The sequence below is a fragment of the Shewanella sp. 0m-8 genome, from assembly GCF_052977265.1.
In genome coordinates this window covers 1-43,313 of the sequence record NZ_JBRIMB010000040.1, presented here as the reverse complement: position 1 = coordinate 43,313, position 43,313 = coordinate 1, and the positions used below count along the sequence as shown (strand labels likewise).

Below are 43,313 nucleotides of genomic sequence, written 5' to 3'. Positions count from 1 at the left end.
CCCGAGTGTATATTGCGCGTCTGCAACGCCTTGCTCAGCCGCTTTGCGATACCATTTAATAGCAGCTTGTCTGTTCTGCGGTACATCAATTCCATAATCATATATGGTCCCGAGTGTATATTGCGCGTCTGCAACGCCTTGCTCAGCCGCTTTGCGATACCATTTAATAGCAGCTTGTCTGTTCTTCAATATGCCAATCCCATAATCATACATAGTCCCGAGTGTGTATTGTGCCTCTGCAACGCCTTGCTCTGCCGCTTTTCGATGCCACTCAATGGCAGAGTCTGAACTCCTCTCAGAACTCCTATCAGAGCTTACACACCCGCCCAACAAGAAAACTATTAATAAAATTGAAACTCTCATATCCACTCTCTTACAACACAGGTCTCTGACAAAATTGGCTTATTTGACGATTTTCAGTCGTCTTTTATACGTTGAACATGCAGCTTATCGTTAGTGTGTTCAATTGAACTTCAGTGCCTTAGGAGCTTAAACCATGACACACACTTAAAATGCTCTACTTATTCGTACTTTTAGTCGCTTTTAGCGCCCCATAAAAGTGTGATCCGCTAATTTATCACCTCTTGAAATCAAAACGTGAAAACCAGCATTATCTTGTTGATTTATAATGGGTGGCTTAATATATATTCTCTTAATATATACTTGGCTCGACTCTTAACAACAGAAAGGGGCGAAGCGCCACGACGTTTATCAAGCGCAGCTTGATTGCTTTAGTTAAAAAAGCGACAAGGCCTCGCGCTGAGGTCTACCAACGCTTCCACCATTGCTCCGTGCTTTGCCAATCTCGCGCGTCGCCAAACTCCGAGTCGATAATGTAGTAGCGCTCACCATCAAATCGTAATCGGGTCATAATGGTGCGACTCTGTGTTGTATCTGTGGCCTGAGGTAAAGCGCCTGATAGCTTGGTCTTTACAATTAGCTTTAAATCGGCAAAGCCTTTGTTTTGCTTAGGCTCAATATGCAGTGCGCCTTTGCCTGACTCAATGATGAAATTAGTCATATCTTCGGCCTTAGGATCGCCTTGCCACATTTTCCAATAATATAAAGGCAGGTTGTTGACCACTGGAATTAAAAAATGCCCTTGGTGAATAAATAAACTGAGGTAGTCGGCCTCATATTGCGCAGAACCCTCTGGACGCTGCTGCGCCATCATTCGCACACCTAATGCGCGTGTGTCATTGTTAAGTTTATAGTTGGCGGTATCAATCCACAGTGCAGGCGTGCTTTGCTCTTTCTTGTCGGCACTATGCGTACCATTAGCATTCTCTGTAGCATTGTCTGTTTGGGGATTGGCAACAATCGTTAATCCTGGGCGCTCGCTTAAACTTGCTGTATGACGGGCGATAATCTCATGAGTCTGCGTGTCCATAATCACGGTGCGCAGCGTATAACGCCTTTCGCCAACAAAGCTACCGTCAGTCCATTGTAAATACGCGCCCATGGTAAATTGCTCTTGATGAGGTAGCTGCTTACACACTGCTGCTGTGAGCCCTTGAAAATAACCACTGTCATTTTCCATCGCTTCAAGGGCATCAATGCTACACGCTTGCTTGGCGTAGCTTGCTGGCGAGAACGCTAGCGTGCAAGTCAAAAGCGCGCAACTCAAAACTGCTGTGCTAAATAGAGCGGATAATCTGTAGCCGAATGGGGTGAAAGAAGGCTTATTAGTTGGCATCTCGAGTCTCCGCTTGACTACTGTTTGGATTGGTTTGCGAAGCACTTTCATGGCTGCTATCGCTCTCATCGTTGCTCTCGCCTAAAAAGTTCACCCCAAGTTGGTTTACTTGGTTTTGGTTTACTTGGTTTTGGTTTATTTGCCAAAACTCGGGGGCGGGTAACTGCTCGGTGATCACCGGATAGCGGCTGCCATTATAGTTAAGCTCAGTGCTAAAACTGATGACTTCGGTTTGGTCATATTCACCGTCAGTGCGGTACTGCTGCCCCTGAGTCACTAACTTCAAATCATGGTAGCCATGGCTGGTGGTTGGTAACAGCTCAACAGTGCCTTGTACGCCATAATGCAGGTAAACTCCGCCATTACTACCGCCTGTATCAGCAGCTTCTATTTCGTAATCTAACGGTAGATGTTTGAGCACCGGGCGCAGCTTGTCGCCCTCTTGTACAAACAGGGTGAGAAAGCGACTAGTTTTAAATGCGCGGTACGCTTGTTCCTGTGGTGAGGTGTCGTAGTTAGCAAGATCGAGGATCAGCCCAAATGCTTGAGTATTTTCGCTCAGAGCGTATTGGCGGCTATCAATACTATTACTGTCAGAGTGACTTTTTATAGTGCTACTTTCTTGGATCACACCCGTATAGCTGGCTTCGACTTTGTTACTGTAGCGATTGACCAATAGTACTCGCCACAGATTACTAAAATAGCCATCTTCATCTGATTGATAGTATTGAAAGTAAGACAGTAATGCTTGCTCTTTGTTATGGGGCAACACCCTGCAGACTGTATTGTCTATCGCTAAACTTAGCCCGTACTTTCTGGTTACTAGGGCGGCATCAAAATCGAGTACGCTGCTTAACTGATTTAAGCTGCAATCTTGCTGTTGATTCTTTTCAGGTTCAAAGTTTTCTTGCTCACCGTTTTCTTGCTCAAGACTGGCCTGAGCATAGCTACTGGCACTAAAGGTCATCATCGGCAGAAATGCTGCAACAATTAACAGTTGTTTCGGGGTTTGCTTCATAAGTACTCTTTAGTTGTGTTAACCATCTTATTAATATGGGTAGGCGCGATAAATAGTGGTTTTATAGCCGCGTACCTGTACGCCATTTCTAAGTGGAATTGAGTACTCAGGTAAAGGGCGTGGACTGTAATCGATATATTGCGGCGTCGCGTAATAGAACACGCCTTGATACTCGGCGGGTAAATCTTGCTGCTGTAGCAAATCATATTGCAGGTTATAACTGCTGATAGGTAATGGCCTACCGTTATTGCTAACCACTTCGCCAAGTTTATCGGCTAGCGCTTTATTGGCTCTTTGTGCGCCAGCATCTTCTACCCAATTAGCGATTAACTGACCTGCAGAGTTATGTTTAAGCGGCATTAATATCGTATCTTTGATAATTGGGATGTTGGTGACTTGTGCCAGCTTGTCTTGCTCGCGAAGTAAGTTTTGTACCTGCTCTTCGGTCACTTTTTCTATGTGTGGCGCGTTAATGCCATAAACCAAGTGATCACAAGTTTTATCGCTCAAGCCCTGAGCAAGACATGCGGCGCCCCAGTCCGGCATGCTGATCTCGATTAGCGCGGCGCCGTAACCTGCATATCTAGTTCCATTGTCCTCAAAGTGACTGTCAAGAATATGGTAACCAACAGCGCGGCGACTGGCTTGCCAACGCTCATCAAAAGACTCACTACGCTTGCCTTCACAAAGCAGCAAAGGGAAGGGGATTCGATTACCTGCACTTGCCGCTTGATACATGGCTTTGCGATCATTGTCATCGAACTGACAGCTGCCTAAGTCGAGCATCAGGGTCTCGATGTCATTGCTACTGCTGTTTGGCATAAGGCTACAACCAGACAGTACACCCGCAGCAATAGTTAATGTTATCGTTCGCAACGGGGTTGGCGTGAGTCTTTTTAGGATCATAATTTATTCTTATTAGTTAGGCTTGGTTATTAAGGGTAACGGTCGTTAACGCCAATCAAGATGGAAGGTACACACACTATTTTTCTGTTTATAATTTTCATTATTATCGAGAGGTAATAAATCTATCGGTAATAATACCGTATCGGCCACCATTGAGCTGCCTAGGTCTACCACAGACAGAGGGATTGAAAGTATGAGTAATGGCGGAGACTCTTTTAAAACAAGTAAATTACAATTGAACGTATTAACCAACGCATATTTAGTGCCGGAGTATGGTATCCCCATGGCGCTATTAGATGGAATCTTAGAAACAACCGTTGAGCAACCGCTGATAAATATCGCCAATAAAGTTACAAACATTACTTTCATACAATAACCATAAAATACTTCATTATTCTCGAATTAAAAATGCCAGTATGGTGATCTCATTTAAGGACCACCATATCGGTTTACTGTTGTAATCTAAGTTGCTATTCGTTGCGGTTATGCATCTTCTAAAATTTCACACTCAGGAAAGGCCTCGCGAAAAGCTTGTGGTGCGCGAATAGGCTGATAACCTTGGCTTGTGTCATAGTGGTAGCTAAATATACGTCCAGCGGGTTGGCGAGCGTGGCGCAGATCGAGTAGTTTCAGCTTGGTTAGCTTAAACAGCACGGCCGGAAATTCATCGAAATGGTTATAGGAGAGATCCAAGTATTCTATTTTACTCAGAGTGGCTAATGTTGCTGGCAGCGAACTTAAATGATTGAAGTGTAAATTAAGCTTAGTGACATCTTCATAGTGCACGATATTGGCGGGTAACTCCCCGAGTAAGCAGTTATGCAGATCCAGCTCTGTAATGCGTGTTTTACTTGGCAGTTTTGTTGGCAATGACACTGTGACATTATGAAGCACATCACGACATAGAAAGATGTGTGGTTTGAGATGACAGTTAACTCGATGCTCGTCATCGCCTTGTGTCAACATACGTTCAAAGCCACAGCCTTTATGCCAGTTCAGCCGCTCTGCCTCAACCAGAGCTTCAATGGCTTGTTGACGGAGGGCTAACTCTTCTTTTTGACTCAATAGCCACAACAACCCTTCGCCGAAGCGGTTGAAATACAGCAATGAAAACTCGTCACATAAGGCTTTGCCCCAGCGCTTGGTTAGACCTTTGAGTTTTTTGTAGACCGCGCCTTCACCGATTGGGTCACCATGCTTATCCAATTCGCGCATCTTGCCATCAAACATCACCCTATCTTGCACCGCCAGTTGGAATACATTATCGCCGAGACCTGCAAGTAACGTCTGAATTTGCTTGCGCAATGCTTTGTTATCGGTGGTTTTAAGAATTAAAAATAGCGGCAACTGCATCTCAGATGTAATGCCGCCTTGCTCTAGCATAGTGGCTGCGACTAGGTGACTGGTTTCGTCCGGTGAATGTAGCAAATTCAGCACATTGCCCAGCATTGGCGCGGCGCTTGTCTGTTGCAAAAACTTAGGCGCATCGGCGCTGAACCATTGGCTCAGTGCCGTATCGTCGATAATCAAGTGCTGGTCAACATCGATGGCAGCGGTTTGCTTAGGGTTACTGCCTAATAGAATATGGGTCACCTTGCTATCGAGCTTCTTACTGAGGCTAAAGCCCAGCTCAGCAGCTTTTTCTTTGAGTTCTGTCGCCTTAAAACCGCTTTTTCCACAGATAAACAACACGCTATCAGAGCCTAAAGGTCGGCGCTGTGCATCGGTTTGTGCGCGGTTACCTAGCCAAGCTTGTGCTAATATTTTTACTGGATTGAACTTGGCTTCCATAAAGGTCAGATGGAAGCGAGCATCCAGTTTTTCAGATTGTAGGTTTTTGGGTTTAGGGGCTGCCAACAATAGCAGCCAGTAGCGACGTCGTTGTTCGCCAGTCAGCTCTGCATTTTGCAAAATTCCCAGTAGCTTGTTCAGCTCATCACTGCGTGCGATACGATTATAAACATTAAGTTTTAGATCTATGTGCTGAGGTAAATCGACCAAGCAGGCTAGAGGGGCCAGATAGGCCGTATCTTGAGCTTGTGGGCTAAATTCGATCTCAAGTTGGCGTAAGGCGGGAGCCTTAAGCAAACACGTGAAGTTTGGAATAGGCAAGTCATAGGGGTGGTCGTAATGATGCAGTTCTAGCTTTATGTTAGACAGAAAAGGCAATTCATTAAGATCGTCAAGGGACGCCGTGCTGGGTCTAACGAGCGTTAATCCACTGATGTTTTTTATCGTTTTTAACCAAGGTGGGAGTGTTTCACCCTCTGAGTTGACTAGGATTAAGTGGCTTAATGTTGCAGCTTTTTCTAAGTGTCCGCTCTTAGGAAATAGGTGCAGACCCAAACCACGCAGGCACTCCAGTTTATCAAAGCAGCTAAATAACGCAGCATCAGGTACTCGGCAGGGAACATTGCCTGAATGAGAAAGCTCCAAGTCAATTAGATTAGGAAACGCACGTGCCAATGCAGACCACTCGGGATGGTTACGAGTCAGTTGATAGTGGAGTTTGGTTACCTTTGGCTTAATAATGCTGTCCAGCGGCAGGTCGTTATCTTTAAGGTACAAGGTGCTGTTGAAGCTCATCTTATTGCTCTTATGTTTAGAGTTAGCCCAACCACTCATGTTGGGCTGATTATTTTTATTGACCTTGAGAAATAAACTTGCGCGCTTGTTCAAGGTTCATGCCTTTATTACCCGTTATGGTTTGTGCTCTTAAGGCGGCTGATTCTGCGATTATCTGTTGTAATAACTCATCTGTGAGCAGAGTGTATTTTTGGTAGGTAAACCCAAATAGCGAGTTATCGCCGTATAGCGCGAGCTTGTCGCCAGCTTGGTAACTATCCCAATCTTGTTTGTTAATGCCACAAATATAATCGTTGCCCCAAAAACGATAACCTCCAAGGTATAATCCCCCATCGCAGGTACGGCTGTAATAGCCAAAACGTTTATCATCAATTGTGGCAATAACAACGGCTTTATCGGCAATAAAACTATGTAGCACTACAGGTAAGCCTTTAGCGAGTGCAAAGTGTAATAAAATGGGAATGCCGATAATGATAGATAAGATAATCTTTACAGGGCTACGAGGCTGATTATCAAGATTGACTCTTAGCCATGAGTTTTTTTGCTTTAATCCCCAAAACATGGCTATTAACAAAAGCAGCGATAGCGCTGCAGCAAATAAGCTGAGTTGCTCGTACAGCACATCATTAACTAAGGTATCGCTAAACACCGCAACCATCATCAAGGCTAATAACAGCATAAAAAAATACCCCAGCACTTTTTGCGTTCTGGTGGTTTTTGGCGCGAATATATTACTCATGCAGTTCCTTGGCATTCGTTATAGCGGTATGTGCTGAGTGCAGTTTTAGGATAAAAGGTAGGGGTAAATTTGGCTTAATTGGTAAACCAAATAGATTGCTAAAGGTAAGTTTGCCCCAAGACCGTAGCGGATAGTTTTATAATAAATTTTGGAAAAAATCAGGCTGGAAATAACCAACCCAAAGACCCACAGTAGACATTTAAAGATAAATAATAGGCCCGTTCCTACGCCTTCATGGTCGACTCGAACGGCACCAATAAGAAAGTTGGGACCTATAAATTGCAGCAATGGGATAGCCATAACAAACAAATACTTACCGAGCTGAGTTTGCATCAATGTGGAGGTAGCGTTTGGCATGTTGTTATTTGACCTAATAATGGCGGCGTCAATAGACTGTACAGATGAAACATTGCTACTTTGTATGTTTTAAATAATAAATACAGCAGCTTATCGATAGAACGTTTATGATTGCAACTCTATAGAGTGGAAACCGCTAAAGTTGTCAGATGTTTGTGATGTGACTCACAAAGTCTGTTTATGTCGCATTCTCAGGCGTTACTATTATTGATATTCAGACTTGATGGGTATGATGTGATTTTTTATTGCGAGTCCAGTAACAATAGCTAGCCAACCTAAGCTGTAGGCCAAAAAGTCGAGCCAATCGAATGTTGAGCCGATAACGGTTCGAGCAAATGAGTTATTTTGGAGACCAAGTAGGTTAACTAGTTTAAAGTATTGTGCTATTTCAATGCTATAAGCCAATATTAAAACACTTACCGATAGTTTAATTGGCGACAGATTAATAAATGAAGCGAGTAACAAAAACATCCATATAACAACCAGCAGATCACCGATAAAAGGACGAATGAATCCATCGTTAACAAACAAGGCTATAAAGATTAATAGCAGTAATAATAGGTTGCTGTAGACAAAGTATTGCGGCTTAAATGTGAGCATGTTGTCTTATGCCTTGTTGTTGGTTGTGTGACTATGCCCTGTTAAAACAGTTAGATATGAAGTTTGAACTCTGGTTTTTACTTGTATTTGGTGCTTATATATTGAGACTCATATATTGAGGCAGGGCGCTGTATATTTTGAGTACGGCATGATAAACAATCGCGTAAATCAATTCCAGCAGGTTTATTGTCGCTAAATATGCATTTTGCATCGTAGACCATTTTATTTAGTCGTTATTTTGGGATCATTTTTATAATGCAGCGTTATATACAAATTGTCGGAATTTTATCATTGTTAATGTCGGCGTCGGCGTCGGCGTCGGCGGTTGACGGCTTAAGTTTTGGGCATGGTGACTGGCAAGTCGTCTGTGACAATACCCATACTTGTCGTGCGGTTGGCTATCACAATCAAGATACTGGCAATGCCCCAGTTTCGGTCATATTCGAAAGAGAAGCGGGCGCGAATACTCAGATCAAAGCTAAAGTAAAATTTGCTGAAAGCTTAACTGCTATCGATGCGACTCAAGTCCATGATGTAACAATTACACTGAACATTAACGATGTTTACCAGAGCCAGTTAGGGGCAGAAATGCCTGCCTATGAAGTGATGGGAGTCGGTTTTAGCGGCGAGCGAGAACTTACAAAAGAGCAAACTAGCCAATTACTTAACGCACTCACCATGAAGGGTAGCGTCTCAATAACATTTACTAGCAGCAGTGGCAAAGAGTGGCATTTATCAACCAGTGGCTCTACTGCTGTGTTGCTTAAAATGGATGATTTCCAAGGTCTAGTCGATACCCCTTACGCCATAGTCAAAAAAGGTCAGCGCACCAGCAATATTGTAGAGCCTAAACAAGCGCCAGTTATCTCTATACCCGCTGGCGACCAAAGGTCACTGACAACGGATAACGATCGCGCTTTAGCCAAGACCCCTGAGTTTATAGCAAGGATGAAGCGTGCTGTTGAAGCATGTGATATTGCCCCTTCAGCAAATGGATACTTAAAGCTTGATGTGGCAAGGCTGACAAAAACTCAACTCGTGGTAACAACGCCTTGTTGGTTTGCAGCCTATAACTATGGTGAAGGTGTGTGGCTTGTAGATGACAACCCTAAAATCGAACCTCTGTTGATTACCGATAGTGCGATAAATTACGCTGACGGCACGATTAACGAATTTATGTTGGGGCGCGGTGTCGGCGACTGCGTTTCGGCAAGGCGCTATATGTGGAATGGTCGTGACTTTATTTTAGCTGACTCCTACTCTACAGGGCCTTGTCGTGAGATTGCCCCTGGTGGCGCTTGGTATCTACCGACAACTGTGAGCACTGTTATTGTGGGCGATGACCCAGCTGCTGGGATAGATTGTCAATCAAAGCAAGCTTATAGCACTGAACGGATGGTTAGATGCACACAGCGAATGCTGGCGAGTGTAGAACTGCAGCTCACTGAACTCATCGAAGAAATTAGCAGTCTTCAATATGTAATGAAGGATAATGACTTAAAGGCAGCATTAAGTCAGGCGCAGCACTCTTGGCTAACCTATCGTAACGATGTGTGTAAAGTGACTAGACTGACTCAAGCCGATGGTTCAATGGGGTTACCACTGATGGTTGGCTGTAAGCTTGATCTCACCGAGAAGCGACTGAAACAGCTTCAGTTATTGAAAGCGTCGCTGATTTAGTCATTGTCAGCAAATCCATAATGGTATTCCAGCGGGCTAACGTTACAATAAAAGCCGCCGTTTGCGCCCGAATAACTCGTACTGGTATTGACTCATGTATTGGCTCATATATTCGCTCATGTATTGGCTCATATATTCGCTCATGTATTCGCTCATGTATTAGTATTCTTCTGGCTTAAAGTGACGTTGCAGCTTAAACAAGCTTTAACTTTCGAGCCAGCGAACACCGATGAACGTCGTGTTTACATCGAGCACTCTACATAGAGTGCTCTACATAGAGTGCTCTATAGCGATTACAACCAGGGTCTGACTCTGCTTTTATAGTCGATAAATACTTGCCCAAAGAGACTCTTAAGCGCTCTCTCTTCAGGGCGAATTTGAAAGCGATACATATACAGCATATACGCAATAATTCCCGCCACACTCCAAATCGATTCTAAGTAACAAGCCCAGGCGCACAGTGCGAATACCATTCCAAGGTACATGGGATTGCGGCTTAGGCGGTACATACCTGATGTCACTAATGCTGATGCGGTTTCCGGTTTTAATGGATTAACCGTCGTTTTGGCGCGTTTAAAACTAATCACGCCTGCAATTGCCGATAACAGGCCTAGCAGTAACAAGGAGCTGGTGGCAATAAGCTTAATGTTGAACAGCGCAGGATCAGTTGATGGGCTGCTAACGCCTACATGTGCAATAGCCCACATAATGAATGCAAAAACGAGTGTGACGATTGGCGGTGGGATCTTGTTTTCCAACTTATTTTTTAACTGATTGTTTAAAAAGTGCAAAGCTTGTCCTGTGAGTCAATCTGAACGTTAACAAAATAATAGGCTAATAACGCTCATCAATAAATAGGTCTTGATAACGCTAATGACGTGTCGCGTAGTTACATTCGGCATCAGTTTAAAATGCCTTATATCCGATAATGAGTAGGTGTTTAGTTTGTTACCTTTGGTTTTTTGAGTGTTAAACCGATGAAATACTGCTGAGTAAGGCTGTTTCTATGTGAGGGTTTGTTGTTTTTTTGCACGACTCGGGTACTTATTATGGGGTATTCCTGCTCGAATACTGGATCGTGACAAAACTCTTCGTGATCTAGCTCTAAAAATTACACTAACCTAAACAGGGGTGTTAACAATGCTTATCAAAATAAATAACGGTCAGTGATGATAACCATTCTCATTTCATTCATATCTAATTGAATAGTATCTATTTGTTGGTTAATTGGTTTTTGAAGGTGTATTTTGATTGCGTTTTTATACTGTGAGCTAGTAGACGATTTTTAAGAAAGTAAGCCTTACGCCTCAAGTAATTAGTAGATATGCACAATCTTGAATTCAGATATCTGTAACTAATAAAATACCCCCTTCGATATACAACCGGCCTGTAAGTTAATGTCTAGCAGAAAAACCATAAAGTCAGTGAATTTTGTGGCCAAATTAATGGCTACAAGTTTACTCACTCTTTTTATCAGCCTTGTTCCTGCCAAAGCGACTCCTTGGGATAAGCTTGATTCAGCACAATTGGAACAAAAGTTAGCAGAGAAATTCAGCGAAGGTAAATATTCTCCCAAAGGGGCGGATTCTTGCCTGATGTGTCACAAAAAGAACACTAAGGTCATGGAGATTTTTGATGGCGTTCATGGTGACATGAGCAATAGCAAATCGCCTATGGCCGGTATCCAGTGTGAAGCCTGTCACGGCCCACTTGGTAAGCATAATCGTGGCGGTAAAGAGCCAATGATTAGTTTCAGCCCAGACAGCAAACTATCAGCAGCAAGTCAAAATAGTGTGTGTGAAGGGTGTCATAACGACCCTAAGTTGATGTCATGGCATAACAGTACTCACAACCTAGAAGAAGTGGCTTGTAGTGACTGTCATGATATTCATGCTGCTAAAGATCCTGCACTTGACCGCCTAACGGTAAATGACACTTGTACCTCATGCCATACCCGCGCTAAAGCTGATATGAACAAGCGCTCATCTCACCCAATGAAGTGGGATCAGATGACCTGTACTGATTGTCACAACCCTCATGGTTCGATGACAGAAAGCGCCCTGATAAAACCAAGCTTAAATGAAACATGTGCAGAATGTCATGCCGATAAGCGTGGTCCATTCTTGTGGGAGCACGCGCCTGTAATGGAAGACTGCTCAAGCTGTCACTCACCGCACGGCAGTGTGAATGACAACTTACTTAAGTCTCGTACTCCTCAGCTGTGTCAGCAATGTCACGCCGATGATGGCCATGCGAGCCGTATGACAAGTCAGGCGGGTCTAGATGCATTCAGTGCTGGTAAGAGTTGTCTTAATTGCCACAGCAAGATCCATGGTTCTAACCATCCTGCTGGCAGCAACTTTGCCCGTTAAGTCTAGGAGTGACTATTATGCGTTCAATTAACCCTTTTTCATTAAACCTGATCACTCTGGCGTTGTTAGGCACATGTAGTGGTGCAATGGCTGCTGACTTTGGCATTCAAAATGCGAATACGGCAAACATCAAAACCAATAGCTATCAGTGCAAACGCTGTGTTGAACCACAAGGTTACACTGGTAGCGTGGGTGTTAGCGTCGGTGTTATCGATGCTGATGATAACCATGTTTTGAATCAGTTTGGTACCGGCACTGATGGTGCTATCGCTGGTGTAAACGGCGATCTTGCCTATCAGCAAGGTGGTTATAAGGCCAAGGTTCAAGCTCATCAACTTGGCATGGATAACGGCTTTGTTAGCATGGAGGCTGCTAAGAGCGGTCATTACAAGCTAGATGTGGATTTTCAGACCATTACTACTAACCAAGCGAGCAACGCGGGTACTAATCTTTGGCAAAATGACGGCATGCTGACTCCGAGTGAGCAGACCCGTGTTTTGGATTTAGAGTTACAAAGACAGCGTAGCGGCATTGGTTTCGAATATGACTTCTCAGAAGTCATGGGGCTAGGTCTAAACAGTTACGCACGCTTCGAACGTGAAGATAAAACTGGTCATCGCAGTGCTAGCCTAACGAGTCCACGTCCAACAAACTTTGCTGAAGCTGTCGATGAAACGACAGATAACTTCAGTGCTGGTGTTGTACTTGATGGCGCTAACTGGTTGTCAGAGCTGAGCTACAGCGGCTCACGTTATAACAATCATATGGGTGACTTAAGTCTACCGTATGCCTATGACGTCTACAGCGCCACACCAGACAACCAAGCACATCAGGTATCACTTTCAGGTCAGTACCGTTTAGCGTCTAGCGTGTTCACTGGTCGTGTGGTAACCGGTCGTATGATCCAAGACCAAGACTTAATACAGATGAGTGGCAACCCAATCCAAAACTGGGACGGTCAAGTCGATACTTTGAGTAGTAATTTAGCGGCAAGTACGCGCATCAATAGTCGTTTACGTCTAGGCGCGAGTTACGACTACAGCAAGCGTGATAACGGTTCATCAGTGTTTGACTTTGCTCAGTACGAGTTCAATTCAATGTCTGGTGCGTTTAAACAAAACGTGCCAATGGATATTGAGCGTCAAACCTTCAAAACCAATGCGAGTTACCGTATTGCCAGTGGTTATCGATTACAAGCCGGTTATGACTACAAGCAGGTTGAACGTAGCTATGGCGAACGTGAAGAAACCCGTGATAACGAGTTTTGGAGCAAGCTAAACATCCGTGCGATTGACAAGCTTACGCTTGATTTTGGTGTGAGCTATGGCCAACGCGGCGGTAGTGACTACCAAGCGAACGAGTTAACGAGTGACGAGACTGAATCGTTAATGCGCAAGTACAACCTTGCCGATCGCAAGCGCAGCGAAGTTAATGCCAGAGCAAGCTATGCGCCGCTTGAGTGGTTAACTTTTGATGTTAGCACTTACTACGCCAACGATGACTATGACGCAACAGTAATCGGCCTGACTCAGGCTAAAGATTACGGTTATGACATGAACGTTCATGCGCAGATCTCTCAACCTCTATCTGTGTATGCATTTGCAGGACAGCAGTGGATTGACTCAGATCAAAGCGGCGACCAAGCATCAATTTGGCACACTGAGATAAATGATGAATTCATTAACTTAGGACTAGGTGCCACTTATACCGGGTTAATGGATGGCAGATTAATTTTAGGTACAGACTACCTATTTGCTAATTCATCGAGCAATACCGGTGTTAATGGCTACAACACAGATAGCACTAACATCAATAGCTATGGCAGTTATTACTCATATAACCACAGTGTGAGCTTATATGGTCAATACCTGATTTCAGAGCAGATGGCAGTCAAGCTGGCTTACCAGTTTGAACGCTATTTTGATACCGACAGTGCCAATGTTACCCAAGGCAGCATCCCAGGTTTAGTGACCTTGGGTGACCTGAACCACAATTACAACGCCCATCAACTGATGTTGACCTTCAGCTACAAGCTGAAATAAGTCGAGTCAGTCATTAATAAGTTTGAGGAAAACAAGATTATGGAACGTAGAAGTTTCTTAAAAATGAGTGCTGCGCTGGGCTGCGCTGCAACAGTTACCGGCTGTAATTCTAGCTCTGATGATGCCAACGTGATCCCGCCACAACCACCTGTGACAGATGAAGTGGTTAACTGGTCATCATGCCTAGTTAACTGTGGTTCTAACTGTCCAATTAAGGTCTTTACTAAAGACGGTATCGTGACGCGCGTTGAAACTGACCACGAAGTTGAAGATAAATATGGTCTTCATCAAGTTCGCGCTTGTGCTCGTGGTCGTTCACTACGTCAAAGAAACTACGCTGTTGACCGCCTAAAAACACCGATGAAGCGTGTTGGCGAGCGTGGTAAGGCTGAATTCGTACCTATTAGCTGGGACGAAGCCACTAGCATTATCGCTGAAAAACTGTCAGCAGTTTACGCACAAGAAAACGGCGCTAAGTCAGTATTTCGTAGCTACGGTTCTGGTGCTTACTATGGTTTTGCATCAAATGCCTGTTTCAACCGTTTATTTAACTTAAACGGTGGCTGCCTAAATGCTTACGGTAACTATTCGTGGGCGCAGCAGATGGAAGCGGCGAAGCACACCTTCGGTACCGGTAGTACTAGCGGTTCTTCAACCATCACTATCGAAGACAGTGACTTTTTCCTAGGCGTTGCTTACAACCCAAGCGAAATCCGTCAGTCGGGTTCGGGTGAAGGTTACGATTACCTACAAGCACTACAAAAGAACAACGGCCTAGAAGTCGTGATGATCGATCCTCGCTACACCGACTCTATGCTAGGTAAAGAGTCAAGCTGGTTACCAATTCGTCCAGGTACTGACGCTGCATTCGCTGAAGCGGTTGCTTATGTGATGATCAACCACGCTAACTTTGCGGGACAATCTCTACCGTTTGTACTTGAGCACTCTGTTGGTTTCAACAAGCAGTCAATTGAAGATCAAAAAGCGATTTTTGCAGCGAGCAGCGATGCCACTGACCAAGAATACGCTAAGGTGATGAACTCAGATGAAAACTACCAAGACTACATTCTAGGTCAAGGTATTTATACTGATGCTAAAACACCTGAATGGGCTGAAAAAATCTGTGGTATTTCTGCAGAGAAAATCCGCTACATCGCTGGCAAGCTAATGACAGCTAAAGCACCTTACATTGTTGTGGGCGCAGGCGTTAACCGCCAAGCAAACGGCGAGCAAAGCATGCGTTCTCTATACATGCTATCTGTGCTAACCGGTAAGCTAGGTACACGTGGTGCATCAAACGGTGAACTACCATACATGAGCAGCATGTCTCGTGCAGGTATTCCAACGGGTAGCAACCCAGTTAAAGAAAGCATCTCTTTCTTCACTTGGTCTGAAGCGATTAACAACGGCGAGACCATGACAGCTCGTAGCCATGGTATCCGCGGTACTGACGGTTTAGATACGCCACTCGGCGCGAACATTAAGTTCATCCTGTCTGCATCAGATAGCTCGTTATTAAACCAGCACGCTGAAATCAACAATACCGCTGAAATCTTCCGTAATGCAGAAGATCTATTTATCGTGTCTTGTGATTGCTGGATGACGCCAGGCGCCAAGTTTGCTGACATCATCCTACCTGATACAAGCTGGTTAGAATCAAACGACTTAGTTAACGATTCATACGCTTCTGGCTCATTAGGTTACCTAACTGCAATGTCTTCTTCTGTTGAGACAATGTGGGATTGTAAGTCTATGTACGAAGCTGCAGCGATGATCGCAGACAAAATGGGCGTTGGCGCAGGCTTTAGAGCCGGCAAAAACGAAGATGAGTGGTTAGAAGAGCTTTATCAAACGACTAAAGCAAGCAGCACCAACATCGGTGTTTCTCCTGCGTTCCCAGCAACTTACAAAGAAGCACAAAAAATTGGCTTCTTCCGTAAGAACATGAACGACAACCACGTTGCACTGCAAGACTTTATTAAAGACGGCAAAGCGCTTTCAACGCCAAGTGGCAAGATTGAAATCTACTCTGCCGAACTTGCATGGCGCGCAGCTAACTGGGATCAAAACGGCACAGCTGAACAGCAAGGCCAGCAGGATTTCGTAAGAGGCGACACCATCACTGCTATTCCACAGTACACAGTAACGTGGGACGGTTATGAAGATGAAGGCACTAAAGAAGATTACCCAATTCAGCTAGCGGGTTACCACACTAAGGGCCGTACACATTCTAGCTACCATAACGTGCCTTGGTTACGTGAAGCGGTAGAAGACGCTGTTTGGGTTAACCCAATGGATGGCGCTAAGCACGGTTTAAGCTCTGGCGACAAGATTGAGATGTACAACGAGCGTGGTTCAATTGAAGTGACTGTACGTATCACACCACGTGTTGCTCCAGGTGTATTTGCCCTAGGACAAGGTGCTTGGTACAACCCAGGCAACAAGAGAGGCAGCACTGGCCATATCGTTGACGAAGGCGGCGCAATTAACTCGTTAACTCGCTACCAGCCTAGCCCTGTCGCTAAAGGTAACCCACAGCACACTATTCGTGTTGCCATTAAAAAGATTTAAGAGAGTAGTTAATTATGACTGAAGCAACTCAATACGGTTTTTACGTCGACAGCACTAAGTGTACTGGCTGTAAAGCGTGCCATGTATCTTGTAAAGACCGTCAAGGTAACGAGATCCGTAACAATACTAACCCTGAACAAAATGGCGTACCGGCATTAAATGGCGTAACGTGGCGCCGCGTGTACGAATACGGTGGTGGACAATGGACTGAAGGCCAAAATGGCTGTTTCGAGCAAAGTGTATTTGCTTACTACATGTCGATTGGCTGTAACCACTGCTCTGAACCTGTGTGTGTTAAGGCGTGCCCAACAGGCGCGATGCATAAACGCCGTGAAGATGGTCTAGTACATGTTGCACAAGACTTATGTATCGGTTGTGAGAGCTGTGCTCGTGCATGTCCATACGATGCGCCACAAATCGACCGTGAACGTAAAGTCATGACCAAGTGTGATGGCTGTTTCGAGCGTATCGCTGAAGGCCGTAAGCCTGTATGTGTTGAGTCTTGCCCGCTACGTGCACTAGACTTTGACACTATGGATAACTTACGCGCTAAGTATGGTAACGGCGATGGCCACATTGCTCCATTACCACCAGAGTCTATTACTTCACCAAACCTGATTATTAAGGCTAACGTGAATGGCGGACAAAGCGGCGATATCCTTAACCCAACTGAAGTATAATTTCAGTTATTTAAGCTATCACGCATTAGTATTTAATGATCACAAGCAGAGCGGGCTGCAAGGCCCGCTTAACTTGTAAGGTAAATTATGTCTTCAAAAACGCAGCCGTTAACACCATCACCGCTAACTCAATCACCGCTTACTCAATCATGTTTAAGCAACATTGATTTTGTTGAGTATCAAGGTTTAGCGCGAATATTGCATCACAGCCTTATTCGCTACCCGGAAGCCGATTTTATCAATGGCCTAAAAGAGTGCGATGTGGCTGGCAGCTGGCCTGAGTTTAGTCATCGAACAGAGAATCGCGCAGGTCGTGAACTGCTCGGTGGTTTTTTACAAGCTTGGTCAACTGATGCTGAAGCGGCTGAATTAGACAAGGCATTAATTACCTTACAACTTGATTATGGTCAGTTATTCTTCGGACCAGGCGAGCCGACAGCTGTGCCGCAAGGCTCAGTTTACCTGAGTGAAGAGCAATTGATTAACGATAGAACCACGGTTGAGCTGATGGATTTTTATCGTGTTAATGGTGTTGAGCTGCAATTAGATGTTAAGCAGCCAATTGATCACATTGGTTTGTTCTTCGCTGTACTTGATCAAACCTTTGGCCGTTTACAGGTTGAAGCCGATAACCAAGCACTAATTCGTTTTACTCAGGTGCTATTACAACAGCACTTATTGCCTTGGGCGTTTCGTTGCTGTGAGCTTGCGAATACTCATGCGAAAACCGATTTCTATCGCGGGCTTGCATTGTTAACCACGGACTTCTTGCTGCAACTACAACAAGATTTTCAAGTATTAGCACTGGATAAGCGACTATTTCGTTAATGCATTGAGTGTGACACTTTAAATAATAAAAGCCCGTAAATTTGATTTACGGGCTTTTCTTTATAACGCTTTATTGTGGGCGCGACTGGGCATAAAGCCTTAGCGGTAACCGCCCATATTGCGACTCGACTGACGCTTTTCATTACGCACTTTTTCCAGCTGAGAATTAATCGTCTGTAGTAGCTGGCAAAGCTGCTTAGCGTCATCATTCAGTGGTGCATCGAGAGCTTGGCTAGCAGGTTCACTATTGAATAATGACTGACTCCATTGGTAGCCGATAGTTAACACTAAATGTTCCGATTGGCTTAATTCACTTTGCTCAATCTCTTTGACAAATAACAAGCGGCTGGCTGTAAACAAACAGTGCAGAGCAAGCTCATTAGCGAGTGGGCTTTGTTCATTGCTCTCCATTGGAGGCAACCATACTGGTTCGCCTTCGATAAAAACCAATGCTGAAATAGTGTTGGTCACAGTGCTAAGAGAGGTGGCGCCGCCAAATAGCTGCACAACTTTATCTGATTTTTGCAGTGTGAGTGCTAAGCGGTGGGCAAGAATGGATTTGCTCCATTGTTGACCCAAAGAGCGTCTTAACGTCATTTAATCAAAATCTCGTATCAACAGCCTCAAAGTCGAGGCGAAATCAAGCTAAGTGGTTAGTTTAGCATTTTGCTTAATAGCCAGATGTGCTTGGTGCAGCAGAATCGGCTTAAGGAGGTAAATTTACTAGGTTTGAGGCTTATTTCTGCTAAAATCTGCCGACTATTACGCTGAAGTTTTTATAGGTTCAAAATGGATATTCAACGAGTTAACCCATGTGCAAATTGGTCTGATGCTACCGTGTTCAATAACATGGCACATTTTGTTGAGATAGCAGCCGATGTCGAAGGCGATATGTTGAGTCAAACTCAGCAGGTCTTTGCTCAAGCTGAAGCAACATTAGCCAGTATTGGCAGTGACAAGTCTCGTCTGTTATCAGTGACGATTTATGTGACAGATTTTGCTAACGTCGCTGTCTTTAATCAGGCATGGCAAGCATGGTTACCAGAAGGCTGCGCCCCGAGTCGCGCATGTTTAAAAGTAGAACTGGCCGATCCAAGTTACTTGCTTGAAATTGCCTTTGTTGCGTCAGTTAAGTAGTTAACAGGCGTTAGCCTTACATGGGTGTTTTCGATACAACTTGTTCGGCTAACCTGTGAAGACAAGCGGTTAGTTGCTATTTCTAGCCGTTATTCTAACTGTTTGAGCAGTTGTCGTACTCGCGCGCGCGTATCGTCTATTTGGGTTATTACCGCTTGGGCACTCGCTTCATCATCGGCTAACTGCTGCCAATTTGCTTGCCAACTGAATTTGAGCTCCTCGGCTGCAACACTGAGCTCTGGCTCCGTTATCATGCTTAAATCGGCAATCAAATTGACTTTTACCCAGCCTTTTCGCGGATTACCTAAAGTTATATCTTTATCGTAATGAGCCGCATACACGATAGATTCCAACTCTGAAAGCTGTAGCAGCAGTTCAAAACTGGCTGAACGCACATTACTATTGTACTCAGTGATCTCCATGCGCCAGACGTTATAACTAAACCCAACCAAAGCAAACAACATGCTAAAAACCGCTGTCAGCTGAAAAATGGAGATGGTTTGTTTGCCAGAAATATCAATTTTCAACGCTAGCTCCTTAAGCAGATTTAATCGACTTAACTCAACTTTAGCTCAACTTTAACCCGCTTTACTCACTTCACTCTCAGTAACGACTCTGTGTTAATTCTATATAAAGACATTGAAAGAGCAGGTTTAATTTCAGCTTTAATAAAGCCTAACTTGAGCTTCACTTTTTGCTAAACAGACATTGCTAATTTAAATACAAAATAACAGTGGTAATTCACGCTATTTTTAAGAGTGTCGTTCATCGCACTTCTTTCAACATCTTCGTTGATAATAAAAAGGAAATTAATTTGCTGTAGCTTTTGACAACGTGGTTCCAGCGACTACATTTTATATATCTAAATAGCCTTACATAATGGATGGATACCCTATGAAAGCATACAAAGTTTCCTTGATCGCAGGAGTTTGCATTGGAATGTTAAGCAGCGCTGTGGTGGCAAAAACGAATCCTGCAGATAATGCCCAGTACGAGAAGCGCTTTCCTAAGCAATATCAAAGCTGGCAAAAAACGGCTGAGAGTAAAGAGGTTACCAATGCATTAGCTGCCGATCCTAACTTGGTTATCCTTTGGGCGGGTTATGGTTTCTCCAAGGATTACAACGCACCTAGAGGGCACCAGTATGTGATTACAGATATCAGGAGCACATTAAGAACCGGAGCTCCGATGAAAGCGGATGAAGGCCCTATGCCGATGGCATGCTGGAGCTGTAAAAGCCCTGATGTCCCCCGATTGATTGAAGGTGAGGGGGAGGCTGAGTACTTTAAGGGTAAATGGGCTAAAGGTGGCCCTGAAATTGTTAATGTATTAGGTTGCGCCGACTGTCATAAGCCGGGAACTTCTAAGTTGAGAATCGCACGACCCTTTGCCGAACGCGCATTCGCTGCAATAGGCACACCATTTGATAAGGCAGAGAAGAGCGAAAAACAAAATATGGTCTGCGGCCAGTGCCATGTGGAGTACTACTTTGAAAAAACAGCCGAACAACCAAATTGGGTAAAATTTCCTTGGGATGATGGTACCTCTGTTGAAGAGATGGAAGCTTACTATGACAAGCTGAAATTTAAAGACTGGACCCATCAACTATCTAAAGCACCCATGTTAAAAGCTCAACATCCAGGCTATGAGACTACTGCAAAGGGAATTCATGGTGAGATGGGCGTCTCTTGTACTGATTGTCATATGCCACGGATAACCGATGCAGAGGGTAAGGAATACACCGACCATAATGTTGGTAATCCGTTTGATAAATTTGAATTTACCTGTGCAAATTGTCACGAACAAACCAAAGATCAATTACAAGGGCTAGTACAGGCCAATAAAGACAAGGTTAATACCCTTAAGCTTAAGGCTGAAGGGGAGTTAGTAAAAGCGCATTTTGAGGCTGAAGCAGCCTGGAAAGCGGGAGCGACAGAGCAGCAAATGGCCGCGGCGTTAACCGATATCCGTCATGCTCAGTGGCGCTGGGATTTTGCTATTGCCTCTCATGGTATTGCCGCTCATGCGCCTGAAGAGGGTCTTCGAATCTTAGAGACCTCATTAGTTAAAACCTCTGAAGCCCGCGGTAAGCTTGCAAAAGTATTAGCCGCTCAAGGTGTTAAGACCGCTGTTGTTATTCCAGATATTTCGACCGAAGCGAAAGCGCAGGCTTTCTTGGGTATGGATATGGATAAGATGAATGCTGACAAAGCCATCTTTATCGAGAAAGTCGTGCCTAAGTGGGAAGCCGAATACAAGGCAACCAATGGCGGTGAATAGTCTTTAACTGCCGTTACACAAAATGAGTTACAGTCTCAAAAATCCGGGAGCCAACTTCCCGGATTTTTTTGTGTTGTGATTAACCATATTAATATAAGTCACAGTGGCATACTTATCGCGTCAACAGGTTTATCTGCAGCGTGTGTATGACTCTTTGGTTGTGCAAGCCTTATACACAATCAACGTGAGCTTTAGAGGGGAGTGGAGAGGCCATTGTCTTCTTCGAATATCTAGCAATCAGTGTTTACCATTTCAGTTGTCTTAGTTTCAAAGTCGTAAAAAATATAGCAATTGATAGATTGATCGTCAGTGATCCCTTTAGGGTATAAGTAAAACCCTCCAGACCACCAAACCTGATCAAAGTTATTATCTAAATCCAATATGGCATTGATTTGGTCTGAATTTGTTCCGTAGCGAAATAGATCGAAATAGGGATACCCTTGTTTTGGGTCGACGCAGATTTGCACATTATTGATTTCTACTGACTTAAAAGATCGCACTTGGCTATTGCTAGATTTGCAGTCCTTGGCTGAAGCTACGCTGCCTTTGGCTCGAACAAGACTGATGGCGCTTTTAACTGAGGCCAGAGCTTGTTGCATCACCGTATCACGAGATTCATCTTCAAAAGAGATAAATTTTGGAAGGGCAATGACACTGAGTATGCCAAGAATGATGATTACGACAACTAATTCAATGAGGGTAAATCCGTTAACGGTACTGTGCTTCATCTATGTCTCACTTTTGTAAGTGCTAAACTCGATTTTTAGGCGCTCTTAATGTTTCAAACCCATATTTGATTAAGTATATGACGTAAAAGTGAACTTGGTTTTTGAGATTAGCGTCCATGGGAGAAAATTACCTTTGTGTACTACATTCTAATAGTTGGTTTTATTGTTATTTCGATGAATTAGCTGAGAAGCTTGGAGGATAGATGGAGGCGGTGTTGTTAAATATTGTAAACTTCATATTCATTTCCGTTGTGATGTATTTTGCCATCGCCTTACTCTGCATTATTTTGGGCAAGTGGATCAAGCAAGCCGTGCCTAAAAGCACCCTGTCTTTCGATGAGCTAGCGTTTGATGGGTTAGCTTCCGATGAGCCCGCTTTCGAGCAATTATCCTTTGATAAGTCGGCTACCACCAAGGCTGAACCGCCAAAGCTAAAAACCTATCAAGCAAGAGATGGTGAGCGATTACCGTATCGTCATTACCGAGCTCAATCTGACAAGATCATTATTCTTTTGCATGGTTCTGGCTGGCATAGTCAGTATCTGTTTCCCTTAGCTAACTTTATAAGTGGTGAAGGCATTGCCCAGGTATACACGCCAGATCTTCGAGGCCATGGGCAAGCCCCAAGAAGGCGGGGAGATGTTGATTACATTGGTCAATTTGAAGATGACTTAGCCGATCTGATTGAGGTCATTAAGAGGGATAATCCTGACTGTACACTCATTGTGGCAGGACATTCATCCGGAGGTGGGCTCGCGATTCGCTTTGGTGGAAGTCGCTATGGTAAGCAAGCCGATGGCTATATTTTACTGTCTCCTTATCTTAAGTATAACGCGCCAAGTATGCGGCCTAACTCTGGTGGTTGGGCACTCCCTTATACCTTACGAATTGCTGGGCTAAGTATGTTAAATAATGTCGGCATTCATGGATTGGATTACTTAACAGCGATTGATTTCAATATGCCACAAGAGGTCCGTAACGGAACTGAAACCTTGTCATACACCCATCGCCTTAATACCGCTTATGCACCGGGTAACTATAAGAAAGAGCTCAGTTCGATAACGCAGCCATTATTAGTCGTGGTTGGCACGGCGGATGAAGCATTTTTTGCCGAGCAGTTTGAGCCGGAGATCTCAAAGTACACTCGCGCTGAAGTCATCTTGCTAAATGATGTGACTCATATGGGCGTCGTTGTTAACCCTGCCGTTAGACCCGTTATCAAGCAGTGGTTAGATAACTTGCGCTAAGCCGGAGAGTAAAGCGCTCTTGTTAGCAAGATCACCTTGTATAAAAATGTCATCGAAGGGGGATTCCCTTAAGGAAGTAAAGTCTATATTATCGCCTCCCTTTTAATTTTGACTGTAAACCATGAAACTTGTAAAACTGGCCGCCATCGCACTGATGTGCTCAAGCCTTACCGCTTGTATTACCTTTCCAACGGATGAATCTAACACTGTAAAAGTATTGTGGGATGACACTGATGCGTTACTTGGCTGCGCTCATAAAGGCACTGTAATTGGTTCTCAAGGTCATTTTTATGATTATTGGCTACATGCCGATAAAGATATGGTGTGGGGCACATTAAATGAAATGCGTATTAAGGCTGCCAAGCTTGGTGCTGACACTATTTATCTCTACGAACCGTTAGGCTTTATGGGCTCTGTAACCATGATGGCTAATGCCTATCAGTGTGAGTCAAAGCTGGCTGAGACGAATGCCCTGAGTCAGTTACCAATCACAGATACACAAACTGATAAGCAAGCTGATCAACCTATTACGGAGAAGGGCAAAGCCAAATAAGCACGTATCTTTATATGAACTTGTAAACGTTGCAAGTTCATCTCTCAGCCATTTATCGTGCTGTTCAACATTTCCACGATCGTAGTGGCACTGTGAGGGTGGGGTTTTAACAATAGCTTACTCAAAAATTTGGTAATGACGCTCTACATTGACCGTAAGCTTACCCCAATATGATGACCTGACTCTTGCTTGATGATGCTCGAATGAGCACTTATCGACAAACTCTTCATGGACATCAAATCGGCAGCGGTTGTCCCTGCTTTGTGTCACTTCAAATAGAAGGCAGCCTTCCTCCTTTAGGGTCAACCGCTTATGATTAACGAGCTCATTTTTAATTGCTGCAAGCTCGGGCTGTGGAACTAAAATAAACCCTTTTAAGATCACCTTTGACATGACAAGTCCCTATCTATTGTCGTTTACCCATTACTGTTAAATTGAACATTACATCAAAAAACGCAGCTTATAGTGAGCTGCGTTTTTTGATGATGGGTGTTATAGCTGCCGTTTTAACGAACTTATTTTTGACTAAAAGCCCTTAAAGCACATTTTTTTAGAAAATGAGCCGTTAAAAAATCATCTCTGGTACATGCTCTGGAACCACAAGCTTACCTGCTGTTTTAGAAACGATTTCCTCTACCGATACGCCCGGTGCACGCTCTAGCAGATGAAAGGCGCCGTCTTTGATTTCTAAAAAAGCTAAATCGGTTAATACCCGCTTGATGCAGCCATAGCCGGTAAGTGGTAGCTCGCATTTAGTCAGTAGCTTAGAGTTACCTTTTTTATCGGCGTGCATCATGGTGACGATAATATTGTCAGCGCCAGCGACCAAATCCATCGCGCCGCCCATGCCTTTAATCAGTTTTCCTGGGATCATCCAAGAGGCGATAGAGCCTTGCTCGTCCACTTCAAATGCGCCCAGTACAGTGAGATCCACATGGCCTCCGCGGATCATGGCAAAGCTTTCGCTTGATGAAAAGAATGACGCGCCATCCACAGCGGTAACCGTTTGCTTACCAGCGTTGATAAGGTCAGCATCAATGGTTTCTTCGGTAGGGAACTCTCCCATACCTAATAAACCATTTTCTGATTGCAGCATCACGTCTATGCCCTCAGGAATATAGTTGGCCACTAAGGTGGGGATCCCAATACCTAAGTTGACGTAAAAGCCATCTTGCAGCTCTTTAGCAACACGTTGCGCCAGTTGTTCTCTTGATAATGCCATGGTGTTGCCTCCTTATGCTTTGGTGTCTGATTCAGTTTTTGAACCCGAGTCAGGTTTGACCGTGCGTTGCTCAATGCGTTTTTCAAACTTACCTTGAATAACGCGGTTGACGTAAATACCCGGGGTATGGATATGGTCAGGGTCAAGTTCACCAGGCTCAACAATATGCTCAGCTTCTACCACTGTTATCTTGCCAGCGGTTGCCATCATAGGGTTAAAGTTGGCGGCGGTTTTGCGGAAAACTAAGTTACCCATGGTGTCGGCTTTCCAAGCGCGAACAAGCGCGAAATCCGCTTTTAGTGCAGGCTCTAATACATAGTGACGACCATCTATTTCACGGGTTTCTTTACCTTCTGCCACGGGCGTACCGTAGCCTGTGGCGGTAAAGAATGCTGGAATACCAGCCCCGCCTGCGCGAATTTTTTCAGCCAAGGTGCCTTGTGGCGTCAAGATAACGTTAAGCTCGCCGGATAACATCTGCTGCTCGAAGGTGGCGTTTTCACCCACATATGAGGCGATCATGGTATCGATTTGACGGCTTTTTAATAGTAGGCCTAAACCAAAGTCGTCTACGCCAGCATTATTTGAGATCGCGGTAAGTCCAGTGACACCCATTTTCACCATTTGTGCGATTAAGCCTTCAGGTATGCCGCATAAACCGAAACCACCGACCATGACGGTCATATCATTGCTTAGGCCAGCGAGCGCTTCTTCGTAACTGCTGACGACTTTATTTAGCCCTTTATTTGGCTGTTGATTTAGCTCTCTATTTAGTCCTGCCATTACTGTTATCTCCTTATTCTGTCCGATGCTAGAACCTAGAACCTAGAACCTAGAACCTAGAACCTTCTTTTTATTCGCTAATCGCTCTAGCCACTTTCGATCCAGACTGGCGGCCAAGGGCGAGGCTTATCTTGTTACCAGCATCAACCAGTTTAGTTAGGTCTATTCCGGTTTCTATGCCAAGCCCATGCAGCATATATACTAAGTCTTCAGTGGCTAAGTTACCTGAAGCACCCTTAGCGTAAGGGCATCCGCCAAGGCCCGCGACCGATGAATCAATCACACTGACGCCGGTTTCTAAGCAGGCCAGAATGTTGGCTAGCGCTTGGCCGTAGGTATCATGGAAATGTAATGCCAGTTTGTCTACAGGTACGGCTTTCGCCACCGCTGCAACCATTCTACGGGCATTAAGCGGTGTGCCAACACCAATGGTGTCGCCAAGAGAAATCTCATAGCAGCCCATTTTGTAAAGTAATTCAGACACACGTGCGACTTCGCTAACCGCAATATCACCTTCATATGGGCAGCCTAAGGTGCAAGATACGTAACCGCGAACAGGCACGTTTCTCGCTTTAGCCAGCTCCATAACTGGCCTGAAGCGCTCGATAGACTCAGCAATTGAACAGTTGATGTTCTTTTGGCTAAAGCTTTCTGAAGCTGCGCCAAAAATGGCAACTTCATCGGCGTCAGCGTCAAGCGCAAGTTCCAAGCCTTTTAAATTGGGTGTCAGAGCGCTGTAGGTAACGCCTGTCTTTCGTGCTATGCCCTTAAGCACATCACCAGAGTCTGCCATCTGCGGCACCCATTTAGGTGATACAAAGCTAGCCGCTTCGATACGTTTAATACCCGCAGCGGCTAAATCTTCAATAAGTACTATTTTATCTTGAGTGGTGACCGGTTTTTCATTTTGCAGCCCATCGCGGGCGCCGACTTCAAAGATACTGACTTGATGTGGGTAGGAAGCCATTTATGCACTTTCCTCAGTTTTAGCTGATTCAACTTCGGTAGCTTCAACCTCAGCGAGTAACATACCGTCGCTAACCAGTTCACCGGCCTCAAAGAAAAATGCGCTGACAATGCCGTCAAACGGGGATTCAATGGCGTTTATTACATTAGTCATCTTCATCCGGCCTCTTCCTTTTCAGGGTTTACTTCTGCTTCAACTTCGGCGAGTAACATGCCATCGCTGACCAGTTCACCTGCTTCGAAGAAAAACGCACTGACGATGCCGTCAAATGGGCTTTCTATTGTGTATTCCATCTTCATGGCTTCCATCACCATGATGCCTTGGCCGGCTTTGACGCTATCACCCACAGCGACAAGTTGAGTCACAATGGTGCCGTTCATTGGCGCTTTTAGTTTATCTTCAAGATTATCTTGTTCTTCGATGACTTCTGATAGCAGTGCGCGGTAGTGATAGCTTTTTGAGTCGATAAACAGGGTAAAGTCATCGCCTACTTGGCTCACTGGAAGGCTGATTTTATGTCCGTTAGCTTTATCGCAACGACTCTTACTAAACGTTTGCTCTGTGTTTTCATTATCGAGTTTTTGCAGGCTGATCTCAGCATGCAGCGTCTCAGCGACTAATGCGCCAGTAAGGGTGATTAGGCAGTCATCAAGCTGTAGTTGATATTGGGACTGACCAGCAACTTGCGTTTCAATCAGATCAAGATGATGTATCTCATGATTATCATCTAATAAGGCCACTTGATGCTGACTAGCACTGTTGAGCCTAAAGCCATTATTTTGATGCCAAGGTGAGTAGGGATCATGGCTAGCGTTAGCTGCTAATTGTGCTTGCTGTTTACGGGCACATAACTGATAAAGCGCCGCTAAACTTAATGCTACATTGCTGTTATTAGAGTCCGCTGCTGGTGTTAACAGTGAATCGCCATAGCGCTCGATAAAGTCGGTGCTAAAGTTGGCATCCTTAAATGCCGTGTGCTTGGCAATATTGGCTAAAAATTCAATATTGTGTTTAAGGCCACTGATTTGATAGTCATCTAAGGCGTGTACTAAACGTTGCAGCGCGCGAGGGCGTGATTCATCCCAAGTGATTAGCTTGGAGATCATCGGGTCGTAAAAGTTACTGATCACATCGTTTTCACGCACGCCGGAGTCGATACGCACAAATTGGCTTTGCTTAGGTTCGCGTAAAAAATTGAGTTTTCCGCTAGCGGGTAGAAAGTCATTGTGCGGATCTTCGGCGTAAATGCGCACCTCAAAGGCATGGCCTTCAATTCGCACTTCATCTTGTTTAAGTGGCAACTCACTGCCACTGGCAACCATTAATTGCCATTTAACTAAGTCTTGGCCTGTGACTAACTCTGTGACCGGATGCTCTACTTGAAGGCGAGTATTCATCTCCATAAAGTAGAAACTGTCGTCGGTATCAAGCAGGAATTCGACGGTGCCGGCGCCTTCATAATCAATCGCTTTGGCTGCGGCAACCGCCGCTTCGCCCATTTTGATTCTGAGCGCATCACTTAAACCTGGAGCGGGGGCTTCTTCGACGACTTTTTGATGACGACGTTGAATAGAGCAGTCACGATCAGACAGGTAGATACAGTTACCATGGCTGTCGGCAAACACTTGTACTTCAACATGGCGCGGCTGACGCAGGTAGCGCTCCATCAGGAGCTTGTCGTTACCAAAAGAGCTAATGGCTTCACGTCTTGCTGAGTGAATAGCCTCAAGGGTTTCACTACTGTTTTCAACAATGCGCATGCCTTTACCACCGCCTCCAAAGGCGGCTTTGATCAGCAGAGGAAAGCCCATCTTATTGGCTTGTATGACGAGCAAATCATCGTCTTGAGTATCACCGTGATAACCAGGGACCAGCGGTACATTGGCTGCGCCCATGATCTCTTTGGCGGCGCTTTTACTGCCCATGGAGTCAATTGCCGCTGCACTGGGGCCAACAAAGGCGATATTGGCTTGCTCGCATTTTAGGGCAAATTCAGCGTTTTCAGATAGAAAACCATAACCTGGGTGAATCGCTTGTGCACCAGAGCGTTTGGCGATTTCAATAATCAACTCACCTTTAAGATAAGACTCCGCAGGCGCGCTGCCACCTAAATAAAACGCCTCATCTGCCATAGCAACGTGGCGGGCGTCGATATCGGCATCTGAATACAAAGCAACAGTGCGTAAACCCATGGATTTTGCGGTTTGTATGATCCGGCAGGCAATTTCGCCGCGATTGGCAATTAGCAGTTTAGTAAACATATTATTTGGCTCCTTGCCCGCTGGCGGTTTGGTTATTATTTTTTGTTGCCGCGTTAAAGTCGGTCGTTGTTGGCCATTTTGGCGGGAGCTTTTCAAAGAAGGCATTAAGGCCTTCTTGCCCTTCATCTGAAACACGAATACGGGCGATCCGCTCGCTAGTGCGATCTAACGTTGTTTGATCGATAACGCCATTTTCTAGGGTGGAAAGTAGCGCCTTAGCCCAGGCCATACCCTGTGGACTGTTACTCAGTAGTGATTCAATGATGGGGGGGGCGGCCGCATCGAGTTCGTCATTAATCTCATGGATGATCTGTAGCTCAAGTGCTTTTTGCGCATTGAACCGCTCAGCGGTGAGCATGTAACGGCGCGCAGCGCGTTGGCCCATCGCGCGAGTGACATAAGGGCTAATCACTGCAGGAATTAAACCCAGTTTGACTTCACTCAAGCAAAAGCTGGCGCGCTCATTGGCAATGGCGATATCGCTGCAGCAGATAAGCCCGAGTGCACCGCCAAAGGCTGCCCCTTGTACGAGGGCAATCGTGGGTTTAGGAAATTTATCGAGTACTGACATCAGTTTTGCCAGCTCGTTGGCGTCAGCTAAGTTCTGCTCAAAATCCATCTTGGCTTGCTTGCGCATCCAGTTAAGATCGGCGCCAGCGCTGAAGTTTTTACCGTTGGCTTTAAGCACTAATACTTGGCACTTTGGATTGACGGCGAAGTGTTCAAGTACTGTGATCATTTCCTTAATCATCACTTCATCAAAGGCGTTATGCTTATCGCTGCGGTCGAGCACCATTTGCGCCACGCCGCCATCGACTGAGCAGTTTACATATGCTAATTGCTCGGTCAGTTGTTCGGTGTCTGTGGTGACTGATGTATTCATTATTGTTGGTCCATTTTATTGTCTGAGTCGATGGTTTTTGGCTTAAATGGCAAACTGCCATTACATGCGAAATACACCAAACTTAGTGTCTTCAATTGGAGCATTTAGCGCGGCTGAAAGCGCTAAACCAACTACATCACGGGTTTGAACCGGATCGATAATCCCATCGTCCCATAAGCGGGCGCTGGCATGGTACGGATGACCTTCTTTATCGTATTGCTCAACAATGGGTTTACGGAATGCTTGTTCTTCATCATCAGACCACTCAAGGCCCTTACGTGCCAGCCCGTCACGTTTAACCGTTGCTAATACGCCCGCGGCTTGTTCTCCACCCATTACGGATATGCGGGCATTGGGCCACATCCACATCATAGTGGGCTCAAATGCACGGCCACACATGCCGTAATTACCCGCGCCGTAGCTACCGCCAATAATGACGGTAAATTTAGGTACGTTAGCGCAAGACACCGCAGTCACCATTTTTGCGCCGTGTTTTGCTATGCCTTCATGTTCGTATTTTTTACCCACCATAAAACCGGTGATATTTTGCAGGAACAAGAGTGGAATTTTGCGTTGGCAACACAGTTCAATAAAGTGCGCGCCTTTTTGCGCAGACTCCGAGAATAAGATGCCGTTATTGGCCACAATCCCTACCGGATAGCCATGAATGCGGGCAAAGCCACACACTAAGGTATTGCCGTAATTGGCTTTAAACTCATCAAAGTCTGAGTCATCGACAAGGCGAGCAATCACCTCTTTTACATCGAACGGCTTTTTAAGATCAGTGCCTACGATGCCGTAAAGCTCATTGATATCAAATTTAGGTGGTTTTACTGGGCTAAGCTGAGCAGTAATTTGTTTTTGATGATTAAGGCGAGTCACCGCTTTACGGGCAAGCTCTAGCGCGTGTTCATCGTTTTGCGCCATATGATCCGCCACGCCCGAAATTTTGGTGTGCACTTCAGCGCCGCCTAGCTCCTCTGCTGTGACTTCTTCACCGGTTGCGGCTTTAACTAGCGGAGGACCTGCCAAGAAAATGGTGCCTTGTTCTTTAACGATGATTGACTCATCGGCCATAGCGGGCACATACGCACCGCCTGCGGTGCAAAGCCCCATTACCACTGCAATTTGCGGAATGCCTTTGGCTGACATCTGCGCTTGGTTATAGAAAATTCGCCCAAAATGGTCTCTATCTGGAAAGACTTCATCTTGGCGGGGCAGGTTCGCGCCGCCAGAGTCCACGAGATAAATACAAGGTAGGTGGCAACGACTGGCAATATCTTGGGCGCGTAGATGCTTTTTAACGGTAACGGGGTAATAGGTGCCACCCTTTACTGTGGCATCGTTGGCGATAATCATGCATTCAACGCCACTTACGCGGCCAATACCTGCGATGACACCCGCTGCAGGCACTACATCTTCATAAAGCTCAAAGGCGGCAAATTGAGAAATTTCTAGAAAAGGAGAGCCCGGATCCAGCAGTTTTTCTACCCGCTGACGCGGAAGCAGTTTGCCACGAGAAAGGTGACGGCTACGGGCGACTTCTCCGCCGCCTTGCTCAATCTGATGTAGTTTTAGTTTTAAGTCTTGAACCACTGTAGCCATGTCATCAAATTTAGCTTTAAACTCATCGCTACGTGTATTAATACGACTGCTAAGTTGCGTCACAATTTCAATCCTTTTGAAGCTGGAAGAGTGAGGCGGCTAACCGCCCTTATGCTTTGCTATAAACCCGTGATATCGAGCATAAGCATTACTTTGATTCGTTAAATAGCTCGCGGCCTATCAGCATACGGCGAATTTCAGAGGTACCCGCACCGATTTCATACAGCTTGGCATCACGCAATAAGCGACCAGTGGCGTATTCATTGACATAACCGTTACCGCCAAGAAGCTGAATGGCATCTAGGGCCATCTTGGTGGCAAGTTCTGCAGAATAAAGGATTGCACCTGCTGCATCTTTACGGGTGGTTTCGCCGCGATCACAAGATTTCGCGACGTTGTAGATATAAGATTTGGCAGCGTTCATGCCGGTGTACATATCGGCAAGCTTGCCCTGTACTAGCTGGAATTGACCAATCGATTTACCAAATTGCTCACGCTCGTGAATATAAGGCACGACGATATCCATACAGGCTGTCATGATCCCAAGCGGGCCACCAGACAGCACCACGCGTTCGTAATCAAGTCCGCTCATCAAGACTTTAACGCCGTTGTTGAGGCCACCAAGAATGTTCTCTTCTGGTACTTCACAATCTTCAAATACCAATTCACAGGTGTTTGAGCCGCGCATACCGAGTTTGTCTAGCTTCTGCGCCGTGCTAAAGCCTTTAGAGCCGCGCTCAACAATAAATGCCGTAATGCCGTGGGCACCTTTATCGAGATCGGTTTTGGCATAGATAACATAGGTATGAGCATCAGGACCGTTGGTGATCCACATTTTGTTGCCGTTGAGTATGTATCTGTCACCCTCTTTGCGGGCGTGTAGTTTCATTGATACAACATCAGATCCCGCATTGGGCTCACTCATCGCAAGGGCGCCAATGTGTTCACCTGTGATGAGCTTGGGTAAGTACTTGGCTTTTTGTTCGCTATTACCGTTGCGGTTAATTTGGTTAACACATAGGTTGGAGTGCGCGCCGTAGCTAAGACCAATAGATGCTGAAGCGCGCGAGATCTCCTCCATAGCGACCACGTGGGCCAAGTAGCCCATTTCAGCTCCCCCATACTCTTCAGATACCGTCACGCCGAGCAGCCCCATATCGCCAAGTACAGGCCAAAGCTCATTAGGAAAAGCGTTATCGAGATCTGTTTTGGCGGCGATTGGTGCGATTTCGTTGGCTGCGAAGCTTTGCACTGCGTCGCGCAGCATATCGACTTCTTCACCGAGGCCAAAGTTTAGAGATGAGTAGAGTTGAGTCATGTGCTTGTGTCCTGTCAAATGTTGTTTAGTCAAGTTCACTGATCTATGCCGTGATACTTGGAAATTTTAATATAATTATTGGGTTACTCTATTAATGGCAATTGCAGATAATGTCATTGCAAAATAAAAGCCCATTACTGGGCGTTGTGTTCGAGTGCATCGCGGCATTGTTGTTCAGCCGAATTAAGCTCCATCAGTACGACTTTGATGTCGTCCATCTGTTGTTGAAGTGAAACCTTTTTATCTTCAACGAGCTCTAGCATGGTATGTAGCTGACTACTGCTATTCTTGTCGGCATCGTACAGTTCAAATAAACGTCTGGTTTCAGCCAATGAAAAGCCTAACCGTTTACCGCGTAAGATAAGCTTCAATCTCACTCTATCTTTAAGGCTGTAGATCCGTGTTTGACCACGGCGCTTTGGTTTTAAAAGACCTTGGTCTTCATAAAAACGAATACTACGAGTCGTGATATCAAACTCTTTAGAGAGATCACTGATTGAGTATGTCGTTTGTGGGAGCTGCTTCTCTACCATCAAATAACACCATAATTGTTTACATTAATTGCACGATATATGAAGTTTACGTAAAGGTAAAGTTTACACCTGTCAGATACCCTTGTTTTAATGTCAATTGGGGTTGCCACTAGGTTAAATTTACCGCTATAGGGCTTATTGCTTTACGCGTGGAGTTGTATATTTATTCCTTTTAAACAGTGAGTTGTGTCATTCTCGTGGTTTTTGTTAGCAGTGTTTTTGCGTATTTCACCTACTCATTCTAAGGTCTAATGGGGATTTTTTAATCGTCAGAGCATAATGCGGTTAAGTAATAAATGGACGAAAAACGCTCGCTAGCGGTGCAATATGTTACCGAGATCTAGCAAACTGGAGTCAGTATTGTGAAAGATAAGAATAAGCAATTACATGCTAAATCAATTAACCAACCAGAGATATTTTGGGCAGAAGCTGCCAGCCAAATCGATTGGTTTTCCCCTTGGGATAGCGTACTAGATGACAGTGAGGCGCCATTTTACCACTGGTTTAAAGGCGGCAAACTTAACACTTGTTATAACGCAGTAGATAGACATGTTGCAGCGGGTCGAGGTTCACAAATTGCGCTGCAATATGTGAGCCCTGTAACTGACACTGAATATGGGATCTCTTATAGAGAGTTACAGGCGCAAGTGAGTCGACTCGCAGGTTACATGGACTCTATTGGTGTGAAAAAGGGCGACCGAGTGGTGATTTATATGCCAATGGTGCCAGAAACGGCATTTGCTATGCTAGCCTGCGCACGTATTGGCGCAATTCATTCAGTAGTGTTTGGTGGCTTTGCGGCTAATGAACTTGCGACCCGTATTAATGATGCTAAACCAAAACTAATTCTTTCAGCATCTTGCGGTATTGAGCCATCAGGGGTTATCCCATATAAACCGCTACTCGATGCAGCGTTAGATCAAGCCAGCCATAAAGTCGACCATTGCTTGATATTAAACCGAGGTCAGCTTGAAGCCGAGTTGAAACCTGATCGAGATATTGATTGGCAGGCAGCGGTGGCTGCAGCGCCTAATATCGATTGCCAACCCTTAGACGCTACCGACCCGCTTTATATTTTGTATACATCAGGCACCACAGGCCAACCAAAAGGCGTGGTACGCGACAACGGCGGCCATGCGGTGGCACTTGCTTGGTCGATGAAGCACATCTATGACATTAATGCAGGTGATGCTTTTTGGGCCGCATCGGATGTCGGCTGGGTTGTTGGTCACTCCTATATTGTCTATGGTCCATTATTAGTCGGGGCGACAAGTATCTTGTATGAAGGTAAACCCATTGGTACGCCGGACCCTGGTGCATTTTGGCGAACGATTGCTAAATACAAGGTGAAAAGCTTCTTTACAGCTCCGACAGCGATTAGGGCGATTAAACGTGATGACCCCAATGGTGACTATTTACAGGGCATAGACTTAAGTTGCTTGAGAAATGTGTTCTTAGCGGGCGAGCGCTGCGACCCAGATACCTTGCACTGGACTGAAGACAAGCTTAAAAAGCCTGTGATTGACCATTGGTGGCAAACGGAAACTGGCTGGCCTGTAGCGGCAAACTTGATGGGATATGCGCCTGTCGAGGTCAAGGCGGGCTCTCCTGCATTAGCGGTGCCCGGTTATCAAATTGATGTGGTTGATGTGATGGGCGATGAGGTCGAGGCGAATGAATCCGGTAATGTGGTGATTAAACTGCCGCTGCCACCGGGAACGTTAACGACCTTGTGGCAAAACGAGCAGCGTTATAAAGACAGTTATCTGTCAATGTACCCCGGTTATTACTTAACGGGAGATGCGGGCTATAAAGATAAAGAGGGCTACTTATATATAATGAGCCGCATCGACGACATTATTAATGTGGCTGGGCATCGACTGTCAACGGGGCGCTTTGAAGAGGTTCTGTGCCAGCATGATGCTGTTGCTGAAGCGGCGGTGATAGGGGTTAAAGATCCCTTAAAAGGCCAAGTGCCATTAGGACTAGTGGTACTTAAAAAAGGTGTAACGCTTAATGATGATGACTTAAATCACCAGCTCATGAGTTTAGTGCGTCAAGAGATAGGGCCTGTGGCCTCGTTTAGGCTAGTGAGTGCGGTGCAAAAACTGCCTAAAACCCGTAGCGGTAAAATTTTGCGTGGCACCATGCGTAATATTGCCGATAATCAAAGTTACAATGTACCGGCGACCATAGAAGATCCTGCAACCTTAGATATCGTTCGTAACACCCTGACACGTATGGGCTATGCCGATGCGCATGTATAAAGAAGGTTCTAGGAAAAGCAAGTCCTAGCAGCGAGGAAAGCGAAGACAAAGCTATTGAGCCGCTATCGCTGGATCTTGTGTAGGTCGGCATTTATGCCGTCAGGGGAATGATGCTTGCTGATGGGTCTTATACTGATAGGCATTAACCTGCAAATGCAGAAAAAAGCTGAAACTTAGGTTTCAGTTTTTTTCGTTTTTGAACTAAATTCATTGTTCACGATTAATGTATAAATGTTAACGCATTTGGCTTTATCTGGTAATTAAGTTACCAAAGTCTGTATAATCGCCAACAAAATTAAACCTGTCATCTCAATAAGCAATGGGTGCGATTGTTGCTTATACAAAATAATAGATGGGTAATCCTCTGTGACCTACGGAATTAATCGACATGAATAACCAAAATCAGCTCTATGATATCGGTGTGATTGGCTTAGGGGTAATGGGTAAGAACCTTGCGCTCAATATAGCGGATAATCAATATCGCGTCGCAGTATTTGACCTTGATAATATCAAGGTGCAAGACACTGTTAAGCAAGAAGAACTCGAACGTAAACAATACCTCAAGCAGATAACTGAACCCCGTATCGAAGCCTGTAACAATCTTTCTGAAATGTTATCTAAATTAGATAAGCCGCGTGTACTCGTTTTGTCTGTTCCTGCGGGTGCTCCGGTCGATGGTGTGTGCCAGTCATTAATTGAAGCTGGTATTGAGGCCGATGATATCGTTATCGATACGGGCAATAGCCTTTGGACCGATACGGTTGAGCGCGAGCAGCGTTACGCTAATGATTTTCAATTTTTTAGCTGCGCGGTTTCTGGCGGTGAAGTCGGTGCACGTTTTGGCCCATCATTGATGCCAAGCGGCAGCTTAACTGCCTGGAAGAGAATAGAGCCAATTTGGCAAGCCATCGCCGCCAAAGTCGATGCTAAAACAGGTTTACCTATCGAACGCTTTGAGCCGGGCAACCCGGTCAAAGAAGGCGAACCTTGTACTACTTATATTGGGCCTGCGGGTTCTGGTCATTACGTCAAAATGGTGCATAACGGCATTGAATATGCTGATATGCAGCTCATTTGCGAAGCATATCAATTACTGAATCAAGGTTTAGGATTAAGCCCAAGTGAAGTAGCGGATGTGTTTGAGCGCTGGGATCAAGGCAGTTTAAATAGCTACTTAATGCAGATCAGCGCCGATGTGCTCAAACAAGCAGACCCATTAACCGGCGCGCCGCTGGTTGATTTGATTTTAGATAAGGCTGGCCAAAAAGGCACGGGTCTTTGGACTGCGGTCAGCAGTTTACAAATTGGCTGCCCAGCCCCCACAATTGCTGAAGCGGTTTATGCCCGTGCAGTCAGTACTCAAAAAGCGCAAAGGCAGCAACTTAGCCAAGTATTATCAGGGCCAAGCGAAGTGCTTTTAGCCACGATTAACCGCGGTGAAAAGCAGACATTTATCGACCAGCTTGAAAATGCGCTCTATTGTGCAAAAGTGTCTTGTTACGCCCAAGGTTTTCAGTTGATGGCGATGCAGGCTAAAGAGCAAGCTTGGCAGTTAGATTTTGCTGAAATTGCAAAAATTTGGCGAGCGGGCTGTATTATCCGTGCCACCTTCTTGCAGTCGATCACTCAGGCCTATCAGCATGATAGTGAGCTTGAGAACCTGTTAATGGCCGAGACGTTTGCAACCGCGCTGTCAGAAAAACAAAATGATTGGCGCTTGGCTGTATCGACGGCAGTGATGAGTGGTATTCCTGCGCCATGTATCAGCTCGGCGCTTGCTTATTACGACAGCTACCGTAGTGAAACTTTACCGGCGAGTTTACTGCAAGGGCAGCGAGATTATTTTGGTGCTCACACTTTTGAACGAACAGACAAGCCAGCGGGTGAGAAATACCACTTAAACTGGAGCGGTGATCGCAGCTTGCATAAGGTGTAACCGCTTCTGTGTCGCTGAAACTAAAAAGCCTATCAATCGATAGGCTTTTTAGTTTCTAGCTGTGGCGATAACGCTTTAAGCTAAGCCATCCAAATATCGGCCAGAAGACCGAGACTGAATAATGCGCTGAAAATCATAGTGAGCTTAGCAGTGCGCCCAAGTAATGGATTTAACGCAGCGCCAGTGACGTCATTAAAGTCACGCGTTAAGGTTCTTGCCATAATAAATGCCAGTCCAGCTAACAGTACGGGTAAACCTGGCAGCGCTCCCATAAAGAAGCCTGCAATAATGATCGCAAATGGCAGATACAAGAAGCTTTGGTAGAAGATGCGAGATTGTTCTAGACCCATACGAACCGCGAGGGTCTTTTTACCTGCTTTGAGATCAGTTTCCATATCGCGAGTATTATTCACTAGCATAATCGCTGCATTTAGAAAGCCGATGGCACTGCCAAGTAGCCATGCGCTGGTTGCCGTTTCACCGGCTTGCAGAAAGTAACTGCCGACAACTGCAACAAGGCCGAAAAATACAAATGCGGCAACTTCACCTAAACCATGGGAAGCCAGTGGGTAGGGGCCGCCGCTATAGCCAAGGGCGCCAAGTATCGCAGCTGCCGCTAAGAAAGCAATCGGTAGACCGCCATGGTAGATAAGCACAGAGCCAACAAGTAACGCCAGTACCAAACATAAGGTCATCGCATTGCGCACAGCCTTTGGGCTTAACATGCCACTTTGGGTGACACGAACTGGGCCCACACGTTCTTCAGTATCGACGCCACTTTTAAAGTCAAAATAGTCATTAGCCAAGTTGACAGCAATTTGTAATAGCAGAGCACAGAGCATTGAAATAACAGCAATGAAAAAGCTGAATTGCTCAAGTTGCAATGCGAGTACGTTACCAACCAGCAGTGGTCCAATCGCCGCAGGCAAGGTGCGAGGGCGGATGGCAAGTATCCAAGGATTCATGGTTATATTTACTTACAGAGGTTTACGTCAAAGAAAGTTGACATAAAGGTAAAAAAAGTTGGCATAGCATAGCAAATTTAACAAGTTGTAAAAAGTGGATTTTATGAGCCTAAAAGTGGTCAGCTTAACAAATTGCTCAGCATTATCCTTTTTCAGTTTGGAGGATTGAATAATTTTGAACTAGCGCACATCTGTTAGGCAGGAGTGTATGCAATATTATATCCCTAGAGTGAACTCAAGAATTATCGCTTTAATCCTCGCTGTAGAGATGATACTGCTGTCTTAGCAGTCAACGACTACATTTGTAATGAACAAATTTGTTTAGAGGTCGAAAACTATGCGTTTTGAGGGACAAGTCGCGATAGTGACAGGCGCGGCATCAGGCTTAGGAAGAGCCTATGCGATAGCCCTAGCTGAGCGAGGAGCACGAGTCGTTTTGGTTGATAACGAAACGAGTCAAACAAGGGATGTTAGCTCCAGCGAGATGTTAAACTTGGAGCCTGATTCGGGGCTTAAAATCTGTGGCGAAGCCATTACAGCCCTAGGTGGAGAGTTTAAATCGTTTATATTGGATGTGACTCGTACCGACGACATAGACACAATGCTTAATGATGTGGTGCAAAGCTGGGGTCGAGTCGATATTTTAATTAATAATGCCGGTATACATCAACCTTGTGCTTTTGAGCAGATGAGTCCGTCTAACTGGAAGCACCAGCTCGATGTCGATCTTAACGGTACCTTCTACATGACTAAAGCCGTTTGGCCTCTGATGAAGCGCCAAAGTTATGGCCGTGTGGTCATGAGTAGTGCCAGTGCTGTATATGGTGATATGTATGAAACCAGTTTCAGCGCGAGCAAAATGGCGGTGATGGGTTTGGTTAATAGCCTTCACCTAGAGGGCGCAGAGCACGGTATCGCAGTCAATAGTATTATTCCCCATGCGGTCACATCAATGACAGCGGCTCACCTAGCGCCCACAGTAAGGCCCCTATTTTCAAAAACTACAGTTACAGCAACCATGTTGTACTTGTGTAGCTCTAAGTGTCCATCTGGTCAGCACTTGTTGGCTGCTGCGGGCGGCATTAGCCATGCAGCACTGGTTGAGTTTTCTCCGAGCCGTTTTAATGCCGAAGAATGCACCCCTGAGGTGATCACTGAGCGCTGGTCTGATATTTATATGGCACAACCGGTAGCAGCCCATCGAAGTGGAGAAGCCCAAGTGCTTGCTTGGGCAAAGGCTGCGGCTAATCAGCGTCATATTCAATTAAAGTAATCTAAAAAGCTCAAGCTATCGTATGGGCATACTAAGACTTGAACCCTCTTTGGTTAATGGCATGAATGATGCATTATTTTACGAATGCATCTTGTGTTATTCATCTGGTTGCCAATTAGCCGACGTTTAGCTGAGCGACTGCATAAAGCTGGCTAGGTTAGGGGATCTTGAGTTAAGCTTATGGCCATAATTAGCTGAGTGTTTAGGTTGAAATGAGCCAAGTATTAGATGATCTATTAGCATTACTTTCTTTAGAGAAGATTGAAGAAGGGTTGTTTCGTGGACAAAGCCAAGATTTAGGTTTTGGACATGTCTTTGGTGGGCAAGTTATGGGACAAGCCTTAAGCGCCGCGAAACAGACTGTGTGTTCAGATCGTAAGGTGCATTCTTTACATTCTTATTTTTTGCGTGCCGGTGATGAAAAGCTCCCCATCGTTTATGATGTCGAAATTATGCGTGATGGTGGCAGTTTTAGCGCACGCAGAGTCAAAGCTATTCAAAAAGGTCGGCCAATCTTTTACATGACATGTTCGTTTCAAACTCATGAAGAGGGCTATGGACATCAAGCGATAATGCCAGATGTTGCAGGCCCTGAAGGCTTGCTTAACCAACAAGAATTAGCGATGACGCTGCGCGATAAAGTGCCCTCGAGAGTGCTTGAAAAGTTTATGGCGGACACTCCGATTGAGATGCGCTTAGTTAACCCAAGTGACCCGATTGCGCCTAAAGCATCTGAACCTATTCGTCATGTGTGGATCCGTGCAAACGGCACCGTACCTGATAATTTCTGTGTCCACGATTATCTGCTCGCTTATGCATCAGACTTTAATTTCTTAGTGACCGCAGCCCAGCCACATGGGGTCTCATTTTTGACGCCTGGTATGCGCATGGCGACCATAGATCACGCTATGTGGTTCCACCGCCCATTTGATTTAAGTCAGTGGTTGCTCTATAGCATTGACAGCCCTAATGCCAGTGGTGGTAGAGGCTTTGTAAGAGGCCAATTTTTTAATCAGCAAGGTGAGTTGGTGGCGTCAGCCACACAAGAAGGCCTTATCCGTATGACAAAGAAAGCCTAAGCATAATTTGAGTAACATAGGATGAGTAACATGATGTCATTAATGAAGAAGAGTCTCGTACTGCTGTGTATGTTGGTATTAACCGCGTGCGTGACCGTTCAAGAAAAACCGCCAGTGGTCGTCAATGGCGCTGCAGGTTATCTTGAAAAGTTAGCCTTACCGCAAGGTAGTTCGATTACGATTGCGATTATAGACCTAGATACACCTGGTGTTATTGTGGCGCAAAAGAGCTTTGATATTGTCAGAGCACCTGTACCATTTAAGTTTTTACTGCCAGCAGATACCATCGACGACAGTATTCATTATGGCGTAGTTGCGATGATCCAATATCAGGGGAAGGTAATTTTCCAAACTTACGATCGTTACCCTGTGATTAACAATAATAAGTACACCACCGAGGTGTTGATGAAAGCGGTGCCAGCCCCATAAATCAACCTCACAGAAAAAGGAGCTAAGGCTCCTTTTTTATTGCCTAAAATAGGCTGATGCGGTTAATAATACCAATTGACCCAAATGGGGGGGAAGCACTGAAATGACAGTTATTAAGCTTTTGTTGAGAAAAACTTTTGACCATTAAAATAGACGTTGAAACGCAAATAAAGCTCTGGTTACTTGAAGATGAATACCGGCTCAATGCTTTGCTAATTGCCGAGCAGCTTAAGCTAAACGATTGGATGCTAGCGGCAGGTTTTGTCCGAAATTTGGTGTGGGACAAATTACATAGCTTACACAGCCCGCTCAATGATATCGACCTGATTTATTTTGATCCCAGTGACTTATCCGTTGATAAGGATACTGCAATTGAAGCTGAGCTAAGCCGAATCGCGCCTATGTACCCATGGTCAGTTAAAAACCAAGCGAGAATGCACCTGCGTAACCAGCATAAAGGATATACATCAAGCCTTGATGCCATGAGCTATTGGCCTGAAAAGCAAACGGCTGTTGGGGTGAGCTGCCAATTAACATCAAATCCGTTATCATTATTAGTATCAACATCAATATCCGCAGCAAAATCAACAGCATCAACACATTCATTAGGGCAAGCAGAAATAAGTTTACATAGCCCGTTTGAACCTGAGTACCTGTTTGATCTGTCGTTGCAACACAACTCTAAAGCAAAGCGTGCTTTGTTTGAACAACGAGTGAAAAATAAGCGGTGGTTGCAAACCTACCCAAAGCTGCGAGATAATGGTTAGTGGTGAACTTATGAGCATTCAATATTTGTTTTGTTGATATATTGTCTGACACATTAGGGCATAGCTAGGGGCGATGTTGGTATCGCTTGCTGGTGTTTGCGTGTTAGTCATTGCCGTTGTTCTAAATTTTTCTTGCTGTAAATGGTGGCTTAACCGATGGAACCTTACCTTGATGCGATTAAAGAGATTAAAGCGTTAGCGACCGCAGAGGAGATCCATCGGGTTGATGATATATCGATATATCTTGAGCGGTTTACTGACCTTGATTTAATTGCCTCCGGTATCTACGCCGAGGTGTACGAAGTGCCTGGAGAGCCAGACAAAGTCGTCAAACTGTGCAACAGTAAGATTGATGGCTACTACCTGTTTGCTCGCTGGTGTATGCGCCCAGAAAATCAAGATAATCCCCATGTTCCCACCATCCATCGTGAAGATACCGTTGAATTAAGCAGTGGCCGCGTAGTGCGCTTTTATGTGCTTGAGCGACTAGAAGACATCACCGATGATGGTACAGAGCCTACCCGTCCCAGCCATTTTCACGATGATGACTTTGGCAAGCTTTGGGGCACCTTGCGCACAATGACATTGCCATTTGCCGATCCACAGAAGCCTTTTACCGATGAGGTCCAAAGCGTCGATGAGTTTGTTGAGCAGATCCAAGAGCCACGTTCGCATTTCTATATGAATTCCGCAGAGCGCAAGCCTGTGGTGATTGAAGATAACATCATTGACGAATATGAAGAGCTACTGAAAACCTTGTTTGAGGTGCTAAGCTTTATTGATGACCATGGGGTAATGGACTTGCATGGAGGCAACTACATGCTACGAGGTGACACCATTGTGATTACCGATCCCATTTCTCACAAATATGCGAGTTGATAGAGATTAATGTGTGATTGAATTAATAACAAAAAAGGGCTGATTATAAAGTAATGCCGTTCACTTAAGGTGAACGGCATTTTTATTTTTGGCATACCGTTGAGGCCTTGGTTTTACTGTTCTGGG

General features: G+C 45.1%; 40 protein-coding genes. 17 read left to right on the top strand and 23 right to left on the bottom strand.

Going from position 1 to position 43,313, the window contains the following annotated elements; genetic code table 11:
- The 8 genes from ACVBIO_RS16465 to ACVBIO_RS16430 form a co-directional block, all read right to left on the bottom strand.
- Positions 1-363, bottom strand: a 363-nt coding sequence (locus ACVBIO_RS16465) for a tetratricopeptide repeat protein (RefSeq protein ID WP_447173011.1), incomplete at its 3' end; no start/stop codon positions are given.
- 403 nt (positions 364-766) lie between these two features.
- Positions 767-1,696: a PA3715 family protein gene (locus tag ACVBIO_RS16460; protein WP_447173010.1), complete on the bottom strand. Its 930-nt coding sequence runs from the start codon at positions 1,694-1,696 to the stop codon at positions 767-769.
- Entirely contained in the window at positions 1,686-2,714 is a 1,029-nt protein-coding gene (locus tag ACVBIO_RS16455; RefSeq protein ID WP_447173009.1) for a PA3715 family protein, read from the bottom strand. The genes ACVBIO_RS16460 and ACVBIO_RS16455 overlap by 11 nt, the downstream gene beginning before the upstream one ends.
- A 30-nt stretch (positions 2,715-2,744) precedes the next feature.
- Positions 2,745-3,620 (bottom strand): hypothetical protein, encoded by an 876-nt coding sequence (locus ACVBIO_RS16450; RefSeq protein WP_447173008.1) that lies wholly within the window; start codon positions 3,618-3,620, stop codon positions 2,745-2,747.
- Positions 3,621-3,665: 45 nt separating this feature from the next.
- The gene (locus ACVBIO_RS16445) at positions 3,666-3,989 is read right to left on the bottom strand and encodes a YceK/YidQ family lipoprotein (protein ID WP_447173007.1); all 324 of its coding nucleotides are present in this window, start codon (positions 3,987-3,989) and stop codon (positions 3,666-3,668) included.
- A 114-nt stretch (positions 3,990-4,103) separates the two neighbouring features.
- Positions 4,104-6,206 carry a BRCT domain-containing protein gene (locus ACVBIO_RS16440; protein ID WP_447173006.1) on the bottom strand — a complete coding sequence of 701 codons (2,103 nt, stop codon included), beginning with the start codon at positions 6,204-6,206 and terminating at the stop codon, positions 4,104-4,106.
- Positions 6,207-6,261: 55 nt separating this feature from the next.
- The gene (locus tag ACVBIO_RS16435) at positions 6,262-6,945 is read right to left on the bottom strand and encodes a hypothetical protein (protein ID WP_447173005.1); all 684 of its coding nucleotides are present in this window, start codon (positions 6,943-6,945) and stop codon (positions 6,262-6,264) included.
- 561 nt (positions 6,946-7,506) lie between these two features.
- Positions 7,507-7,902 carry a ribosomal maturation YjgA family protein gene (locus ACVBIO_RS16430; RefSeq protein WP_447160548.1) on the bottom strand — a complete coding sequence of 132 codons (396 nt, stop codon included), beginning with the start codon at positions 7,900-7,902 and terminating at the stop codon, positions 7,507-7,509.
- A 255-nt stretch (positions 7,903-8,157) separates the two neighbouring features.
- Between ACVBIO_RS16430 and ACVBIO_RS16425 the strand changes: the two genes are divergently transcribed.
- The gene (locus ACVBIO_RS16425; protein ID WP_447173004.1) at positions 8,158-9,582 is read left to right on the top strand and encodes a DUF1176 domain-containing protein; all 1,425 of its coding nucleotides are present in this window, start codon (positions 8,158-8,160) and stop codon (positions 9,580-9,582) included.
- A 293-nt stretch (positions 9,583-9,875) separates the two neighbouring features.
- On the opposite strand, the gene ACVBIO_RS16420 is transcribed toward ACVBIO_RS16425, so the two are convergent.
- On the bottom strand, positions 9,876-10,289 hold the full coding sequence (locus ACVBIO_RS16420) for a methyltransferase family protein (RefSeq protein WP_447173013.1): 414 nt from the start codon (positions 10,287-10,289) through the stop codon (positions 9,876-9,878).
- Between the two features lie 738 nt (positions 10,290-11,027).
- On the opposite strand from ACVBIO_RS16420, the gene ACVBIO_RS16415 reads away from it, so the two are divergent.
- The 5 genes from ACVBIO_RS16415 (at position 11,028) to ACVBIO_RS16395 (ending at position 18,075) form a co-directional block, all read left to right on the top strand.
- On the top strand, positions 11,028-11,954 hold the full coding sequence (locus ACVBIO_RS16415) for a DmsE family decaheme c-type cytochrome (protein ID WP_447160546.1): 927 nt from the start codon (positions 11,028-11,030) through the stop codon (positions 11,952-11,954).
- Positions 11,955-11,971: 17 nt separating this feature from the next.
- Complete coding sequence (locus ACVBIO_RS16410) at positions 11,972-13,996, top strand: MtrB/PioB family decaheme-associated outer membrane protein (RefSeq protein ID WP_447173003.1); 2,025 nt, start codon at positions 11,972-11,974, stop codon at positions 13,994-13,996.
- A gap of 39 nt (positions 13,997-14,035) precedes the next feature.
- Positions 14,036-16,567, top strand: a complete 2,532-nt coding sequence (locus tag ACVBIO_RS16405) for a DMSO/selenate family reductase complex A subunit (RefSeq protein WP_447160544.1) — start codon at positions 14,036-14,038, stop codon at positions 16,565-16,567.
- A gap of 14 nt (positions 16,568-16,581) precedes the next feature.
- Positions 16,582-17,247, top strand: coding sequence for a DMSO/selenate family reductase complex B subunit (locus tag ACVBIO_RS16400; RefSeq protein WP_447160543.1), 666 nt, complete (start codon positions 16,582-16,584; stop codon positions 17,245-17,247).
- Between the two features lie 87 nt (positions 17,248-17,334).
- Positions 17,335-18,075, top strand: a complete 741-nt coding sequence (locus tag ACVBIO_RS16395; protein WP_447173002.1) for a TorD/DmsD family molecular chaperone — start codon at positions 17,335-17,337, stop codon at positions 18,073-18,075.
- 99 nt (positions 18,076-18,174) lie between these two features.
- Here the strand turns inward: ACVBIO_RS16395 and ACVBIO_RS16390 are convergent, their stop codons facing one another.
- The gene (locus tag ACVBIO_RS16390; RefSeq protein WP_447173001.1) at positions 18,175-18,672 is read right to left on the bottom strand and encodes a hypothetical protein; all 498 of its coding nucleotides are present in this window, start codon (positions 18,670-18,672) and stop codon (positions 18,175-18,177) included.
- Positions 18,673-18,864: 192 nt separating this feature from the next.
- On the opposite strand from ACVBIO_RS16390, the gene ACVBIO_RS16385 reads away from it, so the two are divergent.
- Entirely contained in the window at positions 18,865-19,212 is a 348-nt protein-coding gene (locus tag ACVBIO_RS16385) for a RidA family protein (RefSeq protein ID WP_447173000.1), read from the top strand.
- A gap of 89 nt (positions 19,213-19,301) precedes the next feature.
- Here ACVBIO_RS16385 and ACVBIO_RS16380 read toward each other — a convergent pair whose 3' ends face one another.
- Complete coding sequence (locus ACVBIO_RS16380; protein ID WP_447160539.1) at positions 19,302-19,739, bottom strand: hypothetical protein; 438 nt, start codon at positions 19,737-19,739, stop codon at positions 19,302-19,304.
- A gap of 367 nt (positions 19,740-20,106) precedes the next feature.
- Between ACVBIO_RS16380 and nrfA the strand changes: the two genes are divergently transcribed.
- On the top strand, positions 20,107-21,492 hold the full coding sequence (nrfA, locus tag ACVBIO_RS16375; RefSeq protein ID WP_447160538.1) for an ammonia-forming cytochrome c nitrite reductase: 1,386 nt from the start codon (positions 20,107-20,109) through the stop codon (positions 21,490-21,492).
- A 230-nt stretch (positions 21,493-21,722) separates the two neighbouring features.
- On the opposite strand, the gene ACVBIO_RS16370 is transcribed toward nrfA, so the two are convergent.
- Positions 21,723-22,220 (bottom strand): type II secretion system protein, encoded by a 498-nt coding sequence (locus ACVBIO_RS16370; protein ID WP_447169245.1) that lies wholly within the window; start codon positions 22,218-22,220, stop codon positions 21,723-21,725.
- Between the two features lie 212 nt (positions 22,221-22,432).
- Here ACVBIO_RS16370 and ACVBIO_RS16365 point away from each other — a divergent pair, with 212 nt between their 5' ends.
- Positions 22,433-23,467 carry an alpha/beta hydrolase gene (locus ACVBIO_RS16365; RefSeq protein ID WP_447173012.1) on the top strand — a complete coding sequence of 345 codons (1,035 nt, stop codon included), beginning with the start codon at positions 22,433-22,435 and terminating at the stop codon, positions 23,465-23,467.
- A 121-nt stretch (positions 23,468-23,588) separates the two neighbouring features.
- Positions 23,589-24,020 carry a DUF4156 domain-containing protein gene (locus ACVBIO_RS16360; RefSeq protein WP_447160536.1) on the top strand — a complete coding sequence of 144 codons (432 nt, stop codon included), beginning with the start codon at positions 23,589-23,591 and terminating at the stop codon, positions 24,018-24,020.
- A 117-nt stretch (positions 24,021-24,137) separates the two neighbouring features.
- Here ACVBIO_RS16360 and ACVBIO_RS16355 read toward each other — a convergent pair whose 3' ends face one another.
- The 10 genes from ACVBIO_RS16355 to ACVBIO_RS16310 all read right to left on the bottom strand — a co-directional run bounded on the left by ACVBIO_RS16355 (position 24,138) and on the right by ACVBIO_RS16310 (position 33,592).
- Positions 24,138-24,413, bottom strand: a complete 276-nt coding sequence (locus ACVBIO_RS16355) for a putative quinol monooxygenase (RefSeq protein WP_447160535.1) — start codon at positions 24,411-24,413, stop codon at positions 24,138-24,140.
- A gap of 172 nt (positions 24,414-24,585) precedes the next feature.
- The gene (locus tag ACVBIO_RS16350; protein ID WP_447160534.1) at positions 24,586-25,242 is read right to left on the bottom strand and encodes a 3-oxoacid CoA-transferase subunit B; all 657 of its coding nucleotides are present in this window, start codon (positions 25,240-25,242) and stop codon (positions 24,586-24,588) included.
- 12 nt (positions 25,243-25,254) lie between these two features.
- Entirely contained in the window at positions 25,255-26,025 is a 771-nt protein-coding gene (locus ACVBIO_RS16345; protein WP_447160533.1) for a CoA transferase subunit A, read from the bottom strand.
- A gap of 70 nt (positions 26,026-26,095) precedes the next feature.
- Positions 26,096-26,992: a hydroxymethylglutaryl-CoA lyase gene (locus ACVBIO_RS16340; RefSeq protein ID WP_447172999.1), complete on the bottom strand. Its 897-nt coding sequence runs from the start codon at positions 26,990-26,992 to the stop codon at positions 26,096-26,098.
- Positions 26,993-27,151, bottom strand: coding sequence for a 3-methylcrotonyl-CoA carboxylase (locus tag ACVBIO_RS16335; protein ID WP_447169243.1), 159 nt, complete (start codon positions 27,149-27,151; stop codon positions 26,993-26,995). It abuts the gene before it with no gap.
- Positions 27,148-29,253 (bottom strand): ATP-binding protein, encoded by a 2,106-nt coding sequence (locus tag ACVBIO_RS16330; RefSeq protein ID WP_447172998.1) that lies wholly within the window; start codon positions 29,251-29,253, stop codon positions 27,148-27,150. The genes ACVBIO_RS16335 and ACVBIO_RS16330 overlap by 4 nt, the downstream gene beginning before the upstream one ends.
- 1 nt (position 29,254) lies before the next feature.
- A complete protein-coding gene (locus ACVBIO_RS16325) occupies positions 29,255-30,136 on the bottom strand; it encodes an enoyl-CoA hydratase-related protein (RefSeq protein ID WP_447172997.1) in 882 nt (293 codons plus the stop codon).
- Between the two features lie 60 nt (positions 30,137-30,196).
- Positions 30,197-31,804 (bottom strand): carboxyl transferase domain-containing protein, encoded by a 1,608-nt coding sequence (locus tag ACVBIO_RS16320; RefSeq protein WP_447160528.1) that lies wholly within the window; start codon positions 31,802-31,804, stop codon positions 30,197-30,199.
- A gap of 85 nt (positions 31,805-31,889) precedes the next feature.
- A complete protein-coding gene (locus ACVBIO_RS16315; protein WP_447160527.1) occupies positions 31,890-33,059 on the bottom strand; it encodes an isovaleryl-CoA dehydrogenase in 1,170 nt (389 codons plus the stop codon).
- Between the two features lie 134 nt (positions 33,060-33,193).
- Complete coding sequence (locus ACVBIO_RS16310) at positions 33,194-33,592, bottom strand: MerR family transcriptional regulator (protein ID WP_447160526.1); 399 nt, start codon at positions 33,590-33,592, stop codon at positions 33,194-33,196.
- Positions 33,593-33,954: 362 nt separating this feature from the next.
- On the opposite strand from ACVBIO_RS16310, the gene ACVBIO_RS16305 reads away from it, so the two are divergent.
- Positions 33,955-35,859: a propionyl-CoA synthetase gene (locus tag ACVBIO_RS16305; RefSeq protein WP_447160525.1), complete on the top strand. Its 1,905-nt coding sequence runs from the start codon at positions 33,955-33,957 to the stop codon at positions 35,857-35,859.
- Between the two features lie 388 nt (positions 35,860-36,247).
- On the top strand, positions 36,248-37,795 hold the full coding sequence (gene gndA, locus ACVBIO_RS16300; protein ID WP_447160524.1) for an NADP-dependent phosphogluconate dehydrogenase: 1,548 nt from the start codon (positions 36,248-36,250) through the stop codon (positions 37,793-37,795).
- Positions 37,796-37,875: 80 nt separating this feature from the next.
- On the opposite strand, the gene ACVBIO_RS16295 is transcribed toward gndA, so the two are convergent.
- The gene (locus tag ACVBIO_RS16295; RefSeq protein ID WP_447160523.1) at positions 37,876-38,760 is read right to left on the bottom strand and encodes a 1,4-dihydroxy-2-naphthoate polyprenyltransferase; all 885 of its coding nucleotides are present in this window, start codon (positions 38,758-38,760) and stop codon (positions 37,876-37,878) included.
- A 337-nt stretch (positions 38,761-39,097) separates the two neighbouring features.
- Between ACVBIO_RS16295 and ACVBIO_RS16290 the strand changes: the two genes are divergently transcribed.
- From ACVBIO_RS16290 to ACVBIO_RS16270, 5 genes are all read left to right on the top strand, one after another.
- Entirely contained in the window at positions 39,098-40,033 is a 936-nt protein-coding gene (locus ACVBIO_RS16290) for an SDR family NAD(P)-dependent oxidoreductase (RefSeq protein WP_447172996.1), read from the top strand.
- A 212-nt stretch (positions 40,034-40,245) separates the two neighbouring features.
- Complete coding sequence (gene tesB / locus ACVBIO_RS16285; RefSeq protein ID WP_447172995.1) at positions 40,246-41,112, top strand: acyl-CoA thioesterase II; 867 nt, start codon at positions 40,246-40,248, stop codon at positions 41,110-41,112.
- A gap of 30 nt (positions 41,113-41,142) precedes the next feature.
- Positions 41,143-41,541 (top strand): YbaY family lipoprotein, encoded by a 399-nt coding sequence (locus ACVBIO_RS16280; RefSeq protein WP_447160520.1) that lies wholly within the window; start codon positions 41,143-41,145, stop codon positions 41,539-41,541.
- A gap of 137 nt (positions 41,542-41,678) precedes the next feature.
- On the top strand, positions 41,679-42,308 hold the full coding sequence (locus ACVBIO_RS16275) for a nucleotidyltransferase family protein (RefSeq protein ID WP_447163572.1): 630 nt from the start codon (positions 41,679-41,681) through the stop codon (positions 42,306-42,308).
- 156 nt (positions 42,309-42,464) lie between these two features.
- Positions 42,465-43,187, top strand: a complete 723-nt coding sequence (locus ACVBIO_RS16270) for a hypothetical protein (RefSeq protein WP_447163571.1) — start codon at positions 42,465-42,467, stop codon at positions 43,185-43,187.
- Positions 43,188-43,313 lie beyond the last annotated feature (126 nt).

What these genes read in the sequence shown, in the direction of transcription:
- ACVBIO_RS16460 (WP_447173010.1), bottom strand. Translation starts at nt 1,696, where the DNA reads ATGCCAACTAATAAGCCTTCTTTCACCCCATTCGGCTACAGATTATCC.
- ACVBIO_RS16455 (WP_447173009.1), bottom strand. Translation starts at nt 2,714, where the DNA reads ATGAAGCAAACCCCGAAACAACTGTTAATTGTTGCAGCATTTCTGCCG.
- ACVBIO_RS16450 (WP_447173008.1), bottom strand. Translation starts at nt 3,620, where the DNA reads ATGATCCTAAAAAGACTCACGCCAACCCCGTTGCGAACGATAACATTA.
- ACVBIO_RS16445 (WP_447173007.1), bottom strand. Translation starts at nt 3,989, where the DNA reads ATGAAAGTAATGTTTGTAACTTTATTGGCGATATTTATCAGCGGTTGC.
- ACVBIO_RS16440 (WP_447173006.1), bottom strand. Translation starts at nt 6,206, where the DNA reads ATGAGCTTCAACAGCACCTTGTACCTTAAAGATAACGACCTGCCGCTG.
- ACVBIO_RS16435 (WP_447173005.1), bottom strand. Translation starts at nt 6,945, where the DNA reads ATGAGTAATATATTCGCGCCAAAAACCACCAGAACGCAAAAAGTGCTG.
- ACVBIO_RS16430 (WP_447160548.1), bottom strand. Translation starts at nt 7,902, where the DNA reads ATGCTCACATTTAAGCCGCAATACTTTGTCTACAGCAACCTATTATTA.
- ACVBIO_RS16425 (WP_447173004.1), top strand. Translation starts at nt 8,158, where the DNA reads ATGCAGCGTTATATACAAATTGTCGGAATTTTATCATTGTTAATGTCG.
- ACVBIO_RS16420 (WP_447173013.1), bottom strand. Translation starts at nt 10,289, where the DNA reads ATGTGGGCTATTGCACATGTAGGCGTTAGCAGCCCATCAACTGATCCT.
- ACVBIO_RS16415 (WP_447160546.1), top strand. Translation starts at nt 11,028, where the DNA reads ATGGCTACAAGTTTACTCACTCTTTTTATCAGCCTTGTTCCTGCCAAA.
- ACVBIO_RS16410 (WP_447173003.1), top strand. Translation starts at nt 11,972, where the DNA reads ATGCGTTCAATTAACCCTTTTTCATTAAACCTGATCACTCTGGCGTTG.
- ACVBIO_RS16405 (WP_447160544.1), top strand. Translation starts at nt 14,036, where the DNA reads ATGGAACGTAGAAGTTTCTTAAAAATGAGTGCTGCGCTGGGCTGCGCT.
- ACVBIO_RS16400 (WP_447160543.1), top strand. Translation starts at nt 16,582, where the DNA reads ATGACTGAAGCAACTCAATACGGTTTTTACGTCGACAGCACTAAGTGT.
- ACVBIO_RS16395 (WP_447173002.1), top strand. Translation starts at nt 17,335, where the DNA reads ATGTCTTCAAAAACGCAGCCGTTAACACCATCACCGCTAACTCAATCA.
- ACVBIO_RS16390 (WP_447173001.1), bottom strand. Translation starts at nt 18,672, where the DNA reads ATGACGTTAAGACGCTCTTTGGGTCAACAATGGAGCAAATCCATTCTT.
- ACVBIO_RS16385 (WP_447173000.1), top strand. Translation starts at nt 18,865, where the DNA reads ATGGATATTCAACGAGTTAACCCATGTGCAAATTGGTCTGATGCTACC.
- nrfA (WP_447160538.1), top strand. Translation starts at nt 20,107, where the DNA reads ATGAAAGCATACAAAGTTTCCTTGATCGCAGGAGTTTGCATTGGAATG.
- ACVBIO_RS16370 (WP_447169245.1), bottom strand. Translation starts at nt 22,220, where the DNA reads ATGAAGCACAGTACCGTTAACGGATTTACCCTCATTGAATTAGTTGTC.
- ACVBIO_RS16360 (WP_447160536.1), top strand. Translation starts at nt 23,589, where the DNA reads ATGAAACTTGTAAAACTGGCCGCCATCGCACTGATGTGCTCAAGCCTT.
- ACVBIO_RS16355 (WP_447160535.1), bottom strand. Translation starts at nt 24,413, where the DNA reads ATGTCAAAGGTGATCTTAAAAGGGTTTATTTTAGTTCCACAGCCCGAG.
- ACVBIO_RS16350 (WP_447160534.1), bottom strand. Translation starts at nt 25,242, where the DNA reads ATGGCATTATCAAGAGAACAACTGGCGCAACGTGTTGCTAAAGAGCTG.
- ACVBIO_RS16345 (WP_447160533.1), bottom strand. Translation starts at nt 26,025, where the DNA reads ATGGCAGGACTAAATAGAGAGCTAAATCAACAGCCAAATAAAGGGCTA.
- ACVBIO_RS16340 (WP_447172999.1), bottom strand. Translation starts at nt 26,992, where the DNA reads ATGGCTTCCTACCCACATCAAGTCAGTATCTTTGAAGTCGGCGCCCGC.
- ACVBIO_RS16335 (WP_447169243.1), bottom strand. Translation starts at nt 27,151, where the DNA reads ATGAAGATGACTAATGTAATAAACGCCATTGAATCCCCGTTTGACGGC.
- ACVBIO_RS16330 (WP_447172998.1), bottom strand. Translation starts at nt 29,253, where the DNA reads ATGTTTACTAAACTGCTAATTGCCAATCGCGGCGAAATTGCCTGCCGG.
- ACVBIO_RS16325 (WP_447172997.1), bottom strand. Translation starts at nt 30,136, where the DNA reads ATGAATACATCAGTCACCACAGACACCGAACAACTGACCGAGCAATTA.
- ACVBIO_RS16315 (WP_447160527.1), bottom strand. Translation starts at nt 33,059, where the DNA reads ATGACTCAACTCTACTCATCTCTAAACTTTGGCCTCGGTGAAGAAGTC.
- ACVBIO_RS16310 (WP_447160526.1), bottom strand. Translation starts at nt 33,592, where the DNA reads ATGGTAGAGAAGCAGCTCCCACAAACGACATACTCAATCAGTGATCTC.
- gndA (WP_447160524.1), top strand. Translation starts at nt 36,248, where the DNA reads ATGAATAACCAAAATCAGCTCTATGATATCGGTGTGATTGGCTTAGGG.
- ACVBIO_RS16295 (WP_447160523.1), bottom strand. Translation starts at nt 38,760, where the DNA reads ATGAATCCTTGGATACTTGCCATCCGCCCTCGCACCTTGCCTGCGGCG.
- ACVBIO_RS16290 (WP_447172996.1), top strand. Translation starts at nt 39,098, where the DNA reads ATGCGTTTTGAGGGACAAGTCGCGATAGTGACAGGCGCGGCATCAGGC.
- tesB (WP_447172995.1), top strand. Translation starts at nt 40,246, where the DNA reads ATGAGCCAAGTATTAGATGATCTATTAGCATTACTTTCTTTAGAGAAG.
- ACVBIO_RS16280 (WP_447160520.1), top strand. Translation starts at nt 41,143, where the DNA reads ATGATGTCATTAATGAAGAAGAGTCTCGTACTGCTGTGTATGTTGGTA.
- ACVBIO_RS16270 (WP_447163571.1), top strand. Translation starts at nt 42,465, where the DNA reads ATGGAACCTTACCTTGATGCGATTAAAGAGATTAAAGCGTTAGCGACC.